A 57,671-nucleotide genomic window follows, 5' to 3' on the forward strand; every position below is an offset into this window, starting at 1 on the left:
CCAGTCCACTTTCAATAATGGTTGTTGCCACCAAAACATCAAATTCTCCGTTCATAAAGGCCAACATCAATTCTTCGAGTTTTTTGCCGTCCATTTGACCGTGACCGATTCCTACTTTGGCATTGGGAACCAATCGTTGAATCATACCTGCAATTTCCTGAATGTTTTCGATACGGTTGTTGATGAAATACACCTGCCCGTTACGCTGAATTTCATACGAAATGGCATCTCGGATAATTTCTTCATTAAAACCAACCACTTGGGTTTCTATAGGATAACGGTTGGGCGGAGGTGTTGTGATTACTGATAAATCACGTGCCGCCATCAAAGAAAATTGTAAAGTTCTCGGAATAGGTGTTGCCGTTAAGGTTAAGGTGTCCACATTTGCTGCAATGGTTTTGAGTTTGTCTTTGACATTCACCCCAAATTTTTGTTCCTCATCAACAATCAACAAACCTAAATCTTTGAAAACAACATTTTTATTCACCAACTGGTGGGTGCCAATTACAATATCTAGTTTTCCATCAGCCAGTTGTTTTAATGTTTCGGCTTTTTGTTTGGCCGTTCTAAAACGGTTTAAGTAACCAACACTGACTGGCATATCCTTCAATCGCTCAGAAAAAGTGCGGTAATGTTGGTAGGCCAAAATAGTCGTGGGAACCAAAATAGCAACCTGTTTACTATTGTCTACTGCTTTGAAGGCGGCACGAATCGCAACCTCAGTTTTTCCAAAACCTACATCACCACAAACCAAACGATCCATAGGGCGGTCGCTTTCCATGTCTGCTTTGACCTCCTGAGTCGATTTGAATTGGTCTGGGGTGTCTTCGTATATGAAGGAACTTTCTAATTCATTTTGCAAATAACTGTCTGGAGCAAAAGCAAATCCTTTGTCCAATCGTCTTTTGGCATATAACTGAATCAAATTGAAGGCTACATGCTTGACTCTGGCTTTGGTTTTTTGTTTTAAAACTTTCCAAGCATTCGAGCCTAATTTGTAAATTTTGGGAGGTGAACCGTCTTTACCGTTGTATTTTGAAATTTTGTGCAAGGAGTGTATGCTCACATACACAATATCATTGTCGGCATAGACAAGTTTGATAGCTTCTTGAGTTTTGCCTTCTACTTGTATTTTTTGCAAACCTCCAAATTTCCCGATTCCGTGGTCGATATGCGTAACATAATCCCCAACAGTTAAAGCCGTCAGTTCTTTTAAAGTGATATTTTGTTTTTTCGAATAGCCATTTTTGAGGTTGAATTTGTGGTAACGTTCAAAAATTTGGTGATCGGTATAACAGGCTATTTGGTTTTCAGTATCAATGAATCCTTGATATAAGGGTAAAACTACTGTCTTGTATTGTTTTCGAATGTTCTCTGAATTGGTTTCATCCAAAGTTTCAAAAATATCGTGAAAACGTTTCGCCTGATTGTCATTCGAACAAAGCAAATAATTGGTCAAACCATTGAAATGATTTTCACTTAAATTATTCAATAATAAGTCAAATTGTTTGTTGAAAGAAGGTTGTGGTTGAATGTGAAATTCGAATTTTTCGGTGGCTTTGAAAATAGGTTTTGGAGCCAATTCGACAATCGAAAAATCCAAGGCACGCTTGATAAATTCTTTTTGATTCAAGAACAATTGCTCTGGAGTTGAACGCTTGATTTCTTTGGATAATTTCTCGAACGCTTCTTCGGCTCTGGCAAATTGCTTGTCGAGTTGTGATAAAAAACCGTCTGTATTTTGAAGTACAAGAACTGTTTTTTCGGATATGTAATCCAAGAAAGATTCTCTGTTTTCTTGAAATACTTTATTCTCTACATTTGGGATAATGGTAATTTTGTTTTGTTTTTCTATCGAAAGTTGGGTCGCTACATCAAAAGTTCGGATGCTATCGACTTCGTTACCAAAAAACTCAATACGGTAGGGATTGTCATTCGAAAATGAAAAAACATCTACAATTCCACCACGAACCGAAAATTCTCCAGGTTCTGTAATAAAATCAACTCTTTTGAATTCGTATTCAAATAAGACTTCGTTGATAAAATCAATCGAAATTTTGTCACCTACGCTAACTTTCAAAGTGTTTTTGTCCAAATCTTGACGCGTAACCACTTTTTCGAACAAAGCTTCAGGATAGCTGACGATAATCGCTGGCTTCTTGCGGGAATTGATGCGGTTGAGAACCTCGGCACGCAGTAGTACATTGGCGTTGTCAGTTTCATCTACTTGATAAGGACGACGATAGGAGGCAGGGTAAAACAAAACATCAGGTTCGCCAACCATTTGTTCCAAATCGTTTAAGTGATAAGCGGCTTCTTCCTTATTGTCTAAAATGATTAAAAAAGGAAGTGCAGTTTGTTTAAATAAGGATTGAATGGTAAAAGAAATCGCTGAACCCAGCAAACCTTTCAGATGCATTTTCAATTCTTTTTTATCTTGTAAAAGTTGGGCAATTTGCACCGTTTTAGGCAAATTGTCATAGGTTTTATATAGTGCTACTTTACTCAATTGTAATTACATTAGTGGGGCCAGTGGTTGGTATGGCTCTGGTACTGTCTAACATTCGTTTTAATTCAGATTCCCCTTCTTCAAGAGGAATTTTATTTTTTTCGACCGTTTTGTCCATTTCTCTCTGAAGTGTTGCCAATTCACGATTAATTTCACTGATCAGTTGTACTACTTTTTCGCTCGGAATTTTATCTAAATGGATGAACAAATCCATCATTCGCACCTTTGTGATAAGAACAGCAATCCTGCTTTTAATTTGTGGTTTGTCAAATTGAAGCGGAATATTGTTGTTTAAGTTCATGGCTGCTTTAGATATAGCAGTTGCTTTTTGTTGAAAGGCACCAATGGTTTTCTTAGGTTTTTTAGATAATTCTTCTAAAAACAAACGCAATTCGTTCCAAGTTTTTACAGTCTCTTCTGTAGTTTCATTGATGGGAGTATCATAAAATACCCAACCTTTTTCTATAGTGGAAAAAATGAGTTCTTTTCGAGCTGTTTCTTTTTTGTTTTCTGCGATTCTTTTTTGATTATTGTCTTGGCAAGAAAAAAGTAAGACTACAGTGCAAAGCAAACAAAATAGGACGTTTTTCATAGTTGATGTAAAAAGAAGCGCAAAGTTACAAACAAAATTGATGTTAGAAGAATTCTAAGACTAGTATTCCGTTAGAAAGCCTATTTTTTATAATTAGTTCAATGGTAGGTTAGTGGATTTTTCGTTTATCCTTTTTTGAGACCCAAATGATTGGTTTGTTTTTTTAACTCATAGAGATTATAATCAAAGCACGATTTATGTTTGAGTTTTAAATTTGTGCTCTTAAGGAATCATTTTAAAAGTATTTATTAGTATCTTTGTAATCGATTGCATTAATAGTTTTCTGAATATAACGAGATTGCTAATGTGATTGTATTTTGATAAAAACGAACTAACACTACTCATTTTTCTTTTAACCATGAAAAAAACTTTATTACTTCATCTTTTTCTGTTTGTAATCTTTAGTGCAACAGGACAAAATTATTATATGGCACAACCCGAGGGTTTTGGGGCAGTTACCACTGGGGGCGGTAATGCAAATCCAGTCACTGTCACAACTTATGCGCAATTGAAAACAGCACTTACTTCAACCAGTGTAGCAAATGCTGTTATTTTGGTTTCGGGAACTATTGATTGTGTTTATACAAGTGTATTGTTGAATAATAAAACTATTATTGGATTACCAGGGGCGAGACTTAGAAATACTCAAATAACAGTGGGAGATTCTCCAACCTCTGCTGCTAATTCGGGAATTCTATATATAAAACCAGGTTCTAGTAATGTTATAATAAGAAACCTAATTTTTGAAGGGCCTGGTGCTTATGATGTGGATGGTCGTGATAACCTCACTAACGAGGGAAAGAATGTTTGGGTGGATCACTGTGAGTTTCAAGACGGAATGGATGGTAATTTTGACATCAAAGGTACTGCTGACAATGTAACTGTTTCTTGGTGTAAGTTTACTTATTTAAAAGCACCTATTGCGGGGGGGTCTGGTGGTAGTGCAGATCACCGTTTTTCAGGTTTAATAGGGTCGGGTATTACTGATTTTCCAACAGATGGGAGATTCAGTGTTACCCTTCAAAATTGCTACTGGGCAGAAGGATGTAAAGCCAGGATGCCAAGAGCGAGAAATGCAGAAATACACTTGATTAATTGTTATTATAAAACTTCTGTTTCGGGAGCTTCTGCTATTGGTTTAGGGGCAGGTAATCAAGGTACAACTTGTTATGTTGAAAATTGTAATTTTGAACAAGTAGCCACTATTTCCAGTCCCGTTAACGAAGGGTCTGGTACAACTGTAGTTAAATTTGATGGATGTATCAAAGGTACAGTTCCAACAGCCGTTACGGGTCTAGATAAAGGTACAGCTACAAAACCTACCTATAGCTATACGGTGTTTCCTGTAGAGGATGTAGCTAATTTTATAGCTAATCCGACTTGTGGTGCGGGTGCGACTTTAAATGTTACAGCTGATGGAGTTATGTCTAGCTGTGGTGGTCCCTTAAATGTGGATAAAAACGCTTTACAAATGGGAATAAATTATTATCCTACAATGATCGATTCTGAGTTAAATATTAATTTTTCAGATTTATTAGCTGGAAAAACTGCCCTTACAATTTATGATGAATCGGGAAAAAAAGTGCTGTCTTTTGCAAAGGAAGTAGTTTTTCATGATACATTAACCATCGACTTAAGCCAGTTGCCAAAAGGTTTGTATCTGTGCCATCTCAAAGTAGGTGAAAAAATCGCCTCCTGGAAAGTAATTAAAAAATAGTCATTAAATCAAAAACGGCTCAAGTCATGCACTTGAGCCGTTTTTGTATAAAATTAAAAAAGTACTATTTTTAGAAAATAGCTTCTTTTATTTTTCGGGTCACACTAGCTTTATAGTCAGCAGGGTAGGTTCTTTCTCCCATAAAAAGATCGGTCATGGCCTCGGCAACAAATTGACCGTATTTCTTTAAGACAATATTTCTAAAGGTTGATTGGTGGTAAAAATGATAAGATAATTTTGCGCCAATACGTATTTCAGGTAAAATGGTTTCCTCTAATTTTGCTGTGTACAATGCGGCTGCTTTTTCCGAGTCTAGGTTGCTTTCAATAATGGCTTGAGCGGCTTGAACTCCGCTTAAAATAGCGTTAGAAATTCCTTCCGCTACCAATGGATCAGCCAATCCGGCAGCATCTCCAGTCAAGAATACATTTTTTTGTACAAAAATATCCGTTCTTGGAGTCACAGGAATTACAAAACCATGAGCTGCTTCACTAAGGATTTCAGTTATACCTAATGTTTGTAAATAGGTAGCATAGTGCTCTTTGAGATTGATTTTCTTATTGGTCTTTGTAAAAACGCCAACACCTACTGAAAGATGATTTTTTTTAGGAAAACACCAGCCATAACCATACGGTATAGCATCAATATCAAAACGTACATTTTGAGATAATCGTTCAAAATCAGCTTTTGGAACTTCTATTTCATATTCCAAAGCAGGAATGATAGTTCTCGTTTCTTTCCAGCCTGCGATTTTGGCAATGGGGCTCAAAGCACCATCAGCGGCTATGATAAATTTGGCTTCAATATCTCCCTCAGTCGTATGTAAAATTTGAGTGTCTCCAAAAGTGATGTTTTCTACTTTGTGGTTTTGCAATAAAGTTACTCCGTTTTCTTTGGCTTTTTCTACAATTAAATTGTCAAAAGCATCACGCATCACCATCGTAATGATGGGTTGGTCCCTTGTAGTGGTAAGGTGTGGATGTTTTTTAGAAAAATAGGTATCTATAGAATGAAATTCTTTTTCAACCACTGAGGCAATATCAAAAGGCATGTTTTTTCGTCCTCGAAAAACAAATCCGCCGCCACAAGTTTTATATCTAGGTAAGGTTTCTTTTTCAATAATAACTGTCGAAATTCCAGATTTTGAAAGTTCAAACGCTGCCGAAGCTCCTGCTGGACCGCTACCAATAATGGCTACATCAAATGATTTCATTCTTTTTTTTTCCAAAACTAATTTATATCTGCTAAATAATCAAACTTAAATAGTTGATTAGACTTATTTTATTTTAAAGCTGTTGTTTTCTTGTTTCACATCAGCCATCAAGCCACTTGGGTCTAGGGTGATTTTTTTGATATTTGATTTGTTTTTCGGAATCGAAAACTCATAATTTGATTCAGCCCATGCCCAATCTTTTAGAACAGTTCTTTTGATTTCAGGAGTTGGATTTTCTTTTTCAAAATGCATCATGCGTAATGGGATATAAAAACTTTCCTTACTGCCGTCAGTGTAATCGATCATTATATCCATTGGCATTGGCATTCTTCCGATGCGTTCGATTTGGACGATCGTACTGTTTTCTTTTTCAAAGACCTCTTTAATACCGTAATCAATGGTGTTGGTGGTTTGTGTCCAATCTGTCAAATACCAGTCCAAATGAGCTCCTGAAACACGCTCCGCAGTTCTTTTGATGTCGTTAGGAGTAGGATGTTTGAATTTAAAATCCTGATAAAACCTTTTAAGAGTTTTATCTAAGTTTTTTTCTCCAATTAGATAACCCAATTGCGACAAAAATATACTTCCTTTCACGTAAGAAGCAATGCTATAAGATCGATTTTCATCATACCTATCGCTATGGGTTGTTAGGGGTTGTTCTTTCCCCGATTTCACTAAAAAATAATAGGCTTTATAATTGCCTTCAAAAGGATTAGATTCTTTTTTATCGGCCAATTCATTAAGTACCCAATCTTCAACATAAGTTGTAAACCCTTCATCCATCCAGGGGTGTTTGGATTCATTGGAGGCCAATACATGTTGGAACCAAGCGTGTCCTAATTCATGTGTTGCAGTACCGAAAATCCCTTCTAGGGCGCCATTACCCAAAATCAATGTACACATAGCATATTCCATTCCGCCATCACCTCCTTGGATAAAGGAATATTGTTTATAGGGGTAATTGCCAATTTTAGCATTGTACATTTCCATTACTTTGACCATAATTGGTTGCAGTTGTTTCCATTTTTCAACGGTTTCTGGCTCGTTTTTATATAAAAAATGCAAATCCACATCATTAGGTCCTTTGGTAACATCATGGGCATAGTTGGGATCAGCCGCCCAGGTAAAATCATGAACCATAGGGGCAATAAAATGCCAAGTCAGTGTTTTGGTTTTTTTAGGATAAGAAACGGAGCTTCCTGCATCTTGATAGCCATGACCAATCTGGTTTGGGTTTTGTAAATAACCAGAACCACCAATGGTGTAATTTTTATCAATGGTAATTTTTACATCAAAATCTCCCCAAACACCATGAAACTCCCGGGCGATATAAGGATCAGCATGCCAACCTTCAAAATCAAATTCCGCCATTTTAGGATACCATTGTGACATAGATAGCGCAACGCCTTCAGAATTATTACGACCGGAACGACGAATTTGCAAAGGTACCTGACCATTAAAATCAAGAGTGAAAGTGGTTTTGGAATTAGGAAGTATTGGCTTTGCCAAAATCACTTCCATTACAGTGCCTACTATAGTTGTGGTTGCAGTAAGACCGTCTTGTTTGAAATTAGAAATTTTGAGGTAGCCAATTTCATGAGGCTGCAATTTTTCAATTCTATTGATTTTAATTTCTTTACCCTCTTCTTTAATTTTTTTTACCATTCGACCATCAGGATCTTTGATATAATGCAATCTTGCTTCCATTTCACTGCCTGGTTGAAATGCGTTATTGTACAGATGATAGTATACTTTTTTTAAAGTATCTGCAGAATTGTTAGTATAAATTAATTCTTGATTTCCATGGTATTGGAATTTTTCAACATCCATGGTAACGTTCATTTTATAATCTACCTTTTGTTGCCAATAAGAATTGCTTTGTGCCAATAATGAAGTCAAAGACAAAAGTGAAATGAATGATAAATATTTTCTTTTTCCCATCGATTTAAAAATAAAAAAAAGGAAGGACAGCCGTCCTTCCTTGAAGTGAATAGTATTCGGATTATTTTTTTGAAATTTTATTTGCCATCAAAAAGGCATTGTATGCATTTACAATTTTTCCTGTTTTGGACAAATCTGAAAACGGACGAATATCATTTGGGTTGCCGCCTACAATAACATTAGCATCTATGGAAACCCCAGAATTCATAATGATTTGTTTCACTTGCGAAGCGGTTAGTTTTGGATAATAAGAACGAATTAAGGCAGCTACTCCGGCCGCATTAGGTGAAGCCATAGAGGTTCCTTGTAAAAATTTATATTCATTATTTGGGATAGCAGCATAAATTTGAACGCCTGGGGCAAATACATCGACGTTAAGTTTTCCAATATTTGAAAAACGGGCTACCATTTTATTTCCGTATTCATAATTCAATGCTCCTACTGTAAGTACATTATCGGCTATTTCTGTTTTTTTGTCTTCAGAGTCATTTGGGAAGTTGTCAAAAAAGTCGATGTTTTTAGATGAGTTTCCAGCCGCATGAACAATTAGTACGTCCTTGCTTGCCGCATATTTGATAGCGTCAAATACCCAGTTTTTTTGTGGAGAATAGGCTTTTCCAAAACTACAGTTAACCACCTTAGCGCCATTATCAACCGCATATCGGATAGCTAATGCAATGTCTTTATCGTACTCATCTCCATCAGGAACGGCACGAATGGCCATGATGGAAACATTATTCGCAATTCCGTCACCGCCTATATTGTTGTGACGTACTTGACCAATGATGCCTGCAACGTGTGTGCCGTGTAGCGTTTCTTTTTTGTCTGGTCCCATTACGTTATTGTTCCCGTATTGGGTATCTGTAATGTCGTTTGGATTGTCTCCTAAAACGGATCTGTAGTCTTTGGCGTTGCCATTGCTTTCGATAGTTTCGTTGGCTTTTTCAATTTCATGTTCTAATGCAACTTTTAATTCTTTTATCGGCATACCAAAAGAAAACATTCTTTGGATTGTATTTTTAGCTTTGGTTACCGTCTCCTCTTTAGAATCGATAGCTTTTACCTCCTCAATAGTATATTCTTCTTTTTTTAGTTCCTTGCCAATAGTTTGATCAGCAGCTTTTAAAGTGGATAACATTTCCTCATATCGGGATTTTCCCATCGTGGCTTCTGCAGTTTTTTTATCGTATTCTGCTTTGGCTTCTTGATAGGTTTTTTCATCTACGGGCACTTTCTTTTTTACTATTCTTTCATATTCTAAATGTTCCTTGATGATATCACCCAGAAAATTCCAACCTTGAATATCGTCAACATAGCCATTGTTATCGTCGTCAATCCCGTTTCCTAGAATTTCCTTAGGGTTATTCCAGATAACAGTTTTTAGATCTTCGTGCTCGATATCTACTCCAGAGTCAATGACACCTACAATGACTTTTGTGCCTATTTTGTTTTTCAACAGTTCGTTGTATGTCCTGTCAACACTCATTCCCGGGACAGTATCTTTTTGAATATCTAGATGACTCCATCGCTTTAATTCAGTTTCCTTTAAAGCGGCTTTTTTAGTGATATTAAGCGGCGCCGTGATAGGTGTTATTTTATTAAAATTAAATGCTTGTTTTTGAGTACTACAACTACTTAAAACTATAATGGAAAATGCGGAAATATAGAACGGTTTGAAGCTATTCATAGCAGTATAATTAGATTTAAAATTGTTTTCGAAAATACAGATTTTTTTTAAAAGAAACAGTTGCTTAACACTATCTTAGGATTTCTTCCGATGGAAAGACTTGATCCAATCTCACTCCTTTTTCAGTGTGTTGTACTGTGATGATTTCGTTATGCGCATCGTGTTCCAAGAATAAATAGTAATTGTTAGTTGCTGCTTCCTCTAGAAATTTCGTTTTCTCGGGCATGGTCAACAATGGTCGAGTATCATAACCCATAACATAAGGAATTGGGATATGTCCTGCTGTTGGTAATAAATCAGCCATAAAACAAATGGTTTTTTCATTGTAGTGAATCATCGGAATCATTTGTTTTTCGGTGTGACCATCGGCATAAAAAATGGAGAAATTCATTTCATTTGAAAATCCAAGATCAGTTTCAGGTTTTTCTATAAAATGCAGTTGCCCGCTTTCTTGCATTGGCAAAATATTTTCGGATAAAAACGAAGCTTTTTCTCTTGGATTGGGTTTTGTTGCCCATTCCCAATGATTTTGATTGGTCCAGAATTTGGCATTTTTAAAAGCAGGTTCATAGGCTGTTTTATTTTTGTTCCATTGTATGGCACCACCGCAATGATCAAAATGTAAATGGGTCAAAAACACATCAGTTATGTCGTCACGATTAAAACCATATTTCGCTAGGGATTTATCCATAGAATGCGAACCCCAAAGGGAATAATACCCAAAAAATTTGTCCGATTGCTTGTCGCCCATACCCGTATCTATCAAAATGAGTCGGTTGCCGTCTTCGATTAGTAAAGATCGGGCAGCAATATCTATTAAATTATTCGCATCGGCAGGATTGGTTTTGTTCCAAATTACTTTGGGTACCACGCCAAACATAGCGCCACCGTCGAGTTTGAAGTTACCAGTTTCTATAGGGTAGAGTTTCATTTGTTAAATTGAAAAAGGTGAGAAATAAAATTTTGCTTATCACTAGCTTTCTTTCTCGCAATTTAATAAAATCAAACAGTTTTGAGGTTATCTTGGCTAAATTAATGCCAATTACATTGAGATATTGGTTAGGAAACGGAAGATTTTAAAAAGATTATTTTTTAAGTGCTATAAACAATTTTTCCAACTGAGGATTGTGGTTGTATGCAAATGATTTTGTTTGGATCATTTTGTTGATGGATGTGATTCGGTCTTCCGTTACGGGGTGCGAACTTAAAAATTCTGGGATTTCAACTAAATTTTTGTGTTGTAAACGCTGGAATAAATTCGCCATTCCTTGTGGGTTTACCTTGTTTTTGACTAAAATTTGAAAGCCGTCTTCATCGGCTTGGCGCTCAAATTCTCTTGAAAAAGAAAGGGATTGTAAACTGTTGACGTTGTCTCCAATAGTGGCCATCACACCATTTGCATCTCCTAAAATGACAGAAATAAACAAATAACCAGAGAGACTGCGGCAAAGCATTTTCATTGAATGACGATTGTTGACATGAGAGGCTTCATGACCTAATAATCCAACGAGTTCGTCATAGTTTTTCATTTCCTTAAGGATGCCTGTAAAGACAATAATGTTGCCGTCAGGCAGTGCAAATGCATTGACTTCGTTTGATTTTACAACAGTGAATTCTAGTTTTTTGCTGTTGTTTAAATCCAGTTGGCTTGCAAAATCGTTTAGTGTTTTGGTCTTGGCAGCATCAATAGATATCAAGTACTCATTTTTAATCCAAGCAGAACTACCTAGTTTGTCATCATACTCATTTGGAATTAATACTACTGATTTTTCACCTACCCACGGAATTGCAAAAAAATAGCATAATCCAATGATGATGATAATTCCGAACGCAATAATAAAATGGGAAACCGTTCCTAGGTCGATTAATTTTTGGTACCAACTGATATGGCCATTGTTTTTTCGATACAGTTGAATACTGTCAATGAGTTTTTGATCTTCAATTCGGATATGTTGTAGATTTTCGTCTTCGTATTCGAGAAATAAACCCGTTAGTCTTTTTTCAATAGCAATATCGCTTATAGGCCATTTGATATTGATTTCATTTGAATCTCGGAATTCGATTGTGCCGTTGAAAGTATTGAAAAATACGGCTATTGTTTGCGGAATAGCCGTTTTACCATCATAATAAATAGCAGTTGCTGTATGGCTCATGATTTACATTATAGTGTCTAAATTTAAAAAATCACTCAAATCTTCGCCAGTAGCATCTTTGTAATTTTCTTCGGTTTGAACTAAAGCATTCAAGTCGATATCGCCTTCTGCTTCAATATTGGCAAAAATAAATTTCATAGTTCTGGTTGCTACCCAAGCATAACCCAATCCTAAAGTGAAAATCAGTATTAGAATATTAGTGGCGATTATACCAAAAAACGAACCGCCCGTTGCGGTAGAGGAAAAGTAAATTTTTTCATTTCCTTTTTTCAAACTTAGGTTGTTGACATAGTATTCGAACAAGTCTTTTTGCCACCAGAAAAGATAGATTCCTAATGTGAATAGCGTTAAGAAATAACCTTTTAGATTCAGCATAAAGTACTCGCTGCCATCTCCGTCGTATTCAAATTCGACATCACCAAATCGCACATTTCCTAATAAGTAATTTCTCATATTCATGGCCATCCAAGGTCCATAAATACCTAGTGTGATAATGGTGAAGAAAATCCATTTAAAAAATAAAAATGTAAATTCTTTTCGATCTCCACGGTATCCAAAACGGATTCCCCTCCAAGAACTACGCGAGGTTCTGTAACGGTATGAACCGTGAATTGCAATGGGTAATAGCGCAATTAAAAAAACGTAAAATAAAAGTGGGCCAAGAAAAAGTAAACTAAACAAGTCAGTAATGATATAGATAACTATTCCTAGTAGGATGAAAACTCCAATGGCTTTGATAAATCCTTTAAACATCTCTTTTCCAGTGCCATGAAAAGCAAAATAATCTTCGTTGAGGGAAGTGGAACTATAAAGATATTGTAGTTTTTTGGCTTTTGCCCAAGGATAATATAACCCGAGCGTAAGGATGGTGAGTAGCCAATTGACCATTACGATTCCAAAGAAGTCACTCCCTTTGCCGTTAAAATTTAATGTGTACTCTTTTCTTTCGTACAATTTATTTTCCATAAATAGCTATTTTATTTGGTTTCTTTTAGATTATAAAAATATACTATTTTTTTTACTAAATGAAGAAAATAACTTTTTTCTATCCACTCATTAGTTATAAAAATGTTATCTATTGTGGAATACCGTTTTTATACATTACCTTTGCAGTTAATTTAGACAAAATCAATATAGCGAAAAAACGAATCTTGATTTATAAAAACGAAGCACATGATTAAAGTTTCAGATACTGCTAAAAAGAAAATCATCGAATTAATGAAAGACGATGGCTTTGACGCTGCAACAGACTATGTAAGAGTAGGGGTGAAAAGCGGAGGCTGTTCGGGATTGTCGTATGATTTGAAATTTGACAAAAACAAAGGCGAAGACGATAAGATTTTTGTTGATAATGATATAACTATTGCTGTTGAGAAAAAATCTTTCTTGTATCTAGCAGGAACCATTTTGGAGTTTTCAGGAGGTTTGAACGGAAAAGGATTTGTATTTAACAATCCTAATGCAAGTAGAACTTGTGGTTGTGGAGAATCATTTTCACTATAAAATCAGTTAGGAAACACATAATAGTTTTCGACTGCAATTTGAAAAAAGTAGCATTACAAAATAATTAGAATTCAAAAAGCAAAAATCCTAAAAATAGGATACGATTATTTAAAAAAGGGTTTTTGTTGTTTAAATTTTTTTAGATAAAAAAAATGAGTAAATATACCGAAGACGACTTAAAAGTCGAATTAGAAAATAAAGAGTACGAGTACGGCTTTTATACCGAATTAGAATCGGAGACGTTTCCTATTGGGTTAAATGAAGACATTGTTCGTGCCATTTCACAAAAAAAAGGTGAGCCAGAATGGATGACAGATTGGCGAATCGAATCGTTCAGAGCTTGGGAAGAAATGATTGAGCCAGAATGGGCTAATGTGAAATATACTAAACCAGATTTCCAAGCGATTTCCTATTATTCAGCTCCAAAAAAAGCAGATCCCAATAAAACATTGGATGACGTAGATCCAGAACTTTTGGAAATGTACAAAAAGTTGGGTATCTCTGTTGATGAGCAAAAGATGATGAACAATGTGGCGATGGATATCGTTGTCGATTCTGTTTCTGTTGCTACAACTTTCAAGAAAACCTTAGGTGAAAAAGGAATCATTTTCATGAGTATTTCTGAAGCAATCAAAGAACACCCTGAATTGGTTCGTAAATATTTAGGAACTGTAGTGCCGCAAAGAGATAACTTTTATGCAGCTTTGAACTCAGCTGTTTTCTCAGATGGTTCTTTCTGTTATATTCCTAAAGGCGTAAAATGTCCAATGGAACTTTCTACTTATTTCCGTATCAATCAAGCCGGTACAGGTCAGTTTGAAAGAACATTAGTAATTGCTGACGAAGGAAGTTACGTTTCTTACTTAGAAGGCTGTACTGCTCCTTCTCGTGACGAAAATCAATTGCACGCTGCCGTTGTGGAGCTTATTGCTCTTGATGATGCTGAGATTAAATATTCTACTGTTCAAAACTGGTTTCCTGGAAACAAAGAAGGAAAAGGTGGGGTTTATAACTTTGTAACCAAAAGAGGTTTATGCGAAACTAACGCTAAGATTTCTTGGACACAAGTAGAAACAGGTTCTGCTATTACATGGAAATATCCTTCATGTGTATTAAAAGGGGACAACTCTATTGGTGAGTTTTACTCCATCGCAGTAACAAATAATTTCCAACAAGCAGATACAGGAACTAAGATGATTCACTTGGGTAAAAACACCAAGTCAACGATTATCTCTAAAGGTATCTCAGCAGGAAAATCACAAAACAGTTATAGAGGTTTGGTGCAAATTAGTCCAAGAGCAGAAAATGCTCGTAACTTCTCGCAATGTGACTCTTTATTGATGGGGAACAATTGTGGGGCACATACTTTTCCATATATCGAAAGTAAAAATCCATCGGCTAAAATAGAACACGAAGCAACCACTTCTAAAATTGGTGAAGACCAAGTTTTCTATTGCAACCAACGTGGAATTCCAACTGAAAAAGCCATTGCCTTAATTGTAAATGGTTTTAGTAAAGATGTCTTGAATAAATTACCAATGGAATTTGCTGTAGAAGCTCAAAAATTATTGGAAATTTCTCTTGAGGGGTCTGTGGGATAAACCTTCAATTCGAATAGAAAACTAAATGAATCTTAATACCTTAATGGTTTAAAATAAAAAACTAATGTTATCAGTAAAAAATCTACACGCCTCAATAGGTGATAAAGAAATCCTTAAAGGAATCAATATAGAAGTTAAAGCAGGAGAAGTACATGCAATAATGGGACCTAACGGTTCAGGAAAAAGTACGCTTTCGGCAGTTATTGCAGGAAATGAAACTTATGAAGTTACGGATGGTGAAGTAATATTGGATGGAGAAGATCTTGCCGATTTAGCTCCAGAAGAGAGAGCACACAAAGGTGTTTTTCTTTCGTTTCAATATCCGGTAGAAATTCCAGGGGTATCTGTAACTAACTTTATGAGATCAGCAATTAATGAAACTCGTAAAGCTAAAGGTGAGGAAGAAATGCCTGCAAACGAAATGTTGAAATTGATTCGTGAAAAATCAGAATTATTAGAAATAGATCGTAAATTCCTTTCTCGTTCTTTGAACGAAGGGTTTTCTGGTGGAGAGAAAAAACGTAACGAGATTTTTCAAATGGCAATGTTAGAGCCAAAATTAGCTATCCTTGATGAAACAGATTCAGGTTTGGATATTGATGCATTAAGAATCGTTGCAAATGGTGTTAATAAGTTAAAAAGTGATAAAAACGCTGTAATAGTAATTACACACTACCAAAGATTGTTAGATTATATCGTTCCTGATTTTGTTCACGTATTGTACAATGGTAAGATTGTAAAATCTGGTGATGCCTCTCTAGCGCATGAATTAGAAGAAAAAGGATACGATTGGATTAAAGCGGAGAATTTAGTTTAAAAAAATGTTTGTTGTTTATCGTTTGTTGTTCATAACCGAGCAATAAACCAAAAACCATAAACCATAAACAGTGTAAAAAATGGATTTAAAAGAAAAATTAGTATCGTCTTTTATGGCTTTTGAAGAGCGTATCGATGTGCATTCCCAGTTGCATGACGTGAGAACTTCGGCTATAAAAAACTTCGAAAATAAAGGATTCCCAACCAAAAAAGAAGAGTCTTGGAAATATACTTCGCTAAACGCCATCCTAAAAAATGACTTTACCGTATTCCCAAAAAATGAATCAGCAATTGAATTTAAAGATGTAAAAAAGTACTTCTTACACGAAATAGATACTTATAAAGTAGTATTTATTGATGGTGTTTTTAGTTCTAATTTGTCCTCAACGACTCACGACGGAATTGACGTTTGCTTGATGTCATCGGCATTAACCAAACCAAAATATAAAATGGTGATTGATAATTACTTCAATCAAATAGCAAGTAAAGACGAGAGTTTGACTTCTCTAAATACTGCATTTGCAAATGAAGGAGCGTATATCAACATTCCAAAAAGTAAAGTAGCAGACAAGCCCATCGAAATCATGTATTTTTCTACAGGAAACGAAGTGGCTTTAATGGTACAACCTCGTAACCTTGTAATTGTTGGAGAAAATTCACATGTACAAATTATCGAGCGTCACCAAAGTTTGACCGAAAATCCTGTTTTGACCAACTCGGTTACTGAAATTTTTGCTCAAAAACGTGCTATTGTAGATTATTACAAAATTCAAAATGATGCTTCTGAAGCTAATTTGATTGACAATACTTATGTTTCACAGCAAAAAGAAAGTCATGTTTATGTACATACTTTCTCATTTGGAGGAAACCTGACGCGTAATAACTTGAATTTCTACCATTATGGAGAACGTTTAACGAGTACTTTGAACGGAATTACCATCATTGGTGACAAGCAACACGTGGATCATTACACGCTAGTGAATCACGCAGAGCCAAATTGCGAGAGTTTTCAAGACTATAAAGGAATCTTCTCTGATCGTTCGACAGGTGTATTCAACGGAAAAGTTTATGTGGAAAAAGAAGCACAAAAAACCAATGCGTTCCAAAAAAGCAATAACATCTTGTTAAGTGATAAAGCAACAATCAATGCTAAGCCACAATTGGAAATTTTTGCTGATGACGTAAAGTGTTCACACGGCTGTACCGTAGGACAATTAGACGAAACAGCTTTGTTCTATATGCAGCAACGTGGTATTCCTAAAAAAGAAGCCAAAGCCTTATTGATGTATGCATTCTCTAATGCGGTTATCGAAGGCATTAAAATACCTGAGTTGAAGCAACGTATTACCAAAATTATAGCCAATAAATTGGGTGTGAAATTAGGTTTTGATTTGTAGGATTCAGAATTCTTAAACTCGAAAAACCCGATTGTGTCACAGCAATCGGGTTTTTTATTGGCCAGTTGTAAAAAAAGTAGTAATTGGTTTATTTTGTAGCTAGTCGAGGAAGTTGTAACTTAAAGATTGTGTTGGGTGTTTTACGGAATTACATTTTAACTTATTTTTCTTTTATAATTTTATAAATAGCTCAAGTTTGTGTAAATTTAATGGTTAGGCAAAAAACATTGCCTTTGAACCTTTTAGTGTGAACAATGTGCTAAAAGTGCTAACTGAATAGAATTGCTAATCAGTTCTATTTTTAACAAAAACATAAAAAAAACTATATCATGAAAGCAATAGGATTCAAGCAATCATTACCCATTTCTGACCAAAACAGTTTCATTGAATTTGAAACGGAAAAACCAACACCAACAGGATTTGATTTATTGGTCAAAATTCAAGCCATATCCGTAAATCCAGTTGATTTTAAAATCAGAAAAAATGCCGCTAAGGACACTGTTTTAGATACTCCAAAAATTATTGGTTGGGATGCCGTTGGGGTGGTAGAAGCTGTAGGAGAGCTTACTTCAAAATTCAAAGTAGGCGATGAAGTGTATTATGCGGGTGACATCACTCGTCCTGGAAGTAACGCCGAATATCAATTGATTGATGAGCGTATTGTAGGTCGTAAACCATCTTCCTTATCTGTGGCAGAAGCCGCTGCCATGCCTCTGACTACTTTAACGGCTTGGGAATCTATTTTTGACCGAATTAAGATAAATCCTGCCGTTGATTTGGGTAAAACAGTATTAATCTTAGCGGGTGCAGGAGGTGTTGGTTCTATTGCCATCCAAATTGCAAAAAAATTAGCAGGATTGACTGTTATTGCAACGGCATCTCGGCCCGAAACAGCAGACTGGTGTAAAGAATTAGGGGCTGATTTTGTTGTGAATCATAGAAATCTAAAAGAAGAGTTAGTAAAAATTGGTCATGATCAGGTCGATTATATTTTAGATTTTGTAGACTTAGCAGGATATTGGGATGTGGCTGCTGAAATTATTAAACCACAAGGACATATCGTATCGATTACAGGGAGTAGCAAGCCTTTGAATTTGGATGTTTTAAAGATGAAAAGTGTTTCCTTCTCTTGGGAGTTGATGTACACCCGTTCCATGTTTACCACTGCTGATATTGAAAAGCAAAACGAAATTCTGAATACGGTAGCTGATTTATTAGACAACGGAACTTTAAAAACGACTCTAACGACAACTTTAGAAGGTTTTACGGTAGAGAACTTAAAAGAAGCACATCGTTTACAAGAATCAGGGAAAACCATTGGAAAAACGGTAATTTTGTATTAAAAAATTAAAATATGAGTCAAATAACAGTTGTGGCTAAAATTGTAGCCAAAGAAGAAAAAAGAGAATTTGTTAAAGCAGAATTGTTAAAATTAGTTCAAGCAACTATAAAGGAAGAAGGTTGCATTAATTATGATTTGCATCAAGATAACGAGGATGCCAATGTTTTTTTGATGTATGAAAATTGGAAGGATGCGGATGCACTGGCAATACATGCCGCAAGTGCTCATTATGTTGCGTTCCAAACTGTAGCGAAAGGTACTATTGCAGAATTTGAGGTGAATAAATTGACTTTGGTTGGTTAGTTCTAGTATAATGATTGTTCTAAGAGCATCGTTTTTTAATCGATGCTTTTTTTTAGGGATATGAAACTCTAAGTATTGCAGCCGATTATTCAAAAAATAAAATGTATTCAACTCTTGTTTAGCAACCATTGTAATTATGAGTTGTAGTTTTGAAAGACTTAGTTAAGCTATTTTTGCGATTTCAAAATGCTACTATTTTTAGTAATTTGTAGAAAAAATAGTGTTTGAACAACATTCACAATATATCGTTTTAAAGTGTCGAATAATCAAAAGATTTTGAGTGCCTTAATTTAGCAGAATTAGATAGGCTATAATGCCAGATATTGTAGATCATAACCCTGTAACAGCATCCTATATTATCTTGTAAAACTCATAATAATTGCATGTCGGGGGTGGTATCTATAGGGTATTCGTATTTAAAGTTTGTCTGCTAAAAAAACAAACACGAATTTGAATGATTATAAAAAAAGATACTCCAATTTTATATGCTTTCGATAGATTCGTGAGATTTTAAGCTTAATTGGGTTTATGTAAATTCGTGAAATTCGTGTCAAAATTATTTTACAATAAAATTTGTGGGTTAAGTTTTTTAAAAGCAAATGCCCTGCATTTAAGGTGTGTTTCTTTTTATTAGGAACTAATGTAATCAAACCGAATCTTTTATGTTTTAAGAATGGCATAATTTATTCTTTTTTAAGCCTTAAACAGACGAATTTTACCTGATTTTTTAGAGAGTTTTCTTCCGTTATATTGCCATAGCTAATTGGAATAAACCAATAATAACTATGGCAATTTCCTGAATTATTTAATTCCGCCAAAAGCGCCAAAACAACTGTTTTTGTGCAAAATTTCAACGCTAGAAAACCCTACTTTTTTCATCAAATCTAATTGAAAAGTCATGGATCGAGGAGAGTCTTCAATCTCGATATAATCAAAAACCTTTTGTCGGTAAGCTGCACCGCCTTGTTGTGCCAAATAATCGCCATACTTTTCCCAAACCAAATCATTTACTCCTGTGTGATCTTGAACAATCAAATCGGAAATCATCAAACAACCGCCAGGTGTTAAGCAATCGTATAGTTTTTGAAAAACCATTTCCCAATCGGAATCTTCTCTTAAATGATGCAAAACAGCACCTGCCAAAATGATATCAACGCTCTGTTTTGGGAATTCTAAATCACGAATATCACTTTGAATCGTTATAACTTTACCTTCGGTCACTTCAGAAACACGTTCGAAAGCTTTCTCCAACATATTCTGACTCAAATCGACCAAAGTGCAATTCAATTTGGGTATTTTAGTAAGCATTTTTAAACTATAATTTCCTGCACCACAACCCAAATCTAATAATTGTTGAGCTTCAGGTTTGATTGCTTTGGCAGCTCCAGTTAAAAGTTCTAACGAAACTGTTGCATCAATTGTTGCTATTTGTCCTGTGTCCAAATTAGAGAATCGTTCGACCTCATTGTCAAATCGTTCACGGATTTCTGTTACAGTTGATTTTTTCATGATGTTTCTTTTTTTAACAAACCTAAAACTTTTATATATGACATAAAAATACTTATTTTGTCAATAATCAATACTTAAAAGGTATTTATGGAATTGCGACATTTAAAATACTTCTTGAAACTAGCCGAAGAACTTAGCTTCATCCGAGCCGCCGATAAATTATTTATTTCACAACCGCCTTTAAGCAGGCAAATAAAAGAATTGGAAACCGAATTGGCCGTTCAATTGTTTGAACGAAACAACAAAAGAGTAGCGCTAACCGAAGCAGGTAAGTTTTACGAAAAGGAAATTCGCGAACTCCTTCATAATTTGGAACGAATTAACAACACCGTCAAAAAAGTCAGTCAAAATCCCAATGGTGAATTTAGAATTGCTTATGTGAGTTCCACTTTTTCGGGGGATATATCCGATTTGGTTCAGTTTTTATCTGGTCAATATCCCTATGTAAATTTTAGATTGTATGAAGTGCCCACGGTCAAGCAAATTGCCGCTTTGGAAGCTGGAAAAATTGATTTAGGAATCATTCGAGCACCATTGCATTCGCCAAAAATCAATTCACAATTGTGGTTCAAAGATAGTTTTTCGGTAGTTTTCAATCGACAGAAATATGATTTGAAAACAGAAGATGAGGTAGAACAGTTAAAAGAGGCCACTTTTGTATTTTTCAATAAAGAATATGCACCCAGTTATTACGATAATTTGGTAGAAATTTGTGTGCATTTTGGTTTTGAACCCAAAGTAGTTCATGAGTCCAATAATATTTCGTCCATTATTCAATTAGTCAAAAACGGCTTGGGGGTTTCAATTGTGCCAACTTCTATTTTAAAAACGCATAATTATCCTGAATTGGGTCATATAGAATTAAAAAAAAGAAATCAAAATACATCCATATTACTAGCGACTCCTAAAGGGATTACTTCTGAAATTGCGAAAACCGCTATTGATTTTTTAATTCGAAAAAACAAAACGGACTAGCATAACGCTATTTTAAAGTGTTAATAAAGCAAGCTGTATCGGAAAAGTTTATCTTTGATAAGATTGTAGTATTTAATAAATAACAGATCCTTTTTTCATGAAAAACATATTTGACCAAGCTGTTGTTACAGAACTAGAAAACCGTATCAATCAATTAAAATCGACTACAAATCCTAGTTGGGGGAAAATGAATGTGGCTCAAATGTTGGCCCATTGCAACGTTACTTACGAATTGGTTTACGATAATAAACACCCCAAAGCGACAGGTTTTAAGAAGTGGATGCTCAAAACGTTTATTAAAAATACAGTAGTGAACGATAAGGCCTATTCTAGAAATAGTCGCACCGCACCAGTGTTTATTATTGCTTCTGAAAAAGATTTTGAATTTGAAAAAAATCGATTGTTAGCCTATTTGCATCAAACTGCTGCCTTAGGTAGAAACCATTTTGATGGTAAAGAATCCAATTCTTTTGGAGCTTTAAATCATGACGAATGGAATAATATGTTTTACAAGCATTTGGATCATCATTTGTCTCAATTTGGAGTGTAGTTTATTCATTTATTATCTTAAAATAAATAATGGAGATTGTCTATATAAATACTCCGTTGGGAATTGCCAAAATCTCTGGTGACAATGATGGTGTCTCAGCAATTTCAATTGAAGACGAAGGATTCATTTCGAATGTAATTCCTTCTGTTTTACTAGATGCTGTCCAACAATTGACGGACTATTTTGAAGGGAAAAGAGAGAACTTTGATTTAGTGATTAATCCATCAGGAACTGATTTTCAAAAAAAAGTATGGCAGGAATTAGAAAAAATTCCTTTTGGTAAAACGGTGTCTTATTTGGAACTGTCCAAAAAATTGGGAGATGTCAAAGCCATTCGCGCTGTGGCTTCCGCCAATGGAAAAAATCCATTGTGGATTGTAATCCCTTGCCATCGAGTAATCGGTAGCGATGGTTCGCTCACAGGTTATGCTGGAGGTCTGCATCGAAAAAAATGGTTATTGGAACACGAAAAACCATCTTCACAACAAAGTTTATTCTAATCAATATTTTTTCGTTAAATTCGTGCAAAACCTACATTTTTGTGATTATGAATTGGCTGAAAAAAATCCTGCTACGTTTCTTCGGATTCCTTATTGTTGTCATTTTATTGCTCTATATATTTCAAAAAGATTATTTGATTAAAGCCTTCCAAATTACCTATCTCAATGGGCATACAACGGCGTTTTTAGAAGACTACAAATACTTTGATAATTCCCTTATAGAAAAAGGGAATTCACCACAACCATGGAAAATTTCCAAAAATTGCAATCAAGTAAAAACGACGGAAACCTTAGAAAAACTGCATCATAAAATAGGTACAGTGGCATTTGTAATTATCAAAAAAGACAGTATTTGGCACGAAAGCTATTATGATAATTATACCAAGGATACCAAATCCAATTCCTTTTCGATGGCAAAAAGCATTGTTTCGGCTGCTTTGGGGAAAGCTATTATGGAAGGAAAAATGAAAAGTTTGGATCAAAAAGTCTCCGATTTTTTTCCAAATTTCAGTCAAGGTAAATCAGCATCACTGACAGTAGGTGATTTGTCCTCTATGGCTTCTGGATTGGATTGGGACGAATCCTATTTCAATCCTTTTTCGATTACGACCCAAGCGTATTTTGATACCAATTTATACGATTTAATTTTGGGTTTAAAAAGTATTGATGAACCTGGAAAAAGTTACAAATACTTGAGTGGTAATACACAACTTCTGTCCATGTGTATCGAAAAAGCTACAGGTCAAGAATTGGCTAACTATGTGTCACAATCGTTTTGGAAACCTTTGGGAGCGGAAGCTGACGCGCTTTGGCAAACCGACACGCCAAACGGATTGGTTAAAGCCTATTGCTGCATTGCCAGTAATGCTAGGGATTTTGCCCGTTTTGGTAAACTCTATTTGCAACAGGGAAAATGGAATGGAGAGCAAATTTTAGACAGTGCTTTTGTCGTCCAATCGGTAACTCCAAGATTTAAGGAATCTCCACAATACGGTTACGGCTGGTGGTTGAGTACTTTCAATAATAAAAAAGTATTTTATATGCGAGGTCATTTGGGACAATATGTAATTGTGGTTCCGGAGGACGAATTGATTGTGGTGCGTTTAGGGCATCACGATATTAAAAGTACCAAAGGTTCTCCACACAGTGATGATTTCTTTGTCTATCTCGAAGAAAGTTATAAAATGCTTGCTCAAGAAAAAGTACCATCTCAAAACTAAGGCTATGATTGAAAAAATAAACCTGAATAATATTCTCTTTTTGGACATTGAAACTGTGCCTGAAACAGCTGATTTCAAAGAATTGGACGAGGAAACGAAAGTATTGTACGAACAAAAAACACAATACCAGCGCAAAGACGATTTTTCGGCAGAAGAATTTTACGATCGTGCGGGAATTTGGGCCGAGTTTGGAAAAATTGTTTGTATCTCGGTTGGTTTTTTTGTCATCAAAGGGGATATTCGCAACTTTAGAGTGACTTCTTTTTTTGGCGAAGAAGCCAAGTTGCTAAAAGATTTTAATAATCTGTTGAACAATCATTTCAATGGGCCGCAACATCTTTTATGCGGACACAATGCCAAAGAATTTGATATTCCGTTTTTGGCACGCCGAATGATTATCAACAACATTGCAATTCCCGACAAACTAAATTTATTTGGCAAAAAACCTTGGGAAATTCCGCATCTTGACACATTGGAGTTATGGAAATTTGGTGATTACAAGCACTATACATCTCTAAAATTAATGTGTAAAGTACTTGGGATTCCATCTCCAAAAGGCGATATTGACGGCAGTCAAGTAGGACATGTTTTTTATGTCGAAAAAGACATCGACCGCATTGTCACTTATTGCGAAAAAGACACCATCGCCGTAGCGCAAATTTTCCTCCGATTAAGAAGAGAAGATTTGTTGATAGAAGAGGAGATTATTCATGTTTAATTAAGCAACACAGATTTTACAGATTCTCACAGATTTAATTTGTGATAATCTGTGGAATCTGTGTTTAGTTTTTGCGGACTTTTTACGGTTAAATATTTACATTTACAAAAAATAAAAAAATATGGTTTTAAGTAGGTTTTGGTTAGCTATTTTTATTTCGTCGATTGTTTTTATTGTGGTGAGTTTGTTTACTGCCAACACTTATACCATTGATTTTGTTTTGAATGGTCAAAAAGGAGAGCCTGTTCTGGTTTCTGAGCAGTATTTGGAGCAGCTTCCTGCTTTTATTCAAGACAGTATTGCTAAATCTCCAGACAATACTTTTGTTGTTAACCGAGATCTTTCCAATCCAGATACAACTTATGTGTATAAAAGTAAAACCGTCAAGGTTTTTAGCGGCACTCAAAAATCCGACGGTTTGTTGCCTACTTGTAAAAGCACCTTGGTGGATTTAATCTTACCTTTGATTGCTTATTTGGCATTTTTCTGTGGATTGATGGAACTATTAATCATCTCTGGAGCATCGGGAAAATTAGCTAAAGTGTTGAGTCCAGTGTTTGTAAAAGTGTTTCCTTCTATTCCTAAAAATCACCCTTCCATTTCATATATGACCCTGAACTTTGCTGCCAATTTCTTGGGATTAGATTCGGCTGCGACGCCATTTGGATTAAAAGCAATGGAAAGTTTACAAGAAATTAACCCCGATAAAGACAGAGCCAGTGATGCTCAAATCATGTTTATGTGCTTGCATGCTTCAGGATTAACATTAATCGCGACTTCGATTATTGGTTATCGTGCCGCTGCTGGTTCTGCTAATCCAGCCGATGTAATGTTGCCGTGTATTATTACTTCTTTCATCGGTACAATTGCTGCGTTTTTAATCGTAGGAGCCAGACAAAAAATCAATTTCAAAAGTGCGTCTTTATTGGCTGCCTTGATGGGATTAATTGGAGCGATTATTGGTTTGTTGATGTATGTGAACCAATTGGATTTAATCGGGAAAAGCTATTTTACCAATAATCTTTCAGGATTAATATTATTGGGAATTATTGGTTTTACCTTAGTGTTTTCATTCAAGAATGAAAAGAAATTTGGTGATGCTAATACGACTGTTTTTGATTCTTTTGTGGTGGGAGCTAACAACGGGGTAAAAACGGGAGTTGTAATTTTTCCTTATGTTTTGGGGATGTTGGTAGCGATTTCACTATTCAGAAATTGTGGACTTTTCGAAATTATAAGCAACGGACTTGGATTTGTTTTTTCGAATATGGGAGTGAATAAAGAAATCGTGGATGCCTTGCCTGTTGCCTTGCTTAGACCATTCAGTTCTGCAGGTTCCAGAGGGTTTTTGATTGATTCGATGAATACTTTTGGAGCCGATTCTTTGACGGGACGCTTGAGTAGTATTTTTCAATGTAGTGCCGAAAGTACATTTTACGTGATTGCCGTTTACTTTGGTTCGGTAAATATCAAAAATACGCGTTATGCCTTAGGAACCATGCTTTTGGTAGACGTTATTTGTGTGATAACTGCGATTTTTGTGGCAACTTGGTTCTTTTAATTCGAAATAAATAATTACAAATAAATACATTTTTAAAATGGGAAAATATTCAAAATACATCGCAATAGGATTATTAATCTTGTTTCTATTGGGAAGTTTGTTTAGTTGTAGCGTAAGAACTACTACTACCGCTTCAGGAAAAATTCCTCCTGGTCAAGCAAAAAAAATGACAGGGAGTCAAAGCGCTAAGAGTTTTGCTCCAGGTCAAAATAAGTAATGTTAGATGTTACCTAATTAAACAGAATATTTATTGAAGATAAAAAAAGCTACTGATTTTAAATAATACGTAGCTTTTTTTATGAAAAACTTATTAATTATTATTATTTCAAATAAGTATATTTGCTACCCTTATTTTTTAAAATTGATATTATGAAGTATTCCTTATTGGCTATTATAGCTGTATTATTTTTGTCTTGTAACAATGATGATGTTGCTCCTCCTTATGATTATTCAATTGAAAATGAAGCCGAAATAAAAGCCTATATTGATGCAAACAATCTTAATGCTACAAGAACAGATTCGGGTTTGTATTATGTAATTAATAATGAAGGAACAGGGAAACAGCCTTCCAAAACTTCAAATGTAACGGTATCGTATAAAGGATATTACACAGATAAAAAGGTGTTTGGAGAAAGTACAGACAAGGGTTTTTCGGCAAGTTTACAAACGTTGATACAGGGCTTTGTAGAGGGAATTCCTTTCTTTAAAGAGGGTGGAGAAGGTATCCTTTTAATACCTGCACATCTGGGCTACGGAAGCTATGACAACCAAGGTGTGCCTGCGGGTTCGGTTTTGATTTTTGAAATTAAGTTAATTTCGGTTGAATATAGTGCTGCAAATGATGCTGAAATTTTAAAATACATTGCAGACAATCAACTTATTGCTACCAAGACAGATTCGGGGTTGTATTATGTAATCAACGAAGAAGGAACAGGGACGAGACCAACAGCTACTTCAAATGTAACCGTAGCATACAAAGGTTATTTTACCAATAAAACAGTATTCGATCAAAGTGCTGGTGCCACTTTTGGATTGCAGCAAGTAATAAAAGGATGGACTGAGGGTATTCCGTATTTTAAAGAAGGTGGAAGTGGTATTTTATTAATTCCAGCGACTTTGGGTTACGGAAGTTATGCATACAGCGGAATTCCAGGGGGTTCTGTTTTGATCTTTGAAGTCAAATTAATTAAGGTTAATTAGTTATTTATATTATAAATTCAAAAAGCTACAGATTTAATTTTCTGTAGCTTTTTTAGTTTATACTTTGTTCTAAATCTTTCTTTGTAATTTGTAATTTCACTAATTTGTGCTAGTTCTTGAAATAAATCTTATACTCGTTCTTTGAACAATTCTTATATTTGGCATTCAAAATAACAATCAAATCATGGATTTTATATATCAAGACCCGTATCCCATTTTAAAAGACGATACACAATACCGCAAAATCAGTTCGGATTATGTGAAAGTAGAAAAATTAGGTGACCGCGAGATTTTGACGGTTGACCCAAAAGGATTGGAATTATTAGCACAAGAAGCATTAAAAGATGTTTCGTTTATGTTGCGTACTTCTCACTTAGAAAAATTAAGAGCCATTCTCGATGACCCAGAAGCTACTGATAACGACCGATTTGTGGCTTACAATCTATTGCAAAATGCTGTAGTGGCTATTGATGGGGAGTTGCCTTCTTGTCAAGATACAGGAACGGCAATCGTGATGGCTAAAAAAGGAGAAAATGTCTATACAGGAGTGGACGATGCCGAATGGTTATCAAAAGGAATTTTCAATACCTACCAAGAGCGCAACTTACGTTATTCTCAAATTGTACCGATTAGTATGTTTGAAGAAAAGAACTCAGGTTCCAATCTTCCAGCACAAATTGATATTTATGCCAAAAAAGGAAATTCATACGAGTTTTTGTTTTTAGCAAAAGGAGGAGGTTCGGCTAACAAAACTTATTTGTACCAACAAACCAAATCCTTATTGAACGAAAAATCGATGGATGCTTTTGTTCGTGCTAAAATCATGGATTTAGGAACATCCGCTTGTCCGCCGTATCACTTGGCATTAGTGATTGGAGGAACTTCGGCCGAAGCTAATTTAGCCGCTGTAAAGAAAGCATCTGCAGGATATTTTGACAATCTTCCTACCTCTGGAAACATGGCAGGTCAAGCCTTCCGTGATTTAGAATGGGAAAAAAGAGTGCAATTGATTTGTCAAGAAAGTGCTATCGGAGCGCAGTTTGGAGGTAAATATTTCACTCATGATGTTCGTGTGATTCGTTTGCCACGACATGCTGCTTCTTGTCCAGTAGGATTAGGTGTTTCTTGTTCCGCTGACAGAAATATCAAAGGAAAAATTACCAAAGAGGGGATTTTTGTTGAGCAATTAGAAGTAAATCCTGCACGTTTACTACCTGCTACACCACCCCATTTGGAAGAAGCGGTTGAAATTGATTTGAACCAACCAATGGCGGATATCCTTAAAAAATTATCGCAATACCCTATCAAAACACGTTTAAAATTAAACGGGACTTTGATTGTCGCTCGTGATATTGCACACGCTAAAATCAAAGAATTACTAGATGCTGGTAAACCTATGCCAGACTATTTTAAAAACCACCCAGTATATTATGCGGGACCTGCTAAAACACCAGACGGAATGCCATCAGGAAGTTTTGGACCAACTACTGCGGGACGTATGGATGTCTATGTAGAAGAGTTCCAAAAAAATGGCGGAAGTATGGTGATGCTTGCCAAAGGAAACCGTACCAAAGAAGTAATGAACGCATGTAAAACTTACGGTGGATTCTATTTAGGCTCTATCGGTGGTCCTGCCGCTATTTTAGCGAAAGAAAACATCCTTTCGGTAGAAGTAGTGGATTTTGAAGAATTAGGAATGGAAGCCGTTCGTAAAATCACCATCAAAGATTTCCCAGCGTTTATTATCACCGATGATAAAGGAAATGATTTCTTTGAGAATTTGTAATCAAAGGTTCTTAGTAACTAAGATACTGAGAAACTAAGTTAATATCTATTTTAAACCGCAGATTCGCAGATTTCTAATTTGTGAATTTGCGGTTTTTTTTGGAGTTAATCCCTGCTATTCGTTACAAGCTTTGCAATTTCAAACCTTTTTTCTAAGCACTGGAAGGAGCTTCCTTTAGTCGCTCTGCCAGTGCAAGAAAAATTGGTTTTCAATTCGCAAAGGCTTTTCACTCCTATCAGGACTAGGCGTTATGTATCTTCCGGAAATAAACTCATCTATTATTACACTAATTGTAAAACTATTTATGAACACGACAAACGTTTACAACAACACTTCATATTTGGAATACTCATTTTTTAAGATTCAAAATATGATTCAGCACAAAAAGAACAACTCCAATTATTATTAGAGATCTTGAATATTTTTTTACGCTAAATATTTTAGGGTTATTAGAATATTTTACGAATAATCCCAAGCCAATAAAAACTAAAGGACTTTTAACCATTTAAAATTTCCGTATAGCATTATGATATTTTTTAAATAAATTTTAAAGCTTCTATAAAAAATTTTATTGAAAGAAAAATTAATATTAAAATTATAAACCATCCAGAAATTTTAGTTTCAAATATTTTATTCCTATTATATAAAGAATCATGAATATTCTGATTTCTAATTCTTTTTTTCATTGTTAACTGCCAAAATTTAAAAAAAACAAAGGCTAATAAAAGACTAATAAAACTTTTAAAAAACAAGTAAACGATATATTTCATAATTAATTAAATCTTTGAGTTTAATCAATCACCATCTCTGGAATTTCCCCTTCAACAATCAATTCCGCTTCAGTTGAGGCAATAATATGTTCAATAGAAACCCCTGGCGCACGTTCTAAGAGTTTAAAGCCTTTTGGAGTTACTTCGAGAACGGCCAGTTCCGTAACTATTTTTTTAACACATCCTACACCTGTTAGGGGCAAGCTGCATTTTTTGAGGATTTTAGATTCACCTGCTTTGTTGACATGCATCATGGCTACAATAATATTTTCCGCAGAAGAGACCAAATCCATTGCGCCACCCATTCCTTTAACCATTTTACCAGGAATTTTCCAGTTGGCTATATCGCCATTTTCCGCCACTTCCATCGCGCCTAAAACGGTTAAATCAACGTGTTTCCCGCGAATCATTCCAAAACTCATAGCCGAGTCAAAAAAACTGGCTCCCGCTAATGTGGTAATGGTTTGTTTTCCCGCATTGATGATGTCAGCATCTTCCTCGCCTTCAAAGGGGAAAGGACCCATGCCGAGGACGCCGTTTTCGCTTTGTATTTCAACATTAATTCCTTTTGGGATATAATTAGCCACAAGCGTTGGGATTCCGATCCCTAAGTTGACGAAATAGCCATCTTGGAGTTCTTGTGCGATGCGTTTTGCGATATCTTCTTTTGTTAAAGCCATACAAACATTATTTTTTTTAACCAAGTTGTTACGGAAATTAAGTTTTTAAACGAAACACTATTCTTTCTTTCTCACTGTTCGTTGTTCAATCCGTTTTTCGTATTTTTCTCCCTGAAAAATTCGTTGTACAAATATCCCTGGAATGTGAATTTGATTTGGGTCAAGTGATCCAGCTTCTACTAGTTCTTCGACTTCGGCGATGGTAACTTTGGCGGCACCCGCCATTACAGGATTAAAGTTGCGTGCGGTTCCTTTGAAGATAAGGTTGCCTGCGGTGTCGCCTTTCCAGGCTTTTACAATCGCAAAATCGGCTTGAAAGGCGTGCTCTAACACATGCATTTTGCCATTGAAATCTCTGGTTTCTTTGCCCTCAGCCACTTCAGTTCCGTAACCTGCAGGTGTGTAGAAAGCGGGGATCCCAGCCTGAGCGGCGCGACAACGCTCGGCTAAAGTACCTTGCGGAATCAATTCCACTTCGAGTTCGCCAGTGAGCATTTGTCGTTCAAATTCGGCATTCTCTCCTACATAGGACGAGATCATTTTTTTGATTTGTTTTTTATGCAAAAGCAAGCCGAGTCCAAAATCATCTACACCAGCATTATTAGAAATACAGGTCAAATTTTTGCTTCCATTTTGTACCAAGGCAGCAATAGTGTTTTCGGGAATACCGCATAAACCAAAACCGCCAACTAATAGCGTCATTCCGTCTTTGATTCCGTTAATAGCTTCTTGTACCGTATTTACTTTTTTATTAATCATAACAAATGAATTTCTTTTGGTACTTAAAAATAAGGCTTTATTTTCAAAAGAAAAAAATATCTTTTTCTCTAAGAAATATATTTTTTCAAGAATAGTTTTATCGAATTACAAAAAAAAGCCTCCCGATTTTTAGGAGGCTATCTGTGTATTAAAATGAAAATTCTTCAGTGTTTTGTTGTAAAGAGGTAGAGTCTTTTACTTTTGGAGCAGAATAACAATCTACTTTAATAGATAAATTTGGTGGGCGATCAAAAGCTTCTTTTGAAACTTTAAGTTCTGGATCTTGATAGCACAATTTCATGAAATAACCCCAAACTGGCAAGGCTGCTGTTGCTCCTTGTCCGTATGTTAAACTTTTGAAACGCGCTGAACGGTCTTCACAACCTACCCAAACACCAGTAACTAAATTGGGTACCATTCCCATAAACCATCCGTCAGATTGGTTTTGTGTAGTTCCTGTTTTACCAGCAATCGGGTTGGTGAAGGCATAAGGGTAACCTGTCCATCTATTATCTCCGCTTCCACCGTAAGTTGATCTTAGTCTGGAACCTGAACCGCCTTCGACAACTCCTTCAAGTAATTTAACCACTGCAAAGGCAATGTCTTTGTTCAATACATCATGTGACTCTGGAATAGGTTCGTAAATCACAACGCCGCTTTTGTCTTCTATTCGAGATAAAAACTGGGGTTTATTATAGACACCTTGATTTGCAAAAGTACTATAGGCAGCTACCATTTCTTCAACAGTAATATCTACTGCTCCAAGTGCGATAGAGGGTTGTAGTGGAATTTGTGATTTAACTCCTAATTTATGCGTCAAATCCACTACAGCTTCAGGGCCTACTTTGTCCATTAATTTGGCTGAAATGGTGTTTATCGAACTCGCTAAGGCTTTTTTCAAAGTCACCATTCCGCGGTATTTATTGTCTGAGTTTCGAGGTGTCCAAGTTTCAGTTACATGGTGACGCCCTACTGGAATGGTAAATGGCGCATCGATAATCGAATCACAAGGCGACATGTTCAATTGTTCAATGGCGGTAGCATAAACAAATGGCTTGAATGTAGAACCTACTTGTCTCGCTCCTTGTGCCACGTGGTCGTATTGGAAATATTTGTAGTTAATACCACCCACCCAAGCTTTGATATTTCCTGTTTGAGGCTCCATAGCCATCAATCCTGATTGTAAAAAGTGCTTGTAGTAACGAATAGAGTCTATTGGTTTCATGATGGTGTCTTTTTCGCCTTTCCAAGTAAACACCGTCATTTTCGCCTCTTGATGAAAAGAAGCTTCTATCTCTTCGTCTGTTTTATCCATTCCTTTCATCACATTCCAACGGTTGGAAGCTTTCATGGCTTGTTTTAGAATGCGGTTGGTTTCCGCTTCCGTAATATTCACAAAAGGAGCATTCTTATTGCCTTTGGATTGTATGAAAAATTCTTCTTGCAAGTTGGCCATGTGTTTTTCCACTGCTTCTTCAGCGTGCAATTGCATTCTGGAATCGATGGTAGTGTAGATTTTCAAACCGTCTTTGTAAATGTCATAATCCGTTCCATCAGGTTTTTTATTTTCTGCAACCCATTTTTTCATGTAATCACGCAGGTATTCTCTAAAATAAGTGGCAGTACCTTCACGATGACTTTCTAGTTTGAATTTAAGTGAAATTGGTAAAGCTTGGTATTTTAGTTTTTGCTCTGTTGTAATCATTTTCGCTTTTTCCATTTGTGCCAAAACGACATTGCGACGGTTTTTAACTCCTTGTGGGTTGCGCACGGGATTGTATAAACCAGAGTTTTTGAACATACCCACTAAAATCGCCGATTCGTCTATAGTTAATTCTTTTGGGTTTTTTGAAAAATAGGTTTGTGCTGCAGAACTTACCCCAACAGAGTAATTTCCAAAATCGTAAATATTGCAGTACATGGCTAAAATTTCGTTCTTAGTATACTGTCTTTCTAAACGGATAGCGATAATCCACTCCTTGATTTTTTGTACAATTCTAAATGGTAGGAATTTAGAACCTTCACCGTGAAATAATTGTTTGGCCAATTGTTGGGTCAGAGTACTCGCTCCACCACTGGTTCCTAGGGTAGCTATGGCTCTCAGAGTTCCTCTTCCGTCAATACCTGAATGTTCATAAAAACGTTCGTCTTCAGTAGCAACAAGTGCGTCTACAAGGTTTTTAGGTAAGTCGGAATATTTAAGTTGAGACCTGTTTTTTTGGAAATATTTACCAATTACCACTCCGTCAGAGGAGATGATTTCGGTAGCCAAATTGGAGTCTGGATTTTCTAAGTCTTCAAAGGAAGGCATAGAGCCAAAAATTCCCCAAGAAGCAAATAGGAAAAAAACGGCTATACCGCCCAGTCCATAAAAGAAAAACTTCCAAAAAGCTTGGTTGTACTTTTTAAAATCAGTCTTGTTTTGATTGTTTTTGTTTGTAGCCATAAAACTTACTATCTATTCTTTTTTTTCTATTCTTAATCCAATGTCGGTGATGCCTTCCAGTTCCTTTACTCCAGGTACTTTTCCAGATTCTCTCACCGCTTGTTTGATGTTTACTTTATATTTTCCACGAAAGCGAACCCCTTCTTTGTAGAACAATTTACTTTCCTTAATATCTGTAAATCCTTCGCCTAATAAACTCCCGTCAGGGGAAGCCATTTCATATTCTAGAGTATCAACTTTAGTATATCCATTTGGTTTTTCTAAGGTAACAATCAAAAAAATATTATTATAAGGATAATTGTTGTTGGCTCTAAGGTTCAGGAATAAATCATATCTTTTGGTGGAATCCAAAACGGGTAAATCAAAAGATACTACACTGTCTTTATGCCAAGCACTTCCAACAGTTTGGTACTCGTCAAACACTCTTTTTTCGTCACAAGAACAAAAAAGAATCGCCATAAGAAGAATGAAAAAACTACTTTTTATTCTCATTTTTGGTAATAATTATAGGTTTTCTAGGTTGTGGATTCGGATTGTTTTCGCCCTTTGGAGCGTTTTTATTATTAGCGTTCCTTTTATTGTTTGGTCTTGGTTTATTACCAGCAGGTTTAGGGTTGTTCGGTTTGTTTTCAGTGGCCGATTTACCTTTGTTATCCGCAGTTGCTTTTTCGGCGGCTGCTTTTGGTTTTCTGTTTGGTTTTTTCTTTTTCTTAGGTTGGTCAAAACGAGTTAAACTCTCTTGTCCCATAGCATTGTTGAAATCTTTTTCAATTTCTTGAATGACTTCAATTGCATAATCTTCTAAGGCAGAAACTTTCTTTTTTTGCTTATTCTCAGCAATGATTTCTTGAACTTTGTCGATTTTTAAGACATGCCAGTTGGCATAATTGCTTGTGTAAGCAAACCACATCAGTCCTTTGAAAATGTCTTGTTTTTGGCAAACAGCATCTCCTTTTTCGGTTACCAAACGAGTATCAAAATCAGGAAAACCTTTTAAGGCATCCATGTAGGTGTCTAATTCGTAGTTCAAGCAGCATTTTAGTTTTCCACATTGACCTGCTAATTTTTGAGGATTCAATGATAATTGTTGGTAACGTGCTGCCGATGTATTCACACTTCTAAAGTCAGTCAGCCAAGTAGAACAACACAATTCTCTACCACAAGAACCAATTCCTCCCAAACGAGCTGCTTCTTGACGAAAGCCTACTTGTTTCATTTCGACTCTAGTGCTGAATTCTTTAGCAAAATCTTTGATTAAAAGTCTAAAATCCACACGATCATTGGCGGTATAGTAAAAAGTAGCTTTGGAACCGTCACCTTGAAATTCGATATCAGAAATTTTCATTTCTAATTTATGTTGAATGGCCAGCTCACGAGCACGCACTTTCATTGGTTCTTCGCGATCTCTCGCTGTTGACCAAATGTCGATGTCTTTTTGAGAAGCTTTTCGGTAAATTTTCGGGACTTCATTGCTGTTCGGATTGACTCCCTTTTTCTTCATCTGGATGCGAACCAATTCGCCAGTTAATGTCACAATTCCAATGTCATGTCCTGGTGAAGCCACCGTAGCCACGATGTCACCAATGCTTAGTGTCAATTTTTCGGTATTGCGATAAAACTCTTTTCTCCCATTTTTAAAACGTACTTCAACGCAGTCAAACGGAGCTTCGCCTGTGGGTAAACTCATATTCGAAAGCCAATCAAAGACCGTTAATTTGTTGCAGCTATCGGTGCCGCAAGTCCCATTATTTTTACAACCCTTAGGTGCGCCACCATCAGAAGTTGAACAACTTGTACATGCCATAATGATATATGTAGTGTTGTGAAAGACACAACTTAAGTTCTTAAAACGTTTAATTGGTAAAGATAGTATTTTTTAAGTGTAAGTTGCAATTGTTGGATTTAGCATTCGTTCTTAAATTTAAGCTAAAAGTAAATTATTCTCATTATTAAGAGCAGTGTTTAACTAAAAAAAGTGGTTCTCTCTATAAAATTGAGAAAGAACCACTTTGTAAATGTTGTCTAAAGAGTTTTTTAAGACTCCAAAACCTTGTACAACTTATCTGATAATCGAATTCTAAACGGCAATTGAAATGTACAGTTATCGCCTGCAACAGCTTTATCCGCTTTTGCATCATTCACTTGCATTTCGGTAATAACTAGTTGTTGTTCTCCAGTAGTTTGTCCTTTGATTAGAATGGTGTCGCCCACTTTGATTTCGTTTTCTTCGATAACAAATTGTCCAATACTTGGTTTTGGGTAAAAATGGGTTCCTTTTCCGATGTATTGTTTTTTGAGTTTTGGTAATTTTTTAGCTAAAGCTTTCGATTTTGCTAAATCAGTTAAGTTGGGAACCGCCGCCAAAGGATCTTGATTGGCTTCTCTTTTCTTAAAAGTCAGCACATCCGATTTTCCTTTTTTGAAAATCTTATTTCCGTTTTTCACCCCACGACGAATCGCTTTTTGTTCTTCTTCTGGCAAATGAATCACATCAACACAGTCTTGTGAACAGCAGCCTTCCATGGCTTGCGCACATTCTTCACATTGAATAAATAATAAGTGGCAACCTTCGTTGATGCAATTGGTATGCACATCACAAGGTTTTCCGCACTGGTGGCATTGGGAAACGATATCGTCTGTAATTCTTTCTCCTAAACGGTGGTCAAAGACAAAGTTTTTACCAATGAATTTACTTTCGAGATTTTCCTCTTTGATTTGTTTGGCGTAGTTGATAATTCCGCCTTCCAGTTGGTAAACGTTTTTAAAACCTTGATGCTTAAAGTAAGCCGATGCTTTCTCACAACGAATTCCTCCGGTGCAATACATTACCAAGTTTTTGTCTTCTTTGAAATCTTTTAATTGATCGTTAATAATAGGCAAAGATTCACGGAAGGTATCTACATCTGGGGTAATGGCTCCTTTGAAATAGCCTATTTCGCTTTCGTAATGATTTCTAAAATCGACTACAATGGTATCTGGATTGTCTAAAATTTCATTGAATTCCTTAGCTTTTAAGTGTACTCCTATGTTAGTCACGTCAAAAGTTTCATCGTTTAAGCCGTCAGCAACAATTTTGTCACGCACTTTAATGGTCAGTTTCAAGAACGAATGATCGTCGTGTTCTACTGCAACATTCAATCGGATGCCTTGCATAAAATCATACTTTTCGATAGAATCTTTAAAAGCATAAAAATTGTCTGCAGGAACAGATAGTTGGGCGTTAATTCCTTCTTTGGCTACATAAATACGGCCTAAAACTTCTAGTGAGTTCCAAGCAAGGAATAAATCGTTACGAAATTGTGTTGGGTCTTGAATTTGCGCATAAGCATAGAAAGACAAAGTAAGTCTTTGTTTTCCGGCATCATCAATCATGATGGCTCTTTCTTCTGCGCTTAAAGTGTTGTACAGTTGCATGCTATAAACGTTTAAGTTGAGAAATTATGGTTGCAAAAGTAAGGAAAAGCGAGGAATTAGCAAAGTTTGTAAGGGACTAAGTTTTTTTGGAACCATTAAGAGATTTAGAATGTTAAGTCTTAATGTTACTTAAATTTTTAAAGGCAATCATTTTTAAAATGTTTTGTAGCTTTTTGCAGCGCCCGAAGCTTTGGGACTGGGCTAGGGATTTGAGTGAGCCATAAGTTTAGATTTCTAAAATAGAAATCTCTGCTCCTTCCAAATCGGTTGTAATAAACAATTGACACGAAAGCCGAATTGTTTCTTCGGTAAATCCTAATAGTTCTAGCGTATTGGGTTCGTTTCGTTCTTTTACAACTGATTTTCCTTTGATTCCAATGGCTTGAACCACACAAGTCGCACAACGACCCACGCCACCGCATTCGCCAAAAGATTCCAAACCTAACGCTTCTTTCAACAAAAACATTAAATTGGGATAACTACCGTGTTTGACTTGGATAGGAAATCGGTGTTCGTTATCAATGACGGTAAAGGAGATGTTTGGAAATTCTTTTTTCAAAATGTTTGATTTTTGAAGCTTTTAAAGGAATCATAAAAAAACCACAGTTTCACAAATTTAAAATCTGTGAAACTATGGTTAAAATTTTAGCGAACTTAGTGCTATACTTTGTGACCGTTGCGGTTAAACCTAAGTGTTAACAGTATTCGTTATAAGCATCTTGTAAGTTTTCAGCAATCATTTCAGCTGGACGACCTTCAATATGGTGACGCTCTAACATGTGTACCAATTCTCCGTTTTTGAACAATGCCATAGAAGGTGATGATGGAGGAAAAGGAAACATATGTTGTCTAGCAGCATCTACCGCTTCTTTGTCAACACCTGCAAAAACAGTGATTAAATGGTCTGGTTTTTTAGCACCATCTAAACTCATTTTTGCTCCTGGACGCGCATTTCTAGCAGCACATCCACAAACGGAATTTACAACTACTAATGTGGTTCCTTCTGCTTGGATGGCATCATTTACTGCTGATGCACTATGTAAATCTTGAAAACCTGCAGTTGTTAATTCGGCCTGCATTGGTCTTACCATTTCTTCTGGATACATATTGATATATTTTTAAATATTAATTGTTTTGAGTATGCAAAGTTACGAAGATTAAAAATAACTCTAGGTTATGCGCTATAAAGTTTTGTTATAGTTTAATAGCTCTTTTCTAATAGCGGAGATTGTTCTCTTGTCAATTGATTGCTTCTTTATGTCAATTTATACAGACTTCATGACATTTTTTAATTTTCTGCTTGTTTGATTTCTGAATTTTGAAAACATTTCTTCATTACAGAAGGTTAAATCCTAAAACAAATACCATGACAACAGATACAAACTATTATTATCAAATATTTACTTTGATCGGAAATCAAAAAATGGTTTTGGATATTTTTAACAGAGGAAGATTTAGTTATATGCCTCATCTAGTTTTAAATAATGATTTTTCAGGCCAAAACTGGTCGGTTGAAGCTACACAAGAGAAGAATCAGTTTCAATTGAGTACTATGGTTTTAGGCGTTCGAATGTGGTTGGATGTGATTGACGGTGGAATTTTTGACTGCTTGTTAATTGTAGTGCCAAAAGAAAAATATTCAAACAGGGAATGGAAAGTGGTGAAAAATGTGCGAAAAAAAGGATTTTTTACAATTAGTACTGTTTTAAGAAAAGAAACAAAATATATTGACTTGTACCAAGGGGGAGATTTTAATAATATGCCCTATCTTACCACAGAGTCAGCTTATTCTGGTCAATTTTGGGGAGTGGAAAAAACCAATGAAGAAGTATTTGAATACGTTCTTTGATTCCATAACTAAATTCTAAATTGGGATTATAGTGCCACTCCCAAGAAGTTATCTCAATGTATACCGTAATCCCAAGAAGCTTCTGATTCCTTGGTTCGGCCCATAGACATAACTTGGATCAAAGGTTAACGCATACGGATTATCTGCTGTGTCGACTACCTGACCATTTGGAACAAAATTCCCTTTTTGACCATAATTATTGGTATCATTAGTATTGCCATCAGAAACTTTTACATTTTCATCAAAAGGATCATGGGCACGGGCAATAATAAACGGATTTCCTTTGTTAGGTGTCCAGTTCAACAGGTTTTTTATACCGGCATATATTTCAATATTTTTGAATTTGTTAAAGGTAAATTGAATGTTTTGAATACTCCAAGTAGGAGAATATTCTGCTCTTGGATCCAAATCTCCTAAAAGAGGTAAACGCATCGGGCCATAAACATTTCCAGTGTAATCAATGTCTAAGTATAATGGATTGACACGGTAGGAGATAGCCCAGGTTCCTGAGAATTTTTCTGTTAGGATTTGTTGGGTTTTTATTTCGTCTTCTTTTTTAGAAACCTCCATGAAGGTAGCCCCTACAATAAATTTTAAACCATTGCCAAAAATCATATCGATATTAGTGCTAATTCCTGTTGTAACGGCATATCCATCAAGATTTTTGTAGATAATCTGGTTGGGATTGGTATCGTAATCTGGAAGGATAGAATTCGTAAAGTAAGTGTACCAAGCTGTCGTTTCTATTCCGATAAAAGCACCCTTGTTAGTATATATTTTTTTCAGATAATTCAAGTTGGCATTATAAGAACGTTCTGGTTTTAAAGTTTCTAAAACAATTACATCTCTTGAACCTGTAAGTGCTGCATGTTCTTCGGTAAATAAATTAACAATTCGGAATCCTGTTCCTGTATTGAAACGTATAATATTGTTGTTATTCACTTTCCATTTGTACGCAAATCTAGGCGTAAAAATGTTACCGTGGTTGTTGTTGTAATCGTAACGTGCCCCTAAAAGGATTTTGTGGTTTTCATTGAAAGCGATTTCGTCTTGAACAAACAAACTCGGAATCCAAGTGATATCTTCCTCTACTGTTGCTGTTGTATTGTCGTTGTAATATTGGTAACGCAATGCACTTCCAAATAGTAAATCGTGATTGTTAATTTTTTTGTCCCAAGTCAGTTGTCCAAAACCAATTCGCTGCTTCGCTATGTAAGGCGTGTTTCCATATACCGAATTTTGGTCGTGGTCTGTGTAAGAGAAGTTGAATAACATTTTTTCGGTAAATGGCAATTCATATGCACCTAGTAGTTCCCATCGTTTGGTGTAAATGCTTTCACCATAAACTTCGTCGCCACCACGGAATGATTTGTTCCATTGTAATTCACCTCCCCAACGATCTTCGTAAAAGTACCGTCCTGCGACAGAGAGTAGTTTGTTACTTTTTCGCTCAAAATTCCATTTTTGAAAAACAGAAACACGGTCTTGCAAGGTGACATCGGTAAAATTATCGTTGTTGTTGTCAATTGGGTTACTGTAATTGAAATAATTAACACCTGTTAAAACCGATGTTGTCTTTCCTAAATTGGCTTTAAAGCCTAAATCCAAATTAAATTCGCCCCAATCTGTTGTGAATGAATCTGCTGAAAATAGAGGAGCGCTATAAGGTTTTTTTGTAATAATGTTAATCAATCCACCTACAGCTTCACTACCGTATAGCGATGAGGCAGGTCCTTTGACAATTTCAATTCTGTCTAATAATGAATTTGGTATTCCTGATAATCCGTAAACCGTTGACAAACCGCTCACAATGGGCATTCCGTCAATTAAAACTAAGGTATATGGCCCTTCGAGTCCGTTAATGTGAATGTCACCTGTGTTGCAAACATTGCAATTCAGTTGCGGGCGCACTCCATTTACATTTTGTAAGGCTTCAAATACATTCGCTGTTGGGTTTTTTTTGAAAAATGAAGGCTTGTACACTTCTACTGGGACAGCACTTTCTAATCTGCTAACAGGTTTTAAAGTTCCTGTAACCACCACTTCATCCAGAGAATTGTTTTCTTTTAAATCAAAATCGACAGTTATGTCCAGACTATCTGTAACTGATATTGCTTTTTTGTCTGCAGTAAAGCCTGTATAGGAGGCAATAATATCATAATTCCCTTGTGGAACATTTGTAAACCTATAGTTGCCCTCGCTATCTGTGACAGTGGTTTTATTAGTTTTCTTTAAAATCACATTAGCTGAAGGTAATGGATTTTGTCCAGTTGTTACCTTTCCTTTAATACTAGACTGCGCTATTACTATACTGTTGATTAACAAAAAGAAACTAAGAATTAGATTTTTCACAATTATATTTTAGTTGTTATTAAATTTAAAATTTAGGCAAATCTAAAAAATATTTTTGATTGAATAATTTATTAAGCAATTTTTTTTAATCTTAATTAAAAAAAATAGTTTCAAACGGTTGATTTAGCGATTTTTGGAATTGGAAAAGGGTCGTTGAGGGTGAAAAAACCATCTTTTAAATCCATAATTTCTGCTTTGGTGCATAAGCAATCTTGGAGTTGTTGACGAATCTTTTTTTCATCTAATGAAATACCAATAAAGACCAATTCGTTTAGTCTATCCCCAAATTCAGTAGTCCATCGTTCTTCGATGATGTCTTGATTTTGGACAAAACTATCAAAATTCATTCGCTCACCTAGTGGCATGCTTGCCCACCATACACCTGCATTTTCGGCTTTCATTGAACCTCCTGCTTGACTCCAATTAATGGCTTGGTCAGGACGCGAGGCTATCCAGAATAATCCTTTGCTTCGGAGAATACTCAAAGGGAAATCTTGCGTTAGAAAATCCCAAAATCGGTACGGATGAAACGGTTTTTCACTTCTGAAAACAAAAGAACCAATGCCGTATTCCTCCGTTTCGGGTGTGTGTATTCCTTCGAGTTCGCGTATCCAGCCTGCTGAAGTTTCGGCTTCTTCGTAATTGAATAGACCCGTATTTATAATTTCATTTGGATTGATTTTACCAAATTCTGAGCATATTATATTGGCTACTGGATTTAATTTTTTTATGGATTCTTTTAGGATATTCAGTTCTTTTGGAGCAACCAAATCAGTTTTGTTAAGTAGAATTACATTGGCAAATTCGATTTGGTCAACTAATAGGTTTACGATGGTTCGATTGTCGTTTTCGATGTTGGTTGCCTGAATGTCTTCGAGTGTTTTGGCAGAGCCAAAGTCTTTAAAAAAGTTAAAGGCATCGACCACAGTCACCATGGTGTCAATGTAGCTAAAACGCGATAAATCGATGTTCTCATCTTCGTTGACAAAAGTGAACGTTTGCGCCACCGGAATGGGTTCGCTAATACCAGTGCTTTCGATTAATAAATAATCAAAACGGTTTTCTTTGGCTAGTTTTTCTACTTCCAGCATCAAATCTTCTCGCAAGGTGCAACAAATACAGCCGTTGCTCATTTCAACCAATTTTTCTTCGGTTCGTGATAGTGTCATTTCGTTTTTGACCAATTGAGCATCAATATTAACTTCGCTCATATCATTGACAATCACGGCGACTTTTAATCCTTCTTTATTATGAAGGATGTGATTAAGCAAAGTGGTTTTTCCTGCGCCAAGGAAACCTGACAGTACGGTTACGGGTAGTTTTTTCATTTAATTTTGTTTTATTGAGTGCAAAAAAGGCATACAAAATTGCATGCCTTTTTTAGTTTTAGGATTAGAATTCATTAATGCGCAGCACTATTCTCATGTCCAAAAATGGTAATTCGGTAAGGGGTAGCTGAGGTTTTTATTTTTGAAGTAACCAAAGTTGAAAGATTTACTTGAAGCAATTCGCCACTAGTAGGCAAAGTGATGTACGCAAAGCGTTGGGTTAATTCTAACTGCGGTTTTTGAGTGGATGTTGTCAGAGTCTCATCGATTATTTTTGCGCTTTTTTCGAGTTGGTTACTGTTTAAATCATATAATTTGAAATCACCTGAATGCAATAAAATCCCTAATTTTTTATGATTATAACTTACTTTGCATTGCATAATGTTGGTGCTTTCAAAAATAGGCGTTACTGTATTTGCCACCACATCAATTAAAAAAGCTCCTTTTGCCGCAGTATATCCCAAAAATTTTCCTTTATTGGCGGTTTCTAAAATAGTACCAAACCAAGATGTTCCAAAAGCAGTAGGGTGCGCAATTAATTTTTGATTGCCATTGCTTTCTACTACCAAAATACCACTGGCAGATCCGAATACTGCATAGGTTCCATCAGTTGCATTGTCATGTATCCCTTGAGTGGCTTGTTTTGCAGCATGAATTGTTTTACCAGTTCGGTCTATAATTTTTACTTTTTCGGGTAAGGTTCCAGCGATAGAATTGTCTTTCTCTGTAACAGCATAAGTTCCGTTTGAAAAACTAGCCATGGCTCCGTGGTGCTTTAAAAGACCTGTATTGATGGTTGTAAACGTAGCATTGGCAGTATGTACATCCGATTCTTTGGCTACAGATAATGTACCATCTCCATCATTAAAAGTCAAAATTTCGCCAAATTTGCTTTTGAAATGGGTAGGCATAAGCGAACTTCCTGTTAGAGCTCCAAATTTTGGCGTTCCTTTGGTGTCCACATGGTCTCCGTGAAATTCAAATCCGCTATCAAAGGTTTCTACCGTGTTGTCAGTTCTATGGATGATACCTGCAAATCGTCCGGATTCTGTGGTGTAAAGTGCCGATTTTGGGAATTTCGCATTAAAAAAACTAACAGTACTTGTAGCTGGATTGATTAAAGAAAGTTCTTTGGTTAATTCGTCAGAAACCAATACTCTCAAGTATTTGTATTCTCCAAGGTCTTCTTCTGAATGGTCATGATGGTCATCTTCATTGGTACATGAAAGTGCGATAGAAGTAAAAGCGAATAAAAATAATAATTTGTTGAATTTGTTTTTCATTGTTATTTGGATTTAAAATTATTTACAAAACAGTAAGGGTAAAAGAAACTTGAGCATCTGTAGATCCGCCAGCATTGGTGATGTCTCCTGAGGCTACATTGTTTGCGGTTTTATTTGGGCCATGTTTTAGTGTGATAGTAAGTGTGTCTGTGGCTGCCCCAGTGGTGGTAAAAACAGATTGCAATCCAACCGGTTTGCCATTGCTGTCAAAATTACTTGTTGCCGTACTGTAAGTAAATACGTTCAACGTTCCTGTTGTTTGGTAAAATACTTGGTGCTCTGTTCCTTCAGCAATAATTTCGGGTGTGATGTCTTCTGCTGGGTTTGCTAGTTCATTTTTGAAAGTTAGTACTCCATTATAAGTTTTGTTTTTTTCAAAATTGCCCGAAACCGTAATCACTGGTGCATTAGCGCCTTCACCGTCCAAATCTTTGTACTGTAGCGTAATGGCTGTGCCGCCTCCTACGGGTGTGTAAACCGCTGTGACCGTAGTGATTAATTCCTCTTCGTTTACTGGCGGGGCAGGATTGTCATCGTTACTACATGAAAAAAAAGTTAATGCAGCGACCATTGCAAGAGCGTAAGATTTAATTGGTTGAGACTTCTGAATTGTTTTCATTTTGTTCTAATTTAAATGGATTGTTATTAAAGTTTAATAATTGAATTTGAGTTGGATATGAATGTTTCTTCCCGTTTCATCAGCAAAAAAGCGTTGGCGGTTTAAATAATCTCGATAGGAAACATTGAAAATATTTTGGACACCGAGTGCAACTTTAGTTCGTATTTTTTGGAAAATATTAAATTGCATTTCGCCATAAAAATGAAACAATTGATAGGCGGGTGGAGGCGTGCTTATATCAACTAAAACCGATTCTAGCTCGTTGTTTTTGATGATATTGGTGTAAAAATTATTATCTGGATATTGATTTTGTTTGAGTACGGTTTCGCTTTTGAGTTCCAAAACAAGCTGGTGCCATTCTTTCTTTGAAAAACTAATTTTGTTGCTCAAATTCAGAGGGGGCATGTCAATTAAAGGACTATTGGAAGTTGTTTCTTTTCCGTGAACATTGGCCGCCGAAAAGGAATGTTGCCATTGATTGCTAATAGCCCATTGGGTGTGCAAATCGATTCCGAACAGTTGCGCATTGGTTTGCTGGTATTCCCAAACCGGAAAAGCTCCGCGTATGGTGGTTTCAAAACCAATGGGTTTTAAATAAATATAATCTTGAATGCGGTTCAAATACGGGTTCAGTTCGAATGAAAAAGTGTTAGATTTTTTTTGAAGCGTAACCGATAATTTAGTTGCTAGTTCCTTTTTCAAATTCAAATCACCTAGTTCAATTACACCTGTTGCATGGTGTAAGCCGTCACTAAAAAACTCCGAAGAATTGGGGTTTCTAGAAGCATAACTCAGACTGGTATATAATTGCCATTGATTTTTAAATTGTTTGCGAATGCCTGCTGTAGTGGCTAGGTTATGAAAAACAAACTGCGGTTGGGTAAGCCATTGTGTACCAAAATCGCCAATAATAATTTGAGAAAAATGGTTGTCATAAGACCTTTCATCCCATCTTGATTTTTGATAATACTTGGTGGCATCAATTTTTGAAAAATCATAACGCAATCCTGCATCTATCGAAAAATGTTCTGAAAAATTATAATGAGCCAGTCCATAAGCACCCGCATCTATTTTGTCATAATTAGGAATTAAAGGTCTTACGCCTGTGGCTGGATTGGCATAATTATTTTGCGCAACAGCACTCATACCCGATTTGATTGTCCAATCGTGATTGATTTTTTGGTAATCCAAATTCCAAGAATGTGTTTTTAAATCTAAATCTAGGGCAGCTGTTTTTTTAAAATCGCCCCTACGAACATCATATTCTAATCTTTGGTTGTACTGAAAAGCGTATTGAAGCGTGAGTGTTTCGGCCTCGTTCCAATGATAATTAAAGTTGAATTTACCAATATGATGCGTAACTTCTTGTTTTGGGTTTTGAATAGAGTAGCCAAAATCATTAATAACTGACGGAATCTTATTAGTAATAGATTGGAACAAATCATTCACATTCCCGGTATGCGATGCGCTCAAAATCCCAATTTGTGCTTTGTACAAACTATAAAATACGGCGGTGTTGAATTTTTGTGCACTGTATTTTAAATCTCCTGAGAAATTTACTTCTCTGTTTCCTGTATTAGAGAGTACATAATCGGGCGCTTCTTTGTCGCCCATGTATTTGAAACTAGACAAAGCATTCCAACTCCAACCTTCATTACTGCCTTTATGAATATCAGAACTTATGGTGCCTCCCTGACCATTTGTGTTATAAGTCATAATTGTTTTTCCAAATAAGGTATCTCTACTAACGCTCAAAGGTTCAATAAGAACAAGGCCACCTATCGCATCTCCGCCATATTGCAAGGCCGATGCTCCTTTAATAACTGTAATTTTATTGGCCGCATTGATGTCAAAATTAGGAGCATGTTCGGTACCCCATTGTTGGTCTTCAAGTTTTACGTTGTTGTTAAGTATCGCAATTCGGCTGCCATACAGTCCGTTTATGATGGGTTTCACTACGGTGTTTCCAGTTTTTAAGGTTGAAATTCCGGCTATTTCCTTCAAGGCATCGCCCAAGGATTGGTTGCTGTATTTTTCGATTGTATTAGATTTAAGTACTTGTTCAACAACAGCTACGTCAGCATGAATCCCTTTTTGTTGAATCACAATTTCTTGAAGCTGTGTGGTGTTTCGTTTCAGTTCAAAATCAATTTTTAAATCATTTTTTAGTTCGATAATGGTGTCAATTGTTTGATAACCCAAGTAGGAGATATAGATGGCCATCTTCCCATTAGGTAAATCAGTGGCGCTATAATTGCCTAAGGCATCAGCGTTGATGATTTTTTTGCCAATATGAATATGAATGTCAGTGAAGTGAATGGACTCCTTGCATTGTATTTTTCCGCTCAGCTTGTTTTGTGAATAAATCGTACTACAAAACAACAAGAGCCAGAAAAAAACGATAGTTTTTTTTGACATGATTTTCAATTAAAAAAAATAGAGGATTGTCGTCTTTTTAGTAAAGACGATTGATTTTGATTCTTGTAAACAAGAGGATGTATTTGTAGTCTAACAAAAACACGATGATGCTATAACTCCACCTTGTTTTAGTCATTTTTTTGCAAAAGAGAGAACGGTGTGTATAGTAGTGTTTGTTAAATTTTCTAAATACAATTAAAGAATTACAATACTGGCGGTGCCCGAAGAGAAAATAGGCTACCGCAGTAAAAGACAACGGCGGTGGGGATGTAAAGTAATAATGTAGCAACAACAGCGCAATCGTAAGAGAAGCTATAGCTAAAAAGAGTTGCTAAAGATTGAACGATGAAGGTATAATCGCATACGAAACAATCTTCAGACAGCGTATCGTTAGCTATTATTTGATTGCCAGAGTTTGAATTGGATACTAGTTCTAGTTGCTTTTTATTTTGTTCAGAATGATGCTCATAAATATGTACTACTTGAAATGCTATCGGGAACAATAGTATCAGAGTGAGTAGCACATGTAAGATGACGCCTTTCTTTTTCATTCCTTTTCTTCTATCTTTGCTTTATGCAATTATGTTGCAAATGTATGAATTCTATTTACAACTGCAACATTGTTGCGTTAAAATTTATTTTATAATGAAAAAATCCCGTAACACACTCGCTAAGGCCGCTATTTTAGAATTGATTAGTCAGTCAGCTGTAGCCTTGTCCCATGCCGAAATTCATAAAGCCAATCAAGAATTATGTGATAGAGTAACCATTTATAGAATTTTAGACCGTTTGGTTACCGAAGATATGATTCATAAAATTGCTACTCCAGAAGGAACTGTAAAATACGCAGCCTGTCATCATCATCATCTTGATGAAGAGCATCATATTCACAATCATGTGCATTTTAGTTGTGAAAAATGCCATTCGGTAGTTTGCTTGGATTCGGTTCAGCCTACTTATACAGTTCCTCCAAATTATTTAGTGAAGGAAGTAAACTTTACATTATCTGGATTGTGTCCAGCGTGTATCTAATTTAGTCTTGGCTAAAAAAATATTTTGATTACTGTGATTTTTCTATATATTTGCCTCAAACCACTAAAAATGAGCAAATCATTAGAAGAAGTACACGAATCGGTTACTACTCAAAATAAAAAATCAGTTTTCAAAAAAATAGTTGCCTTTTTTGGCCCGGCCTATTTAATTAGCGTCGGTTATATGGATCCAGGAAACTGGGCGACAGATATTGCTGGAGGTAGTCAATTTGGATATGCCTTGCTTTGGGTATTGTTGATGAGTAATATCATGGCCTTACTTCTTCAAAGTTTAAGTGCACGACTAGGAATTGTTACCCAGCGCGATTTGGCACAAGCCTCACGGGAGACCTACTCGCCTTTTATCAATTATATTCTTTACTTTTTAGCCGAAATCGCCATCGCAGCCTGCGACCTTGCCGAAGTATTGGGTATGGCTATCGGTATCAACTTATTATTTGATATTCCGCTAATAGAAGGGGTGATGATTACGGTTTTGGACACCTTCTTATTATTGTTTTTAATCAATAAAGGCATCCGAAAAATGGAGGCTTTTATAATCACTTTGGTAGCAGTCATAGGCGTTTCCTTTATTTTTGAGATGATTTTTGCACAGCCAGTCATTGGAGATGTTGTTCTAGGACTTATCCCAACGATGCCAAATGAAACGGCCCTATATATCGCTATAGGTATCATTGGAGCAACAGTGATGCCACACAATTTGTATCTTCATTCTTCTTTGGTACAAACACGAAAATTTGATCGTTCCAAAGCTGGAATCAAACAAGCCTTAAAATACAATTTAATCGATTCGACTATTGCGTTAAACTTGGCTTTCTTTGTCAATGCTGCAATTTTAATATTGGCAGCAGCCACATTCTATAAAGTAGGCATGTATGAAGTAGCCGAAATTCAAGATGCTCATCGCTTTCTACAACCATTATTAGGGACAAAATGGGCTCCTATTTTATTTGCAGTAGCCTTAATTGCCGCTGGACAAAGTTCCACCATTACGGGTACATTGGCTGGACAAATCGTTATGGAGGGCTATCTAAACCTAAGAATACAACCATGGGTTCGCAGAATTATTACCCGCTTAATTGCAATTGTACCCGCTGTTATCGTTATTACCATTTTTGGCGAAAGTGTCACTGGAAAATTATTGATTTTGAGTCAGGTGATATTGAGTTTACAACTGGGATTTGCCATTATTCCGTTAATTCATTTTGTGAGTGACAAAACCAAGATGAAAGGATTTCATATTGGAAAACTGACACAAATCGCTTCTTGGATTGTAGCAACTATCATTGTCACTTTGAATGCAAAATTAGTTTATGATGAAATCAAAGGATGGCTAGAAACCTCCGAAAACCCTACAGTATTATGGCTTACGGTAGTACCATTAGCCATTAGTTTTTTAATTTTATTGTTATACATTGTTTTTAAACCTTTTGTAACCAAATCCAAAACCAACATTCACAACCATTCGCCTCACCATTTGAAATTACAATTTTCAAAAGCGGCCATCTATTCGAAAAAAGATATTGCCGTAGCAGTTGACTTTACGACTGCCGATGAAGTTGCCTTGAATAGCGCCTTTGAACTCGGAGGGACAGCTGCTAACTACACTTTAATTCACGTCGTTGAAACGGTTGGGGCACTTATTTATGGTGATGATGCCGATGACCACGAAACTTCCATCGATGAGAAATTATTAATCCAATACCAAGAAATGCTAATTGACAAAGGCTTTAAAGTTAGCATCCAACTCGGTTTTGGGACACCAGACAAAACCATTCCTCTACTAATTGATAAAGGAGATTTTGACATCCTTGTAATGGGAACACATGGACATACTGGTTTCAAAGATTTAATTTTAGGGACAACTGTAGATAAACTGCGTCACAAAATTTCGATACCTTTGTTGATTGTTAAAAAATAGATACTGAGGTTCTGAGTAACTAAGGCTCTAAGAATATTTCGATTTTCTTGCCTAGTCACTCAGAACCTTGGCATCTTAGCACCTCTTATAAAAATGACGCATTCAGAAGAAAACTACCTCAAAGCCATTTATCATTTAACCAGTAGCACCAATACTGATGTGAGCACCAATGCCATTGCTGAAACAATGGAAACCAAAGCTTCATCTGTTACCGATATGATAAAAAAACTGGCCGAAAAAGACTTGGTAAACTACAAAAGATACCAAGGCGTTTCCTTAACTATAAAAGGAGGCTTGGCAGCCAAGATGATTGTTCGAAAACACCGACTATGGGAGGTCTTTTTAGTTGAAAAACTTGATTTTTCATGGGATGAGGTTCATGATATTGCGGAACAACTGGAACATATCAAATCAGAGAAGTTAATTAACAAGCTTGATAATTTTTTAGGAAATCCTACTGAAGATCCTCACGGTGACCCTATTCCCGATGCTAATGGACAAATTCAAAAAATAGAAAAGCAATTGTTGTCTGAATTGACTATGGGGCAAATAGCTATTTGTGTAGGAGTTAAAGATACTTCATCAGAATTTTTAAAATATTTAGACAAACAAGAAATATCTTTAGGTTCGCAAATAGAATTTATTGAAAAAGAAGAATTTGATCTTTCAGTTAAAATCAATGTTGATGGTAATGTTTTGAATATTTCTAATAAAATCGCTAGTAATATTTTTGTTAAATTAAATTAGGATTTTACTTGTATTTTTTGTAAATTGTTTATTACAAACATCTAAAAAATAATTATTATGAAAGTTAAATTTATGCTTTTTGCTCTTTTTGCAATTTCGGTGGGATATGCTCAGGATTTAGTTACAATTGCGGTTTCTCAAAACATGAGTAAGGGTATGCAACCGGGTATTGAAATATTTATTCCTAATGTGTCTGATGAACATCTTGAAGATGCTATTAAGGAGGTTACCAAGCCTTTTAAAGGGAAAATTAGAAAAATCAAACGTACTGACGAAACCTATATTGATAATGCTTTAATCAAAGAAATTAGTGTTAATACAGTTGATATCCATCAATTGATTGAAAAAGGGGATAACGGTTATAAATACACTGCATTCTTTAATCTGGGTGGCATTTTCTTGGATAATGCCTTTAGTCCTGAAAAGTTTGCTTATGCTTCTGATCTTGTCAAACGAATAGGTTTAAGAGCGTCTGAATTAAGAATGAACGAAATCCTAAAAGATGAAAATAAGATTTTAGAAAGACTTGAAGATGATAAAAAAGATTTAGTCAAAGAAAATGAAAGAGCTTCCAAAGATATTCAAAAAGCAAAGGATTTGGTGGCAAAAAAAGAACTTGAAATCGAGGACAATATTAAAATGATGGAAATGAAAACTAGTGAAATTGAATCACAACGTCAGAAAGTAATTGAATTGCAGAATCAAAAAGCGCTTTTTGTGAATTAAGAAATTCTATTAAAAAAAGAAGAAACCGCAAAAATGAATCGGATGGTTCGTTTTTGCGGTTTTTTATTTAGGTCTTTTATTTGGTAAAACTACCAAAGTTGAGATGATTTGAAATTAAATTTCAGAGAATTCAAACGAATTATATCTGTTGTGAATCAAACATTTTTAATGACAACCACAATCATCATCAGAGCCACAGTTTTTTTTAGTTTTTTTCTTTTTCCAAAAAAACTTCTTGATTAAAAAAGCAACGGCAAATGCTAGTGCTGCGAAAGCTAAAAATTCTTGCATAGCGGATTATTTTATAAGTTGAAAAGCAATTAGCGCTACTATATAAGCAAAGGCACTCATAAAGATTAATTGTCCTAAAGGCCATTTCCATGAATTGGTTTCCTTACGAGTAATGGCAACGGTACTGGCGCATTGCATGGCAAAGGCATAAAATAGTAATAATGATATTCCTGAAGCGAAATTAAAAATTTTATTCCCGGTGATTGGATGGACTTCAGCAGCCATTTTATTTTTGATGGTGTCCTCATTGTCTGATCCTCCTACACTGTAAATAGTTGCTAAGGTGCCTACAAAAACTTCTCTTGCAGCAAAGGAACTGATAATAGCGATTCCAATTTTCCAGTCGTAACCTAATGGTGAAATAGCAGGCTCAATGGTTTTTCCCATGATACCAATATAGGAATTCTCTAATTTGTAAGCTGCTATTTTGTTATTTATAGCCGTTTCGTTAAGTTGAATATTCTCTGTTTTGGAACGCAAAATGCGATCTGCGTTATTGAAGTTGGCACCTGGTCCATAGGAAGCTAAAAACCATAGTACAATGGAAATAGCCAAGATAATTTTACCAGCTCCAAATACAAAGGCTTTTGTTTTTTCAACTACATTAATAGCTACGTTTTTGAACATGGGTAATTTGTAATTAGGCATCTCTACCACGAAAAAGGTTTTGCCTTGAATTTTCATGATTTTGTTCAAAATATGTGCAGAAAATATTGCCATTCCAAATCCTAATAAATACAAAAGCATTAAGGTTAGTCCCTGTAAATTTAGAAATCCAAGTACATAATCGTCAGGAATTACTAAAGCAATAATGATGGCGTAAACGGGTAATCGGGCTGAACAGGTTGTGAAAGGTGTTACTAGAATTGTAATCAATCGTTCCTTCCAGTTTTCAATATTTCGAGTCGCCATGATAGCAGGAATGGCACAGGCCGTTCCAGATATTAAAGGCACCACGCTTTTACCTGATAAACCAAATTTGCGCATGATTTTGTCCATTAAAAAAACTACTCGGCTCATATAACCACTTTCTTCTAAGATGGAAATAAATAGAAATAGAAAAGCAATTTGAGGGATAAAAATTAAAATTCCGCCTATTCCTGGAATAATTCCTTCGGCTAGTAAATTGGTAAACACACCTTCAGGCAAGTTTGTCGCTGCCCATGAACTTAAAGATGCAAAAGAGGCATCAATAAAATCCATTGGAATTTTGGACCATTCAAAAATAGATTGGAAAATAATAAATAAAATGGCAAAGAATATCGCGTATCCCCAAACTTTATGAGTCAAAACACGATCCAGTTTACTGCGAAAGTCCTTTGCAATGGCGATATCAACCTTTAAGCCTTCTTTCAATACATCATTGATGAATTGGTATCTTTTGATGGTTTCTTTTTGTTGCAAACGCTTCAAATCCGAATGAGATTTAGTAAACGAACTTTGGATTTCCTTACGTTCTAAGTTCAAGAAATTCACATCTTGGGTAATCACCAGCCATAATTTGTAAAGCAATTGCTGAGGAAAGGCCTTGCGTAAGCTGTCAAAATATTCTGGGTCAATCACAGAAGCATTCAAACAAGGTTCGCTTGAAATGGTTTTATATGTGGTGATTAATTTTTTTAATTCGGTAATACCAAAACCTCTGCGGGAACTAACTAAGGCGATTTTAGTTTTTAACTGTTCTTCCAGAAATGGAATATCTAATGTAATTCCTTTTTGCTCCATTCGGTCTGCCATATTAATGACAAGAATGGTCGGAATTTCGAGGTCTTTGATTTGGGTAAAAAGGAGTAAGTTTCGTTTTAAATTTTCAACATCAGTTACCACTAGGGCAACGTCAGGATATAGTTTGTCGTTTTTATTTAGTAGTAATTCAATAACTACATTCTCGTCAATGGAGCTAGCATTAAGGCTGTAAGTTCCAGGTAAATCGAGAATATTAGCTTTGATGTTATTAGGTAATTTACAAAAACCAATCTTTTTTTCAACCGTAATTCCAGGATAATTCCCCACTTGTTGGTTCAAACCGGTCAATTGGTTAAAAACCGAAGTTTTGCCCACATTGGGGTTTCCTATTAAGGCAACATTGATATTCTCGTTAATCATTTTTTAAAGCTTGATTTGGACTAATTCAACTTCAATTTCAGCAGCAGTTTCCACACGAATAGCCAAATGAGACCCATTAATGTCTAAATACAAGGGGTCACCAAAAGGAGCAATTTGCAATAACTCTACAGCATTGCCAGGTAAACAGCCCATTTCGAGTAGTTTTAACGGAATAACATCAATATCAAAGTCTTTGATAATGGCTTTTTCGCCTTTTTTGAGAGAATTGATCGTGGTACGCAAGTCTTATTTAGATTGAATTAAGATTGCAAAAATACATATTATAAAACGAATACAAATGATATTTGTCATTTTTTAGGGTATAGACTCGTGATAGTTAGCCAAATCTATTTTTTATTCTTCCTCCTGACCGCTCAAAAAGTTAATATCTTGAATCAATCGCTGAATATCTTCTGCTTTGGTACCATCATAAAAACCACGAATGCGGCGTTTTTCATCTACCAAAACAAAATTTTCAGTATGAACCATGTCTAGCAATTCACTAGGTTTCCCCATTTTTACCGCAAGATAGGATTTGCGTGCCATGGTGTAAATATCTTTTTTAGAACCCGTTACAAGATTCCATTTGGCGTCTTTAACCCCGTATTTTATGGCGTATTTTTTTAAAACGGGAACACTATCAGTTTCTGGAAAAACGGTGTGCGATAGTAATTTTACTTTTGGATTGTCTAGAATGGCTTTTTGAACTTCAAATAAGTTTTTGGTCATTCTAGGGCAGATAGAACCACAGGTAGTGAAGAAAAAGTCGGCCACATAAATTTTGCCTTCGTAGTCTTTTTGAGTGATGGTATCCCCATTTTGATTGAGAAAAGAAAAATCAGCAATCGTATGGTACTTACTCACATATTGTACAGTACTATCTACTAATTCTGGGTTTACATCTGCAGGATTGTAGATAGGTAAGGTTTTTTTAGGCTTCAAAGCCCCGTAGAACAAGTATAAAGTTATAACTGAAAAAACAATAAAAACTCCAATGAAAGTGCGGTATTTTTGAAAAAAAGAGGGCATAATTTTTTTTACAAAAATACAAAAGCAGTTTTGATAAAGTTGTTATACAAATTATAATTTTTAAGTTACATTGCTATAAATCGGGCAAAATAAACAAGATTTTTCTCTTAAATAATTAATATTGTTATCAGTATAAAACCACTATTATTCTAAGTCAGAAAGGGTAAGCTATGATTCGGGTCTTTGAGCCTTCGTGCCAATGATTGAGAATCTTTATTTGATTAAAATATTCGTTTTTTTACGACTGTCTCTTAATGATTTATTGACTAAATAAAGCCCAACAAGTGTTACAGCTCCTCCTAATGCTATGGAGATGGTCAAGGTTTCATCAAAAATCACCGAACCTAAAAGGACAGCTACAATAGGGTTCATATAGGCATACAAACTACTCATTTCGGGCGGAAGATGTTGCAACATATACACAAAGATGGTAAAAGTGACTAATGACCCAATAACGACTAAATAAGCAATAGCATACCAAGTATTAGCAGGAATAGCCACCCAGTCAATAGCGCTTCCTGTCATGCCATTATAGGCAAATAACAAGATACTAGAAATAAACATTTGGAAACCCAAACTAAAATACGGATTATAAGTGGCAGCTTTTTTCTTTGTGTAGAGTGTTCCAAAAGCCCAAGTAATCGTAGCTAAAACTGATAAAAGGATTCCTAATCTAAAATCAGGGATTAAAAAATCGCCCAAATGTTCATAGAAAATAATGCAAATACCTCCAAAACTTATTAATAATCCTGTTACAGCCAATTTTGCCATTTTTTCGCCTTGAAAAAAGGAGATGATTACAATCCAAATAGGGAAGATGGCAGCAATGATAGCGCCCAGGCCACTGCTGATGTATTTCACGCCCGCCGTACTCAAACCATTACTTAGCGTAAAATTGAGAATGGCAAGGATAATGATGGTGTTCCATTGTTTGCCTTTCGGCCAAGGAGATTTGGTTGTTAAAAAATAAGCAATGTATAGAAAACCAGCTAGAAATTGTCTAATAGCGGCCATTTGGATTCCAGGGATGTAACGGACACCTTCTTTGGAGGCAATCCAAGTAGTACCCCAGAAAAAACCAACCCATACCAACGCTAATATCGGTAAGCCTATATTGTTTATTCTATTAGAAAATCCTTTTTTAAAATTTGCAATCACTATAAATCGAGTTGGGTAAAAGTATATTTCAGTTGGTTTATTAATTTTTCCGATTCTATAGTCTTCCCAATAGACGGAGCCGTTTTGTTGAAAGTAGGTGGGACTAGTTCTTGTTCCAATGCTTTCTGGGTATAATATTCCTTTCTGGAAGGATGGTGTGGAGCGGCAGCATTAAAGTGATCGTTCCAAGCTTTTTTGTCTAGGATTTTTTGAATAATTCCAATGCAATCGTCTAAGTGAATTAAATTGACGGGAGCATCAGGATTGGCTACATTTTCTTTGCCAGCCAAAAAACGAGCGGGATTTCTATCGGGTCCTATCAAACCTCCAAAACGTAAAATCGTAGTTTTAATTTGATTGTTATCCATTAATAAATTTTCTATTTGCAGTAATTGTTTGCCGCTTTCGGTAACTGGATTTGGAATCGAATCTTCCGTTATTGTGGCGTTAACTTCACCATAGATAGCTGTTGAACTAATAAAAATAAGTTTCTCAACGGTTGATTTTTCGATATAAGGTAACAGGTTCTCGATCTTTTTGACAAATGAATTTTTATTGGCATCTGAGTAATCTTTGTTTTTTCCTCTTAATTTAGGTGGGATAGCAATGATTAGAATTTCGCTTCCTGCTAAAAAATCAAGAATAATATCTGAAACCGTATCTGTTTCTAGAGCAAATGAAAAGTGTGTAATACCAGCGTTTTCGAGTAGTTCTTTTTTATCAGTAGAGGTAGTCGATCCTTTTATTTGAAAACCATCTTTTACTAAGGCTTTCGCCAAAGGAAACCCTAACCATCCGCAACCTAAAATACTTATTTGTGTCATTTTGCCTTGAATTATTTCAGATTGCAAATTTCCACATAATTATCCGACTTTTGGGATTGAGGAATGATTTTTTAATAGAATTTTAATTCAAACTAGGGCCTTCTGGAATTTTGATTTTGACTTTCATCTTTTTTAAAATCAACAGATAAAAAGAGAGACATGCTAGAATTATAAACAAACCAATTTCAAATTGAGCGAAAATTTGATTTCCAGAGTGCAGCGTGTTGGCGGTGGTAAGTTCTGTTTTTCCCTCATCAATTTGAATTTGAGCCAATATTTTTAGGGTATTTAAACTTTGCTGACTTAATTGTATGATTTTCCCCCAGTCTTTATTCTGGTTGTGAATTTTTATTTCGGTGCACTGAGTTTGGAATTTTTTAAATTGCTGTTTCTCTTCTGGAGTTAAAACGGTAGACAGGTATTTTGGATGAAGACTACTTATGCTTTGAAGGTGATTGGTTACCTCTTTTTGTCTTTCAGGATGGGAATTAATTGGAACCGACTCTGCTTTTATTTGGTGAATCGCATTGTTGTATTGAAAAATATAATGACTCACCATGAGTCGGTCATTGTAAATGGCTTTGATAGTTTCGTTGGTTTTTTGGGAATTTCGTCCAATAAAATAATTACTTATCAAAAGCAAAATGGTGACTAATATTAAAATAGCGGCAGCTTTGGTTTTTTTATTCAAATTATTTAAGTCCTTCATAATCAATAAATATGATTTTGAAAGATAGGGTTTTCTTTTTGATTTAAAAAGTTAATTATCATGGGTTAGTGTAGTGGTCAAGTTGGTCGAAATAGTCCTAAATATATTTCTAAAAGATAGATACAATAGTTAAAGGGAGCTTAACGTATTCCTGTATCAATATTGACGTCAAAAATAGTAGTTTCATTATTTTTTATGATAATTGAGGCGGGTAGATTTTTGCCAAATCTATGTTGATCGTCAAGGTCTAGTATGTAACGCCCAACAGCTAGTTGGAGAGAATAATTACCATCAAGCTCTGGTTGCAATTGTGCAATTTTTTCTTTTTTATCCAATGTCCACACATAAACTGCCCAATATTTGTACGTTTCTTGAGTGGGTAAGCAAGCAGGATTGG

52 protein-coding genes (2 of these 52 cut by a window edge) are annotated in these 57,671 nt (G+C 35.7%); 21 read left to right on the forward strand and 31 right to left on the reverse strand.

Going from position 1 to position 57,671, the window contains the following annotated elements:
* Positions 1 to 2,509 carry the 5' portion of a transcription-repair coupling factor gene (gene mfd / locus ACNH59_RS05860; RefSeq protein ID WP_418264495.1) on the reverse strand. The gene continues 857 nt to the left of window position 1, outside the view, so the window shows 2,509 of its 3,366 coding nt (coding positions 1-2,509); the start codon lies at positions 2,507 to 2,509; the stop codon falls past the left edge of the window.
* Entirely contained in the window at positions 2,502 to 3,101 is a 600-nt protein-coding gene (locus ACNH59_RS05865) for a hypothetical protein (protein ID WP_418264496.1), read from the reverse strand. Before ACNH59_RS05865 ends, mfd begins: the two co-directional genes overlap by 8 nt.
* A 358-nt stretch (positions 3,102 to 3,459) precedes the next feature.
* Here ACNH59_RS05865 and ACNH59_RS05870 point away from each other — a divergent pair, with 358 nt between their 5' ends.
* Positions 3,460 to 4,818: a T9SS type A sorting domain-containing protein gene (locus ACNH59_RS05870; RefSeq protein ID WP_418264497.1), complete on the forward strand. Its 1,359-nt coding sequence runs from the start codon at positions 3,460 to 3,462 to the stop codon at positions 4,816 to 4,818.
* A gap of 70 nt (positions 4,819 to 4,888) precedes the next feature.
* Here the strand turns inward: ACNH59_RS05870 and ACNH59_RS05875 are convergent, their stop codons facing one another.
* The 6 genes from ACNH59_RS05875 to ACNH59_RS05900 form a co-directional block, all read right to left on the reverse strand.
* Positions 4,889 to 6,031 (reverse strand): geranylgeranyl reductase family protein, encoded by a 1,143-nt coding sequence (locus tag ACNH59_RS05875; RefSeq protein ID WP_418264498.1) that lies wholly within the window; start codon positions 6,029 to 6,031, stop codon positions 4,889 to 4,891.
* A 63-nt stretch (positions 6,032 to 6,094) separates the two neighbouring features.
* Positions 6,095 to 7,972 (reverse strand): M1 family metallopeptidase, encoded by a 1,878-nt coding sequence (locus ACNH59_RS05880; protein ID WP_418264499.1) that lies wholly within the window; start codon positions 7,970 to 7,972, stop codon positions 6,095 to 6,097.
* Positions 7,973 to 8,033: 61 nt separating this feature from the next.
* Positions 8,034 to 9,659 (reverse strand): S8 family peptidase, encoded by a 1,626-nt coding sequence (locus ACNH59_RS05885; RefSeq protein ID WP_418264500.1) that lies wholly within the window; start codon positions 9,657 to 9,659, stop codon positions 8,034 to 8,036.
* A gap of 70 nt (positions 9,660 to 9,729) precedes the next feature.
* Positions 9,730 to 10,590, reverse strand: a complete 861-nt coding sequence (locus ACNH59_RS05890) for an MBL fold metallo-hydrolase (RefSeq protein WP_418264501.1) — start codon at positions 10,588 to 10,590, stop codon at positions 9,730 to 9,732.
* A gap of 154 nt (positions 10,591 to 10,744) precedes the next feature.
* The gene (locus tag ACNH59_RS05895) at positions 10,745 to 11,812 is read right to left on the reverse strand and encodes a M48 family metallopeptidase (RefSeq protein ID WP_418264502.1); all 1,068 of its coding nucleotides are present in this window, start codon (positions 11,810 to 11,812) and stop codon (positions 10,745 to 10,747) included.
* A 3-nt stretch (positions 11,813 to 11,815) separates the two neighbouring features.
* Positions 11,816 to 12,778 carry a YjgN family protein gene (locus ACNH59_RS05900; RefSeq protein ID WP_418264503.1) on the reverse strand — a complete coding sequence of 321 codons (963 nt, stop codon included), beginning with the start codon at positions 12,776 to 12,778 and terminating at the stop codon, positions 11,816 to 11,818.
* A gap of 207 nt (positions 12,779 to 12,985) precedes the next feature.
* Here ACNH59_RS05900 and ACNH59_RS05905 point away from each other — a divergent pair, with 207 nt between their 5' ends.
* From ACNH59_RS05905 to ACNH59_RS05930, 6 genes are all read left to right on the forward strand, one after another.
* Complete coding sequence (locus ACNH59_RS05905; RefSeq protein WP_418264504.1) at positions 12,986 to 13,315, forward strand: HesB/IscA family protein; 330 nt, start codon at positions 12,986 to 12,988, stop codon at positions 13,313 to 13,315.
* A gap of 152 nt (positions 13,316 to 13,467) precedes the next feature.
* Entirely contained in the window at positions 13,468 to 14,916 is a 1,449-nt protein-coding gene (sufB, locus tag ACNH59_RS05910) for a Fe-S cluster assembly protein SufB (protein WP_418264505.1), read from the forward strand.
* 64 nt (positions 14,917 to 14,980) lie between these two features.
* Positions 14,981 to 15,733: a Fe-S cluster assembly ATPase SufC gene (gene sufC / locus ACNH59_RS05915; protein ID WP_418264506.1), complete on the forward strand. Its 753-nt coding sequence runs from the start codon at positions 14,981 to 14,983 to the stop codon at positions 15,731 to 15,733.
* Positions 15,734 to 15,812: 79 nt separating this feature from the next.
* The gene (gene sufD / locus ACNH59_RS05920) at positions 15,813 to 17,129 is read left to right on the forward strand and encodes a Fe-S cluster assembly protein SufD (RefSeq protein ID WP_418264507.1); all 1,317 of its coding nucleotides are present in this window, start codon (positions 15,813 to 15,815) and stop codon (positions 17,127 to 17,129) included.
* Positions 17,130 to 17,458: 329 nt separating this feature from the next.
* The gene (locus tag ACNH59_RS05925; RefSeq protein ID WP_418264508.1) at positions 17,459 to 18,472 is read left to right on the forward strand and encodes a zinc-binding alcohol dehydrogenase family protein; all 1,014 of its coding nucleotides are present in this window, start codon (positions 17,459 to 17,461) and stop codon (positions 18,470 to 18,472) included.
* An 11-nt stretch (positions 18,473 to 18,483) separates the two neighbouring features.
* Positions 18,484 to 18,774 carry a putative quinol monooxygenase gene (locus ACNH59_RS05930; protein WP_418264509.1) on the forward strand — a complete coding sequence of 97 codons (291 nt, stop codon included), beginning with the start codon at positions 18,484 to 18,486 and terminating at the stop codon, positions 18,772 to 18,774.
* A gap of 801 nt (positions 18,775 to 19,575) precedes the next feature.
* Here the strand turns inward: ACNH59_RS05930 and ACNH59_RS05935 are convergent.
* A complete protein-coding gene (locus ACNH59_RS05935) occupies positions 19,576 to 20,283 on the reverse strand; it encodes a class I SAM-dependent methyltransferase (RefSeq protein WP_418264510.1) in 708 nt (235 codons plus the stop codon).
* A gap of 87 nt (positions 20,284 to 20,370) precedes the next feature.
* On the opposite strand from ACNH59_RS05935, the gene ACNH59_RS05940 reads away from it, so the two are divergent.
* From ACNH59_RS05940 to ACNH59_RS05980, 9 genes are all read left to right on the forward strand, one after another.
* Positions 20,371 to 21,258 (forward strand): LysR family transcriptional regulator, encoded by an 888-nt coding sequence (locus tag ACNH59_RS05940; RefSeq protein WP_418264511.1) that lies wholly within the window; start codon positions 20,371 to 20,373, stop codon positions 21,256 to 21,258.
* Positions 21,259 to 21,355: 97 nt separating this feature from the next.
* Complete coding sequence (locus ACNH59_RS05945; protein WP_418264512.1) at positions 21,356 to 21,808, forward strand: DUF1569 domain-containing protein; 453 nt, start codon at positions 21,356 to 21,358, stop codon at positions 21,806 to 21,808.
* Positions 21,809 to 21,837: 29 nt separating this feature from the next.
* Positions 21,838 to 22,308 (forward strand): methylated-DNA--[protein]-cysteine S-methyltransferase, encoded by a 471-nt coding sequence (locus ACNH59_RS05950; RefSeq protein ID WP_418264513.1) that lies wholly within the window; start codon positions 21,838 to 21,840, stop codon positions 22,306 to 22,308.
* Positions 22,309 to 22,364: 56 nt separating this feature from the next.
* On the forward strand, positions 22,365 to 23,528 hold the full coding sequence (locus tag ACNH59_RS05955) for a serine hydrolase domain-containing protein (protein WP_418264878.1): 1,164 nt from the start codon (positions 22,365 to 22,367) through the stop codon (positions 23,526 to 23,528).
* Positions 23,529 to 23,532: 4 nt separating this feature from the next.
* Positions 23,533 to 24,246 (forward strand): 3'-5' exonuclease, encoded by a 714-nt coding sequence (locus ACNH59_RS05960; RefSeq protein WP_418264514.1) that lies wholly within the window; start codon positions 23,533 to 23,535, stop codon positions 24,244 to 24,246.
* A gap of 121 nt (positions 24,247 to 24,367) precedes the next feature.
* The gene (locus ACNH59_RS05965) at positions 24,368 to 25,807 is read left to right on the forward strand and encodes a nucleoside recognition domain-containing protein (RefSeq protein ID WP_418264515.1); all 1,440 of its coding nucleotides are present in this window, start codon (positions 24,368 to 24,370) and stop codon (positions 25,805 to 25,807) included.
* Positions 25,808 to 25,844: 37 nt separating this feature from the next.
* Entirely contained in the window at positions 25,845 to 26,024 is a 180-nt protein-coding gene (locus ACNH59_RS05970; protein WP_418264516.1) for a hypothetical protein, read from the forward strand.
* 152 nt (positions 26,025 to 26,176) lie between these two features.
* Positions 26,177 to 27,007 (forward strand): FKBP-type peptidyl-prolyl cis-trans isomerase, encoded by an 831-nt coding sequence (locus ACNH59_RS05975; RefSeq protein WP_418264517.1) that lies wholly within the window; start codon positions 26,177 to 26,179, stop codon positions 27,005 to 27,007.
* 184 nt (positions 27,008 to 27,191) lie between these two features.
* Entirely contained in the window at positions 27,192 to 28,793 is a 1,602-nt protein-coding gene (locus ACNH59_RS05980) for a fumarate hydratase (protein ID WP_418264518.1), read from the forward strand.
* A 790-nt stretch (positions 28,794 to 29,583) separates the two neighbouring features.
* Here the strand turns inward: ACNH59_RS05980 and ACNH59_RS05985 are convergent.
* The 8 genes from ACNH59_RS05985 to ACNH59_RS06020 form a co-directional block, all read right to left on the reverse strand.
* A complete protein-coding gene (locus ACNH59_RS05985) occupies positions 29,584 to 30,243 on the reverse strand; it encodes a CoA transferase subunit B (RefSeq protein WP_418264519.1) in 660 nt (219 codons plus the stop codon).
* A gap of 57 nt (positions 30,244 to 30,300) precedes the next feature.
* Complete coding sequence (locus ACNH59_RS05990) at positions 30,301 to 31,002, reverse strand: CoA transferase subunit A (protein WP_418264520.1); 702 nt, start codon at positions 31,000 to 31,002, stop codon at positions 30,301 to 30,303.
* Positions 31,003 to 31,150: 148 nt separating this feature from the next.
* Positions 31,151 to 33,448 (reverse strand): penicillin-binding protein 1A, encoded by a 2,298-nt coding sequence (locus ACNH59_RS05995; protein ID WP_418264521.1) that lies wholly within the window; start codon positions 33,446 to 33,448, stop codon positions 31,151 to 31,153.
* 12 nt (positions 33,449 to 33,460) lie between these two features.
* Complete coding sequence (locus ACNH59_RS06000) at positions 33,461 to 33,940, reverse strand: gliding motility lipoprotein GldH (protein ID WP_418264522.1); 480 nt, start codon at positions 33,938 to 33,940, stop codon at positions 33,461 to 33,463.
* A complete protein-coding gene (locus tag ACNH59_RS06005) occupies positions 33,924 to 35,252 on the reverse strand; it encodes a PSP1 domain-containing protein (RefSeq protein WP_418264523.1) in 1,329 nt (442 codons plus the stop codon). Before ACNH59_RS06005 ends, ACNH59_RS06000 begins: the two co-directional genes overlap by 17 nt.
* 230 nt (positions 35,253 to 35,482) lie before the next feature.
* Positions 35,483 to 36,862, reverse strand: a complete 1,380-nt coding sequence (locus tag ACNH59_RS06010; RefSeq protein ID WP_418264524.1) for a rhodanese-related sulfurtransferase — start codon at positions 36,860 to 36,862, stop codon at positions 35,483 to 35,485.
* Between the two features lie 226 nt (positions 36,863 to 37,088).
* The gene (locus ACNH59_RS06015; RefSeq protein WP_418264525.1) at positions 37,089 to 37,421 is read right to left on the reverse strand and encodes a hypothetical protein; all 333 of its coding nucleotides are present in this window, start codon (positions 37,419 to 37,421) and stop codon (positions 37,089 to 37,091) included.
* A gap of 136 nt (positions 37,422 to 37,557) precedes the next feature.
* On the reverse strand, positions 37,558 to 37,968 hold the full coding sequence (locus ACNH59_RS06020) for a BrxA/BrxB family bacilliredoxin (RefSeq protein WP_418264526.1): 411 nt from the start codon (positions 37,966 to 37,968) through the stop codon (positions 37,558 to 37,560).
* A gap of 260 nt (positions 37,969 to 38,228) precedes the next feature.
* Between ACNH59_RS06020 and ACNH59_RS06025 the strand changes: the two genes are divergently transcribed.
* Positions 38,229 to 38,711, forward strand: coding sequence for a hypothetical protein (locus ACNH59_RS06025; protein WP_418264527.1), 483 nt, complete (start codon positions 38,229 to 38,231; stop codon positions 38,709 to 38,711).
* 48 nt (positions 38,712 to 38,759) lie between these two features.
* Here the strand turns inward: ACNH59_RS06025 and ACNH59_RS06030 are convergent, their stop codons facing one another.
* The 6 genes from ACNH59_RS06030 to ACNH59_RS06055 form a co-directional block, all read right to left on the reverse strand.
* Positions 38,760 to 41,063, reverse strand: a complete 2,304-nt coding sequence (locus ACNH59_RS06030; RefSeq protein ID WP_418264528.1) for a TonB-dependent receptor — start codon at positions 41,061 to 41,063, stop codon at positions 38,760 to 38,762.
* 110 nt (positions 41,064 to 41,173) lie between these two features.
* Positions 41,174 to 42,391 (reverse strand): GTP-binding protein, encoded by a 1,218-nt coding sequence (locus ACNH59_RS06035; protein ID WP_418264529.1) that lies wholly within the window; start codon positions 42,389 to 42,391, stop codon positions 41,174 to 41,176.
* A gap of 74 nt (positions 42,392 to 42,465) precedes the next feature.
* Positions 42,466 to 43,674, reverse strand: a complete 1,209-nt coding sequence (locus ACNH59_RS06040; RefSeq protein ID WP_418264530.1) for a hypothetical protein — start codon at positions 43,672 to 43,674, stop codon at positions 42,466 to 42,468.
* Between the two features lie 22 nt (positions 43,675 to 43,696).
* Positions 43,697 to 44,293 (reverse strand): type 1 periplasmic binding fold superfamily protein, encoded by a 597-nt coding sequence (locus tag ACNH59_RS06045; RefSeq protein WP_418264531.1) that lies wholly within the window; start codon positions 44,291 to 44,293, stop codon positions 43,697 to 43,699.
* A gap of 33 nt (positions 44,294 to 44,326) precedes the next feature.
* Positions 44,327 to 46,711, reverse strand: coding sequence for a TonB-dependent receptor (locus ACNH59_RS06050; protein WP_418264532.1), 2,385 nt, complete (start codon positions 46,709 to 46,711; stop codon positions 44,327 to 44,329).
* 203 nt (positions 46,712 to 46,914) lie between these two features.
* On the reverse strand, positions 46,915 to 47,262 hold the full coding sequence (locus tag ACNH59_RS06055; protein WP_418264533.1) for a hypothetical protein: 348 nt from the start codon (positions 47,260 to 47,262) through the stop codon (positions 46,915 to 46,917).
* A gap of 94 nt (positions 47,263 to 47,356) precedes the next feature.
* Between ACNH59_RS06055 and ACNH59_RS06060 the strand changes: the two genes are divergently transcribed.
* The 4 genes from ACNH59_RS06060 (at position 47,357) to ACNH59_RS06075 (ending at position 51,157) form a co-directional block, all read left to right on the forward strand.
* Positions 47,357 to 47,743: a Fur family transcriptional regulator gene (locus tag ACNH59_RS06060; protein ID WP_418264534.1), complete on the forward strand. Its 387-nt coding sequence runs from the start codon at positions 47,357 to 47,359 to the stop codon at positions 47,741 to 47,743.
* A 69-nt stretch (positions 47,744 to 47,812) separates the two neighbouring features.
* The gene (locus tag ACNH59_RS06065) at positions 47,813 to 49,684 is read left to right on the forward strand and encodes an Nramp family divalent metal transporter (RefSeq protein WP_418264535.1); all 1,872 of its coding nucleotides are present in this window, start codon (positions 47,813 to 47,815) and stop codon (positions 49,682 to 49,684) included.
* 93 nt (positions 49,685 to 49,777) lie between these two features.
* On the forward strand, positions 49,778 to 50,431 hold the full coding sequence (locus ACNH59_RS06070; protein WP_418264536.1) for a metal-dependent transcriptional regulator: 654 nt from the start codon (positions 49,778 to 49,780) through the stop codon (positions 50,429 to 50,431).
* 57 nt (positions 50,432 to 50,488) lie between these two features.
* Complete coding sequence (locus ACNH59_RS06075; protein WP_418264537.1) at positions 50,489 to 51,157, forward strand: hypothetical protein; 669 nt, start codon at positions 50,489 to 50,491, stop codon at positions 51,155 to 51,157.
* Between the two features lie 165 nt (positions 51,158 to 51,322).
* Here ACNH59_RS06075 and ACNH59_RS06080 read toward each other — a convergent pair whose 3' ends face one another.
* The 8 genes from ACNH59_RS06080 to ACNH59_RS06115 form a co-directional block, all read right to left on the reverse strand.
* Positions 51,323 to 51,448 (reverse strand): FeoB-associated Cys-rich membrane protein, encoded by a 126-nt coding sequence (locus ACNH59_RS06080; protein WP_418264538.1) that lies wholly within the window; start codon positions 51,446 to 51,448, stop codon positions 51,323 to 51,325.
* A gap of 6 nt (positions 51,449 to 51,454) precedes the next feature.
* On the reverse strand, positions 51,455 to 53,554 hold the full coding sequence (gene feoB / locus ACNH59_RS06085; RefSeq protein WP_418264539.1) for a ferrous iron transport protein B: 2,100 nt from the start codon (positions 53,552 to 53,554) through the stop codon (positions 51,455 to 51,457).
* Positions 53,555 to 53,557: 3 nt separating this feature from the next.
* Entirely contained in the window at positions 53,558 to 53,797 is a 240-nt protein-coding gene (locus ACNH59_RS06090) for a FeoA family protein (protein ID WP_418264540.1), read from the reverse strand.
* A gap of 111 nt (positions 53,798 to 53,908) precedes the next feature.
* Positions 53,909 to 54,583, reverse strand: a complete 675-nt coding sequence (locus ACNH59_RS06095) for an SCO family protein (protein ID WP_418264541.1) — start codon at positions 54,581 to 54,583, stop codon at positions 53,909 to 53,911.
* 213 nt (positions 54,584 to 54,796) lie between these two features.
* On the reverse strand, positions 54,797 to 55,741 hold the full coding sequence (locus ACNH59_RS06100; RefSeq protein ID WP_418264542.1) for a DMT family transporter: 945 nt from the start codon (positions 55,739 to 55,741) through the stop codon (positions 54,797 to 54,799).
* Positions 55,741 to 56,565, reverse strand: coding sequence for an SDR family oxidoreductase (locus ACNH59_RS06105; protein ID WP_418264543.1), 825 nt, complete (start codon positions 56,563 to 56,565; stop codon positions 55,741 to 55,743). Before ACNH59_RS06105 ends, ACNH59_RS06100 begins: the two co-directional genes overlap by 1 nt.
* Before the next feature lie 82 nt (positions 56,566 to 56,647).
* Positions 56,648 to 57,274, reverse strand: coding sequence for an MCP four helix bundle domain-containing protein (locus ACNH59_RS06110; RefSeq protein ID WP_418264544.1), 627 nt, complete (start codon positions 57,272 to 57,274; stop codon positions 56,648 to 56,650).
* Positions 57,275 to 57,414: 140 nt separating this feature from the next.
* Positions 57,415 to 57,671, reverse strand: partial view of a hypothetical protein gene (locus ACNH59_RS06115; RefSeq protein WP_418264545.1) — the 3' portion only. The gene runs 142 nt beyond the window's last position; 257 of the gene's 399 nt are visible here — the last part of the coding sequence; its start codon lies beyond the right edge, outside the window; its stop codon occupies positions 57,415 to 57,417.

The organism is Flavobacterium faecale (assembly GCF_048320115.1).
Classification (GTDB): domain Bacteria; phylum Bacteroidota; class Bacteroidia; order Flavobacteriales; family Flavobacteriaceae; genus Flavobacterium; species Flavobacterium faecale_A.

Excerpts from the sequence above, each read along its gene's own strand:
- ACNH59_RS05865 (WP_418264496.1), bottom strand. The coding sequence starts at position 3,101 with ATGAAAAACGTCCTATTTTGTTTGCTTTGCACTGTAGTCTTACTTTTT.
- ACNH59_RS05870 (WP_418264497.1), top strand. The coding sequence starts at position 3,460 with ATGAAAAAAACTTTATTACTTCATCTTTTTCTGTTTGTAATCTTTAGT.
- ACNH59_RS05875 (WP_418264498.1), bottom strand. The coding sequence starts at position 6,031 with ATGAAATCATTTGATGTAGCCATTATTGGTAGCGGTCCAGCAGGAGCT.
- ACNH59_RS05880 (WP_418264499.1), bottom strand. The coding sequence starts at position 7,972 with ATGGGAAAAAGAAAATATTTATCATTCATTTCACTTTTGTCTTTGACT.
- ACNH59_RS05885 (WP_418264500.1), bottom strand. The coding sequence starts at position 9,659 with ATGAATAGCTTCAAACCGTTCTATATTTCCGCATTTTCCATTATAGTT.
- ACNH59_RS05890 (WP_418264501.1), bottom strand. The coding sequence starts at position 10,590 with ATGAAACTCTACCCTATAGAAACTGGTAACTTCAAACTCGACGGTGGC.
- ACNH59_RS05895 (WP_418264502.1), bottom strand. The coding sequence starts at position 11,812 with ATGAGCCATACAGCAACTGCTATTTATTATGATGGTAAAACGGCTATT.
- ACNH59_RS05900 (WP_418264503.1), bottom strand. The coding sequence starts at position 12,778 with ATGGAAAATAAATTGTACGAAAGAAAAGAGTACACATTAAATTTTAAC.
- ACNH59_RS05905 (WP_418264504.1), top strand. The coding sequence starts at position 12,986 with ATGATTAAAGTTTCAGATACTGCTAAAAAGAAAATCATCGAATTAATG.
- sufB (WP_418264505.1), top strand. The coding sequence starts at position 13,468 with ATGAGTAAATATACCGAAGACGACTTAAAAGTCGAATTAGAAAATAAA.
- sufC (WP_418264506.1), top strand. The coding sequence starts at position 14,981 with ATGTTATCAGTAAAAAATCTACACGCCTCAATAGGTGATAAAGAAATC.
- sufD (WP_418264507.1), top strand. The coding sequence starts at position 15,813 with ATGGATTTAAAAGAAAAATTAGTATCGTCTTTTATGGCTTTTGAAGAG.
- ACNH59_RS05925 (WP_418264508.1), top strand. The coding sequence starts at position 17,459 with ATGAAAGCAATAGGATTCAAGCAATCATTACCCATTTCTGACCAAAAC.
- ACNH59_RS05930 (WP_418264509.1), top strand. The coding sequence starts at position 18,484 with ATGAGTCAAATAACAGTTGTGGCTAAAATTGTAGCCAAAGAAGAAAAA.
- ACNH59_RS05935 (WP_418264510.1), bottom strand. The coding sequence starts at position 20,283 with ATGAAAAAATCAACTGTAACAGAAATCCGTGAACGATTTGACAATGAG.
- ACNH59_RS05940 (WP_418264511.1), top strand. The coding sequence starts at position 20,371 with ATGGAATTGCGACATTTAAAATACTTCTTGAAACTAGCCGAAGAACTT.
- ACNH59_RS05945 (WP_418264512.1), top strand. The coding sequence starts at position 21,356 with ATGAAAAACATATTTGACCAAGCTGTTGTTACAGAACTAGAAAACCGT.
- ACNH59_RS05950 (WP_418264513.1), top strand. The coding sequence starts at position 21,838 with ATGGAGATTGTCTATATAAATACTCCGTTGGGAATTGCCAAAATCTCT.
- ACNH59_RS05960 (WP_418264514.1), top strand. The coding sequence starts at position 23,533 with ATGATTGAAAAAATAAACCTGAATAATATTCTCTTTTTGGACATTGAA.
- ACNH59_RS05965 (WP_418264515.1), top strand. The coding sequence starts at position 24,368 with ATGGTTTTAAGTAGGTTTTGGTTAGCTATTTTTATTTCGTCGATTGTT.
- ACNH59_RS05970 (WP_418264516.1), top strand. The coding sequence starts at position 25,845 with ATGGGAAAATATTCAAAATACATCGCAATAGGATTATTAATCTTGTTT.
- ACNH59_RS05975 (WP_418264517.1), top strand. The coding sequence starts at position 26,177 with ATGAAGTATTCCTTATTGGCTATTATAGCTGTATTATTTTTGTCTTGT.
- ACNH59_RS05980 (WP_418264518.1), top strand. The coding sequence starts at position 27,192 with ATGGATTTTATATATCAAGACCCGTATCCCATTTTAAAAGACGATACA.
- ACNH59_RS05985 (WP_418264519.1), bottom strand. The coding sequence starts at position 30,243 with ATGGCTTTAACAAAAGAAGATATCGCAAAACGCATCGCACAAGAACTC.
- ACNH59_RS05990 (WP_418264520.1), bottom strand. The coding sequence starts at position 31,002 with ATGATTAATAAAAAAGTAAATACGGTACAAGAAGCTATTAACGGAATC.
- ACNH59_RS05995 (WP_418264521.1), bottom strand. The coding sequence starts at position 33,448 with ATGGCTACAAACAAAAACAATCAAAACAAGACTGATTTTAAAAAGTAC.
- ACNH59_RS06000 (WP_418264522.1), bottom strand. The coding sequence starts at position 33,940 with ATGAGAATAAAAAGTAGTTTTTTCATTCTTCTTATGGCGATTCTTTTT.
- ACNH59_RS06005 (WP_418264523.1), bottom strand. The coding sequence starts at position 35,252 with ATGGCATGTACAAGTTGTTCAACTTCTGATGGTGGCGCACCTAAGGGT.
- ACNH59_RS06010 (WP_418264524.1), bottom strand. The coding sequence starts at position 36,862 with ATGCAACTGTACAACACTTTAAGCGCAGAAGAAAGAGCCATCATGATT.
- ACNH59_RS06020 (WP_418264526.1), bottom strand. The coding sequence starts at position 37,968 with ATGTATCCAGAAGAAATGGTAAGACCAATGCAGGCCGAATTAACAACT.
- ACNH59_RS06025 (WP_418264527.1), top strand. The coding sequence starts at position 38,229 with ATGACAACAGATACAAACTATTATTATCAAATATTTACTTTGATCGGA.
- ACNH59_RS06035 (WP_418264529.1), bottom strand. The coding sequence starts at position 42,391 with ATGAAAAAACTACCCGTAACCGTACTGTCAGGTTTCCTTGGCGCAGGA.
- ACNH59_RS06040 (WP_418264530.1), bottom strand. The coding sequence starts at position 43,674 with ATGAAAAACAAATTCAACAAATTATTATTTTTATTCGCTTTTACTTCT.
- ACNH59_RS06045 (WP_418264531.1), bottom strand. The coding sequence starts at position 44,293 with ATGAAAACAATTCAGAAGTCTCAACCAATTAAATCTTACGCTCTTGCA.
- ACNH59_RS06050 (WP_418264532.1), bottom strand. The coding sequence starts at position 46,711 with ATGTCAAAAAAAACTATCGTTTTTTTCTGGCTCTTGTTGTTTTGTAGT.
- ACNH59_RS06055 (WP_418264533.1), bottom strand. The coding sequence starts at position 47,262 with ATGAAAAAGAAAGGCGTCATCTTACATGTGCTACTCACTCTGATACTA.
- ACNH59_RS06060 (WP_418264534.1), top strand. The coding sequence starts at position 47,357 with ATGAAAAAATCCCGTAACACACTCGCTAAGGCCGCTATTTTAGAATTG.
- ACNH59_RS06065 (WP_418264535.1), top strand. The coding sequence starts at position 47,813 with ATGAGCAAATCATTAGAAGAAGTACACGAATCGGTTACTACTCAAAAT.
- ACNH59_RS06070 (WP_418264536.1), top strand. The coding sequence starts at position 49,778 with ATGACGCATTCAGAAGAAAACTACCTCAAAGCCATTTATCATTTAACC.
- ACNH59_RS06075 (WP_418264537.1), top strand. The coding sequence starts at position 50,489 with ATGAAAGTTAAATTTATGCTTTTTGCTCTTTTTGCAATTTCGGTGGGA.
- ACNH59_RS06080 (WP_418264538.1), bottom strand. The coding sequence starts at position 51,448 with ATGCAAGAATTTTTAGCTTTCGCAGCACTAGCATTTGCCGTTGCTTTT.
- feoB (WP_418264539.1), bottom strand. The coding sequence starts at position 53,554 with ATGATTAACGAGAATATCAATGTTGCCTTAATAGGAAACCCCAATGTG.
- ACNH59_RS06095 (WP_418264541.1), bottom strand. The coding sequence starts at position 54,583 with ATGCCCTCTTTTTTTCAAAAATACCGCACTTTCATTGGAGTTTTTATT.
- ACNH59_RS06105 (WP_418264543.1), bottom strand. The coding sequence starts at position 56,565 with ATGACACAAATAAGTATTTTAGGTTGCGGATGGTTAGGGTTTCCTTTG.
- ACNH59_RS06110 (WP_418264544.1), bottom strand. The coding sequence starts at position 57,274 with ATGAAGGACTTAAATAATTTGAATAAAAAAACCAAAGCTGCCGCTATT.